Source organism: Leucobacter sp. UCD-THU (genome assembly GCF_000349545.1).
In the GTDB taxonomy this organism is placed as follows: domain Bacteria; phylum Actinomycetota; class Actinomycetes; order Actinomycetales; family Microbacteriaceae; genus Leucobacter; species Leucobacter muris.
In genome coordinates, this window is sequence record NZ_KB714602.1 from 130823 (window position 1) to 187243 (window position 56421).

Annotated in this window: 54 protein-coding genes (2 of these 54 only partly in view); 8 read left to right on the forward strand and 46 right to left on the reverse strand. The window is 72.1% G+C overall.

The genetic code is table 11. The annotated features are described in order from the left end of the window. The 10 genes from H490_RS23860 to H490_RS23900 form a co-directional block, all read right to left on the reverse strand. Positions 1-564, reverse strand: the 5' portion of a protein-coding gene (locus H490_RS23860; protein WP_017883984.1) for a sugar kinase. Its footprint begins 393 nt before the window's first position; only the first 564 of its 957 coding nucleotides appear in the window; its start codon is at positions 562-564; the stop codon falls past the left edge of the window. A gap of 15 nt (positions 565-579) precedes the next feature. Continuing rightward, on the reverse strand, positions 580-1233 hold the full coding sequence (locus H490_RS23865) for an RraA family protein (protein WP_017883985.1): 654 nt from the start codon (positions 1231-1233) through the stop codon (positions 580-582). Positions 1234-1252: 19 nt separating this feature from the next. Next, the gene (locus H490_RS23870; RefSeq protein ID WP_017883986.1) at positions 1253-1912 is read right to left on the reverse strand and encodes a bifunctional 4-hydroxy-2-oxoglutarate aldolase/2-dehydro-3-deoxy-phosphogluconate aldolase; all 660 of its coding nucleotides are present in this window, start codon (positions 1910-1912) and stop codon (positions 1253-1255) included. Further along, positions 1909-2253, reverse strand: coding sequence for a hypothetical protein (locus H490_RS31105; RefSeq protein WP_017883987.1), 345 nt, complete (start codon positions 2251-2253; stop codon positions 1909-1911). Before H490_RS31105 ends, H490_RS23870 begins: the two co-directional genes overlap by 4 nt. Next, positions 2250-3035, reverse strand: coding sequence for an ABC transporter ATP-binding protein (locus tag H490_RS23875; protein WP_017883988.1), 786 nt, complete (start codon positions 3033-3035; stop codon positions 2250-2252). Before H490_RS23875 ends, H490_RS31105 begins: the two co-directional genes overlap by 4 nt. Then, entirely contained in the window at positions 3032-3892 is an 861-nt protein-coding gene (locus H490_RS23880) for an ABC transporter permease (RefSeq protein ID WP_017883989.1), read from the reverse strand. Before H490_RS23880 ends, H490_RS23875 begins: the two co-directional genes overlap by 4 nt. Further along, positions 3892-4719, reverse strand: a complete 828-nt coding sequence (locus H490_RS23885; protein ID WP_017883990.1) for an ABC transporter permease — start codon at positions 4717-4719, stop codon at positions 3892-3894. Before H490_RS23885 ends, H490_RS23880 begins: the two co-directional genes overlap by 1 nt. Next, complete coding sequence (locus tag H490_RS23890) at positions 4719-5849, reverse strand: ABC transporter substrate-binding protein (protein ID WP_051066175.1); 1131 nt, start codon at positions 5847-5849, stop codon at positions 4719-4721. Before H490_RS23890 ends, H490_RS23885 begins: the two co-directional genes overlap by 1 nt. A gap of 322 nt (positions 5850-6171) precedes the next feature. Then, positions 6172-7134 (reverse strand): zinc-binding dehydrogenase, encoded by a 963-nt coding sequence (locus H490_RS23895; protein ID WP_017883992.1) that lies wholly within the window; start codon positions 7132-7134, stop codon positions 6172-6174. Between the two features lie 66 nt (positions 7135-7200). Further along, complete coding sequence (locus tag H490_RS23900; RefSeq protein WP_017883993.1) at positions 7201-8232, reverse strand: GTP-binding protein; 1032 nt, start codon at positions 8230-8232, stop codon at positions 7201-7203. Positions 8233-8316: 84 nt separating this feature from the next. Here H490_RS23900 and ykgO point away from each other — a divergent pair, with 84 nt between their 5' ends. Then, on the forward strand, positions 8317-8439 hold the full coding sequence (gene ykgO, locus H490_RS23905; RefSeq protein ID WP_017883994.1) for a type B 50S ribosomal protein L36: 123 nt from the start codon (positions 8317-8319) through the stop codon (positions 8437-8439). Between the two features lie 105 nt (positions 8440-8544). On the opposite strand, the gene H490_RS23910 is transcribed toward ykgO, so the two are convergent. Beyond that, positions 8545-10620 (reverse strand): YhgE/Pip domain-containing protein, encoded by a 2076-nt coding sequence (locus H490_RS23910; RefSeq protein WP_069187471.1) that lies wholly within the window; start codon positions 10618-10620, stop codon positions 8545-8547. A 5-nt stretch (positions 10621-10625) separates the two neighbouring features. Beyond that, positions 10626-13481 (reverse strand): MMPL family transporter, encoded by a 2856-nt coding sequence (locus H490_RS23915; RefSeq protein WP_017883996.1) that lies wholly within the window; start codon positions 13479-13481, stop codon positions 10626-10628. Positions 13482-13612: 131 nt separating this feature from the next. Between H490_RS23915 and H490_RS23920 the strand changes: the two genes are divergently transcribed. From H490_RS23920 to H490_RS23930, 3 genes are all read left to right on the forward strand, one after another. Next, entirely contained in the window at positions 13613-14305 is a 693-nt protein-coding gene (locus H490_RS23920) for a TetR/AcrR family transcriptional regulator (RefSeq protein ID WP_017883997.1), read from the forward strand. 86 nt (positions 14306-14391) lie between these two features. Further along, on the forward strand, positions 14392-14997 hold the full coding sequence (dcd, locus tag H490_RS23925; RefSeq protein ID WP_017883998.1) for a dCTP deaminase: 606 nt from the start codon (positions 14392-14394) through the stop codon (positions 14995-14997). A 21-nt stretch (positions 14998-15018) separates the two neighbouring features. Then, a complete protein-coding gene (locus tag H490_RS23930) occupies positions 15019-15660 on the forward strand; it encodes a LysE family translocator (RefSeq protein WP_017883999.1) in 642 nt (213 codons plus the stop codon). A gap of 63 nt (positions 15661-15723) precedes the next feature. Here H490_RS23930 and H490_RS23935 read toward each other — a convergent pair whose 3' ends face one another. The 6 genes from H490_RS23935 to H490_RS23960 all read right to left on the reverse strand — a co-directional run bounded on the left by H490_RS23935 (position 15724) and on the right by H490_RS23960 (position 20700). Beyond that, positions 15724-17784: a cytochrome c oxidase assembly protein gene (locus tag H490_RS23935; protein WP_017884000.1), complete on the reverse strand. Its 2061-nt coding sequence runs from the start codon at positions 17782-17784 to the stop codon at positions 15724-15726. Between the two features lie 128 nt (positions 17785-17912). Further along, positions 17913-18191: an HU family DNA-binding protein gene (locus H490_RS23940; protein ID WP_017884001.1), complete on the reverse strand. Its 279-nt coding sequence runs from the start codon at positions 18189-18191 to the stop codon at positions 17913-17915. Between the two features lie 287 nt (positions 18192-18478). After that, the gene (gene rpsN / locus H490_RS23945; protein WP_017884002.1) at positions 18479-18784 is read right to left on the reverse strand and encodes a 30S ribosomal protein S14; all 306 of its coding nucleotides are present in this window, start codon (positions 18782-18784) and stop codon (positions 18479-18481) included. A 2-nt stretch (positions 18785-18786) separates the two neighbouring features. Continuing rightward, positions 18787-18954 (reverse strand): 50S ribosomal protein L33, encoded by a 168-nt coding sequence (gene rpmG, locus H490_RS23950; protein WP_017884003.1) that lies wholly within the window; start codon positions 18952-18954, stop codon positions 18787-18789. After that, positions 18954-19190, reverse strand: coding sequence for a 50S ribosomal protein L28 (gene rpmB / locus H490_RS23955; RefSeq protein WP_017884004.1), 237 nt, complete (start codon positions 19188-19190; stop codon positions 18954-18956). Before rpmB ends, rpmG begins: the two co-directional genes overlap by 1 nt. A gap of 229 nt (positions 19191-19419) precedes the next feature. Next, positions 19420-20700, reverse strand: a complete 1281-nt coding sequence (locus H490_RS23960) for a dicarboxylate/amino acid:cation symporter (RefSeq protein ID WP_017884005.1) — start codon at positions 20698-20700, stop codon at positions 19420-19422. 162 nt (positions 20701-20862) lie between these two features. Between H490_RS23960 and H490_RS0115970 the strand changes: the two genes are divergently transcribed. Together H490_RS0115970 and H490_RS23965 are read left to right on the forward strand one after the other, a co-directional pair. Then, on the forward strand, positions 20863-21642 hold the full coding sequence (locus tag H490_RS0115970) for an SGNH/GDSL hydrolase family protein (RefSeq protein ID WP_017884006.1): 780 nt from the start codon (positions 20863-20865) through the stop codon (positions 21640-21642). A gap of 264 nt (positions 21643-21906) precedes the next feature. Beyond that, positions 21907-25593 (forward strand): efflux RND transporter permease subunit, encoded by a 3687-nt coding sequence (locus H490_RS23965; protein WP_017884007.1) that lies wholly within the window; start codon positions 21907-21909, stop codon positions 25591-25593. On the opposite strand, the gene H490_RS23970 is transcribed toward H490_RS23965, so the two are convergent. The 9 genes from H490_RS23970 to H490_RS24010 all read right to left on the reverse strand — a co-directional run bounded on the left by H490_RS23970 (position 25562) and on the right by H490_RS24010 (position 33280). After that, positions 25562-26485: an amino acid ABC transporter permease gene (locus H490_RS23970; RefSeq protein ID WP_017884008.1), complete on the reverse strand. Its 924-nt coding sequence runs from the start codon at positions 26483-26485 to the stop codon at positions 25562-25564. The genes H490_RS23965 and H490_RS23970 overlap by 32 nt on opposite strands. Beyond that, a complete protein-coding gene (locus H490_RS23975; protein ID WP_017884009.1) occupies positions 26482-27084 on the reverse strand; it encodes an amino acid ABC transporter permease in 603 nt (200 codons plus the stop codon). Before H490_RS23975 ends, H490_RS23970 begins: the two co-directional genes overlap by 4 nt. Positions 27085-27129: 45 nt before the next feature. After that, positions 27130-28065: a glutamate ABC transporter substrate-binding protein gene (locus H490_RS23980; RefSeq protein ID WP_017884010.1), complete on the reverse strand. Its 936-nt coding sequence runs from the start codon at positions 28063-28065 to the stop codon at positions 27130-27132. Between the two features lie 78 nt (positions 28066-28143). Continuing rightward, on the reverse strand, positions 28144-28863 hold the full coding sequence (locus H490_RS23985) for an amino acid ABC transporter ATP-binding protein (RefSeq protein WP_407656662.1): 720 nt from the start codon (positions 28861-28863) through the stop codon (positions 28144-28146). Between the two features lie 230 nt (positions 28864-29093). Further along, positions 29094-29513, reverse strand: coding sequence for a Fur family transcriptional regulator (locus tag H490_RS23990; protein WP_017884012.1), 420 nt, complete (start codon positions 29511-29513; stop codon positions 29094-29096). A gap of 92 nt (positions 29514-29605) precedes the next feature. Then, positions 29606-30475, reverse strand: a complete 870-nt coding sequence (locus tag H490_RS23995; RefSeq protein ID WP_017884013.1) for a metal ABC transporter permease — start codon at positions 30473-30475, stop codon at positions 29606-29608. Further along, positions 30472-31332 (reverse strand): metal ABC transporter permease, encoded by an 861-nt coding sequence (locus H490_RS24000; protein WP_017884014.1) that lies wholly within the window; start codon positions 31330-31332, stop codon positions 30472-30474. The genes H490_RS23995 and H490_RS24000 overlap by 4 nt, the downstream gene beginning before the upstream one ends. Next, entirely contained in the window at positions 31332-32135 is an 804-nt protein-coding gene (locus H490_RS24005; protein WP_017884015.1) for a metal ABC transporter ATP-binding protein, read from the reverse strand. Before H490_RS24005 ends, H490_RS24000 begins: the two co-directional genes overlap by 1 nt. After that, on the reverse strand, positions 32132-33280 hold the full coding sequence (locus tag H490_RS24010) for a metal ABC transporter substrate-binding protein (protein ID WP_017884016.1): 1149 nt from the start codon (positions 33278-33280) through the stop codon (positions 32132-32134). The genes H490_RS24005 and H490_RS24010 overlap by 4 nt, the downstream gene beginning before the upstream one ends. Before the next feature lie 163 nt (positions 33281-33443). Here H490_RS24010 and H490_RS24015 point away from each other — a divergent pair, with 163 nt between their 5' ends. Continuing rightward, positions 33444-34850: an amidase gene (locus H490_RS24015; RefSeq protein ID WP_017884017.1), complete on the forward strand. Its 1407-nt coding sequence runs from the start codon at positions 33444-33446 to the stop codon at positions 34848-34850. Positions 34851-34912: 62 nt separating this feature from the next. Here the strand turns inward: H490_RS24015 and H490_RS24020 are convergent, their stop codons facing one another. The 10 genes from H490_RS24020 to H490_RS24065 form a co-directional block, all read right to left on the reverse strand. Further along, entirely contained in the window at positions 34913-35956 is a 1044-nt protein-coding gene (locus H490_RS24020; protein WP_041205377.1) for a Gfo/Idh/MocA family protein, read from the reverse strand. Beyond that, positions 35953-37038, reverse strand: coding sequence for a Gfo/Idh/MocA family protein (locus H490_RS24025; protein WP_017884019.1), 1086 nt, complete (start codon positions 37036-37038; stop codon positions 35953-35955). The genes H490_RS24020 and H490_RS24025 overlap by 4 nt, the downstream gene beginning before the upstream one ends. Before the next feature lie 49 nt (positions 37039-37087). Next, entirely contained in the window at positions 37088-37915 is an 828-nt protein-coding gene (locus tag H490_RS24030) for an SDR family oxidoreductase (RefSeq protein ID WP_017884020.1), read from the reverse strand. 92 nt (positions 37916-38007) lie between these two features. Beyond that, entirely contained in the window at positions 38008-39045 is a 1038-nt protein-coding gene (locus H490_RS24035; RefSeq protein ID WP_017884021.1) for a Gfo/Idh/MocA family protein, read from the reverse strand. Next, on the reverse strand, positions 39042-39911 hold the full coding sequence (locus H490_RS24040; RefSeq protein WP_017884022.1) for a sugar phosphate isomerase/epimerase family protein: 870 nt from the start codon (positions 39909-39911) through the stop codon (positions 39042-39044). Before H490_RS24040 ends, H490_RS24035 begins: the two co-directional genes overlap by 4 nt. Before the next feature lie 74 nt (positions 39912-39985). Beyond that, on the reverse strand, positions 39986-41209 hold the full coding sequence (locus tag H490_RS24045; protein ID WP_017884023.1) for a Gfo/Idh/MocA family protein: 1224 nt from the start codon (positions 41207-41209) through the stop codon (positions 39986-39988). A gap of 182 nt (positions 41210-41391) precedes the next feature. Continuing rightward, positions 41392-42597 carry an MFS transporter gene (locus tag H490_RS24050; protein WP_017884024.1) on the reverse strand — a complete coding sequence of 402 codons (1206 nt, stop codon included), beginning with the start codon at positions 42595-42597 and terminating at the stop codon, positions 41392-41394. Positions 42598-42682: 85 nt separating this feature from the next. Further along, complete coding sequence (locus tag H490_RS24055) at positions 42683-43615, reverse strand: ATP-binding cassette domain-containing protein (RefSeq protein ID WP_017884025.1); 933 nt, start codon at positions 43613-43615, stop codon at positions 42683-42685. Further along, entirely contained in the window at positions 43612-44658 is a 1047-nt protein-coding gene (locus H490_RS24060; RefSeq protein WP_017884026.1) for an ABC transporter permease, read from the reverse strand. The genes H490_RS24055 and H490_RS24060 overlap by 4 nt, the downstream gene beginning before the upstream one ends. A gap of 21 nt (positions 44659-44679) precedes the next feature. Continuing rightward, positions 44680-45678 carry a substrate-binding domain-containing protein gene (locus H490_RS24065; protein WP_031290007.1) on the reverse strand — a complete coding sequence of 333 codons (999 nt, stop codon included), beginning with the start codon at positions 45676-45678 and terminating at the stop codon, positions 44680-44682. A gap of 325 nt (positions 45679-46003) precedes the next feature. Here H490_RS24065 and H490_RS24070 point away from each other — a divergent pair, with 325 nt between their 5' ends. After that, complete coding sequence (locus H490_RS24070; RefSeq protein ID WP_017884028.1) at positions 46004-46879, forward strand: sugar phosphate isomerase/epimerase family protein; 876 nt, start codon at positions 46004-46006, stop codon at positions 46877-46879. 39 nt (positions 46880-46918) lie between these two features. On the opposite strand, the gene H490_RS24075 is transcribed toward H490_RS24070, so the two are convergent. The 9 genes from H490_RS24075 to H490_RS24115 all read right to left on the reverse strand — a co-directional run. Then, positions 46919-47851, reverse strand: coding sequence for an NAD(P)-dependent oxidoreductase (locus H490_RS24075; RefSeq protein WP_017884029.1), 933 nt, complete (start codon positions 47849-47851; stop codon positions 46919-46921). Beyond that, positions 47848-48657, reverse strand: coding sequence for an HpcH/HpaI aldolase family protein (locus H490_RS24080; RefSeq protein WP_017884030.1), 810 nt, complete (start codon positions 48655-48657; stop codon positions 47848-47850). The genes H490_RS24075 and H490_RS24080 overlap by 4 nt, the downstream gene beginning before the upstream one ends. Beyond that, positions 48645-50594 carry a 3D-(3,5/4)-trihydroxycyclohexane-1,2-dione acylhydrolase (decyclizing) gene (iolD, locus tag H490_RS24085; RefSeq protein WP_017884031.1) on the reverse strand — a complete coding sequence of 650 codons (1950 nt, stop codon included), beginning with the start codon at positions 50592-50594 and terminating at the stop codon, positions 48645-48647. Before iolD ends, H490_RS24080 begins: the two co-directional genes overlap by 13 nt. A gap of 116 nt (positions 50595-50710) precedes the next feature. Next, the gene (locus H490_RS24090) at positions 50711-52162 is read right to left on the reverse strand and encodes an aldehyde dehydrogenase family protein (protein ID WP_017884032.1); all 1452 of its coding nucleotides are present in this window, start codon (positions 52160-52162) and stop codon (positions 50711-50713) included. A gap of 152 nt (positions 52163-52314) precedes the next feature. Next, positions 52315-53190 (reverse strand): sugar phosphate isomerase/epimerase family protein, encoded by an 876-nt coding sequence (locus H490_RS24095; RefSeq protein ID WP_017884033.1) that lies wholly within the window; start codon positions 53188-53190, stop codon positions 52315-52317. Beyond that, positions 53187-54005: an SDR family NAD(P)-dependent oxidoreductase gene (locus H490_RS24100; RefSeq protein ID WP_017884034.1), complete on the reverse strand. Its 819-nt coding sequence runs from the start codon at positions 54003-54005 to the stop codon at positions 53187-53189. Before H490_RS24100 ends, H490_RS24095 begins: the two co-directional genes overlap by 4 nt. 14 nt (positions 54006-54019) lie before the next feature. Next, a complete protein-coding gene (locus H490_RS24105; protein ID WP_017884035.1) occupies positions 54020-55081 on the reverse strand; it encodes a zinc-dependent alcohol dehydrogenase in 1062 nt (353 codons plus the stop codon). Continuing rightward, on the reverse strand, positions 55078-55578 hold the full coding sequence (locus H490_RS24110; protein WP_017884036.1) for a VOC family protein: 501 nt from the start codon (positions 55576-55578) through the stop codon (positions 55078-55080). The genes H490_RS24105 and H490_RS24110 overlap by 4 nt, the downstream gene beginning before the upstream one ends. Then, a protein-coding gene (locus H490_RS24115; RefSeq protein WP_017884037.1) for a M24 family metallopeptidase crosses the window boundary here: on the reverse strand, positions 55575-56421 show its 3' portion. The gene runs 332 nt beyond the window's last position; only the last 847 of its 1179 coding nucleotides appear in the window; its start codon lies beyond the right edge, outside the window; the stop codon is at positions 55575-55577. Before H490_RS24115 ends, H490_RS24110 begins: the two co-directional genes overlap by 4 nt.

Here is a 56421-nt window from a genome sequence, read left to right on the forward strand (position 1 = left end):
GTCGCACTGCGGGATCGTGTAGCGCACGATGGCGCGGGCGGTCTGGAGCGGCCAGATGGCGGGCCGGATGTTCGGGTCGTAGCTGACGGTCACCTGCGCGGCGCGCGCCCGCTCGATCGCCGCGAAGACGGTCTCGCAGGCGCTCTGGCTGATCGCCTGGGTGATGCCGGTGACGTGCAGCAGCTTCGCCTCCTCGATCATGCCCTCGGGCAGGTCGGAGGGCTCGAGGTGGGAGGCGGCGCTGTCGGCGCGACGGTAGACGAACTCGCTTCGGCCGCCGTGCCGCAGGATGAAGTACAGGCCCGTCGGGTGCCGCTCGTCGGTGATCACACGGCTCGCGTCGACGCGCTCCTCGTGCCACAGATCCTGCAGCAGCGCTCCGAAGTGGTCGGCTCCCACCCGTGTCATGTAGCCGCTGCTGCCGCCGAGCCGCGATACGGCCACCGCGAAGTTCGAGCTGTCGCCGCCGAAGCCGATGCTGTACAGCGAGCCCACGCGGGGGCCGCCGAGGGACTCGGCGTTGAACTCGACGAGGGGTTCGCCGATGGAGATGATGTCAGGCATTGTCGTGGTGCTCTTTCAGACGAGGTTGTACTTGGCGAGGCCCTCGGAGAGCGACCCCGAGCTCAGGATGAGCGCCGTCTGCTCGCGCTCGCGCTGCTCGATGAGGCGGGCCTCCTCGAGCACCTCGGCGACGATCTCCTGCGGCACGACGACCACGCCGTCGAGGTCGCCGACCATCAGGTCGCCCTGGCGCACCTCGACCCCGCCGATCGTCACCGGTTCGCCCGACGAGACCGTGCGGTAGCGGCCGACCGTGGTGGCCGAGATGCGCGCCGCGGCGAAGACGTTGAGCCCCGCGAAGTCCCGGTTGATCTCTTCGACGTCGCGCACGCCGCCGTCGATCACGGCCCCCTCGAGGCCGTTGACGGTCGCGCCCGCGGCCATCAGCCCGCCCCAGCACGCGACCGTCTCGTCGCCGCCGTTGTCGATCACGATGACCGACCCGGCAGGCGAGGCGTCGATCGCCTCGAGCGCGTGCGTCGGCGGCACCGGATCGCCGTCCCACGGCTCCTCCTTCACGGTGACCGCGGGCCCGACGAGCTTGCCGCCGGCCTGGCGCTGCACGCGCGAGTGCACGTAGCCGTGCAGACCGCGCACGCTGAGGGCGTCGGAGATGGACGGGGTGGTGATCGCGCGGTAGCCGGCGATGATCTCGGGGGTGATGGTCATGGTGGTTCGTCTCCTCACATCAAACATGTCTGGGGTGGTCGTTCACGGCGGCGAGCGCCGCGGCGGCGCGTTCGGTGATGCCGCGCTCCTCGCCGGGCGCGACCCTGCTCGGCGACAGCCTGCCGCCGAGTCCGACGGCGGCGGCGCCGGCGCCGAGCCACTCGCCCACCTGCTGCACGTCGACGCCGCCGCTCGGCACGATGACGAGGTCGGGCAGCGGCGCGAGCAGGTCGCGCACGAACGCGGGTCCGAAGCTGCGGGCGGGGAAGAGCTTCACGGCGGGGGCGCCGGCCCGCACGGCGCGCAGGGCCTCCGAGGGCGTCATCACGCCGGGCAGGGGCAGCAGGCCGCGCCGCAGCGACGCCGCGACGACCTCGTCGACCGTGGCGGGGCTCACCGCGAATCGCGCTCCCGCGTCGGCGGCCTCGTCGACCTGCGCGGCGTCGAGCACGGTGCCCGCCCCGATGCAGACGGCGTCGCCGTGCCGTCGCGACAGTCGGGCGATGAGCTCGGCGGCGCCCGGCACGCTGTAGGTGATCTCGATCAGGGTGATCCCGCCCGCGATCGCGGCCTCGACGGCGCGCTCCGCGTCGTCGGCGGTCTCGCTGCGCAGGATCATGATGATCCGCTCGTCGCGGACGCGCTGCAGGGTGCTCAGCACCCGCTCCTCGGGGGTCACGATGCGCTCCCCTGCAGGTCGAGCGAGTTCACCCAGTAGAGGCGGGCGATCCGCGAGACGTCGGCGGGGGCGACGCTGCGCAGCATCACCGTGTCGCCGTCGACCTTCATGACGTTGCCGTAGTCCTGCAGGTAGAGGGTGTGGAAGCGCTCGGGCTCGAAGTTCAGCGTGACGGCGATGCGCAGCTTCGGGTCGCCGCTCGCGACGGCCGACGAGAGCTCCCCGCTCACCTTCGCGGGCGCGATGACCGCCATCGCGAGGTTCCAGCCGAGCAGCAGCACGGTGATGATCAGGATCGTGGCGACGGTGGGGTGCCGCACCACCTTCCAGGCGCGCTTCACAGTTCCGCCTCTTCCTCGTCCTCGACGCCGAGCATCGTCATGAGCCTGCCGCGCATGCGCAGGAACTCCGGGTCGCGGGCCGTCTCCTTCCACACCCGCGGGCGGGGCAGCGTCACGTCGAGATCGGCCGCGACGGTGGAGGGCCTGCCCGAGAGCACGACGACGCGGTCGGCCATGAAGATCGCCTCCTCGACGTCGTGGGTGACGAAGAGCACGGTGGGCCGCTGGGTCTCCCAGATGCGCAGCACCTCCTGCTGCAGCGTGCGCCTCGTCTGGGCGTCGATCGAGGCGAACGGCTCGTCCATGAGCATCATCGTCGGCTCGGTCGCGAGCACCCTCGCGACGCCGGCGCGCTGCCGCATGCCTCCCGAGAGCTCGTGCGGGTACTTGCGCTCGAAGCCCTCGAGGCCGACGAGCCCGATCATGCGCCGCGCTTCTTCGAGGCGCTGCGACTTCGGCATGCCGCGCATCTTGAGGCCGAAGGCGACATTCTTCTCGACCGTCATCCACGGGAAGAGCGCGAAGTCCTGGAACACCACCCCGCGGTCGACTCCGGGCCCCGTGATCTGCTCGCCGGCGAGCAGCACGCGTCCACCGGTCGCCTTGACGAAGCCGGCCACGATGTTGAGCATCGTGGTCTTGCCGCACCCGGAGGGTCCGATCAGCGACACGAACTGCCCCTCGGGGATCGTGAAGTTCACGTCGTCGATCGCGGTGACCCGTTCACCGTTGTACTGATCGACGTAGGTCTGTTGTACGTGTTCGATCTGCAGCAGACTCATCGTCCCACCTTCTCTACCATTCCCCATCGCTCGACCGTCGCCTTCTCGAGCGGCGCGAGGATGAGTGCGTCTGTCATGTACCAGAGGGCGCCGAGCACGATCATGCCGACGAACACCTGCGAGATGTCGCCCTGACGGCGACCGTCGAACATCATGAAGCCGAGGCCGCTCGTGCCGATGATGATCTCGGCGGCGATCAGCGCGCGCCAGCCGTAGCCGAGGCCGGTGCGGATGCCGCTCACGAGGCCCGGCATCGCGGCCGGCACCACCACGTAGGCGACCTCGCTGGCCCGGCCGGCGCCGAGGGAGCGAGACGCGCGGCGCAGGTTCTGCGGGATCGCGTCGATCCCGGCCACGATGCTGATGATCAGCGGGAACACCACGGTGTACACGATCACGATCGTCACCGAGGTGAGGCTGAAGCCGAACCAGATGATGAGGATCGGCAGCCACGCGATGTCGCCGATGGCCTGGAAGAACGAGAGCAGCGGCCAGCTGAACTTGCGCACCCACCGGTTCATCCCGATCAGGTAGCCCAGCGGGATCCCGATCCCGAGCCCCCACGCGGCCCCCACGGCGAGCCTCACGAGCGAGTCGGAGACGTACACCGGCAGGATGCCGCGCTCGATCATGCGCCACCCCTCGGCGAGCACCGTCCCCGGGCTCGCGAAGAACGCGGGCGGGAAGACGTGCAGCGCCGAGAGCAGCCACCAGGCCGCGAAGACGACGGCGAACGGACCCCACACGCGGATGCCGGGCACCTTCAGGGCGCGGCTCCAGAACGCGTCCCAGCCGAGCCGCAGGCTCGCTCCGCCGCCACCGCCGACGATCACGTCGGTCGCTTCGACCCGGGTCATCACTCCACCCCCGCTCGTGCGCCCCAGCGTTCGACGGTGCGCCGCTCGAGGGGTGCGAGCAGCAGTCGGTCCATCAGCAGCCAGAGCACCCCGATGACGATCATCATGAGGATGATGACGTCGGTCTCGTAGTACTGCCTGGCCAGGAAGAGGCTGTAGCCGAGGCCGGCCGCGGTCGCGATGATCTCGGCCGCGATCAGCCCGCGCCAGGCGAAGCCCATGCCGATGCGGGTGCCGGTGGCGATCGCCGGGGCGGCGCCCGGCAGGTAGATCTGGAAGAACATGCGCAGCGGGCTCGCCCCGAGGCTGCGCGCGGCGCGGATCAGGTTCGTGGGGATCTGCTGCACCCCGAGCATCGTGTTGTACACGATCGCGAAGAACACGGCGTTGAAGACCACGAAGATCACGGCCGGGTCGCCGTAGCCGAGCCAGAGCGTCGCGAGAGGGATCCACGCGATGCCGGCGAGGGCGACCGAGAAGCGCAGCAGCGGGCTGAAGAAGCCCGATACGGCGCGGTTCATGCCCATCAGGATCCCGAACGGGATGCCGACGAGCACCGCGAGGCCCGCCCCGACGATGACGCGCAGGATGCTCACCCCCATGTGCAGCCAGAGCGTGCCGTCGCCGATCATCTCGCCCAGCGCGCCGAGCACCTGGGCGAACGAGGGGAACACCCGCGGCGAGACGTCGAGCACCGGGATCGCGATCAGCCAGATCGCGAGCAGCAGCACGAAGGGGCTGGCGAACCAGGCGGCCTTCGAGAGCCCCGCCCGCAGTCGGAAGCCGTGGTGGCTCCCGACTGCGGGCTCGGCGGCGAGCTGAGCCATCAACCGCACATCCCCGCGGCCGGGTCGAAGACGAAGCCGTCGGTGATCCGTGCGGAGTCGGGCACCGCGGCGAGATCCTCGAACAGCTCGGGCGACTCGTCGGCGATCGTGTTGATCGGCCCGGGCACGAACACCTCGTTCACGTCGAAGGTGCCGTCGATCGATCCGAGGGCGAAGAGGGTGTCCTCGGCGTCGCTGAGGGCCTGGAAGTTGCAGGCCGAGATGCGCCCGTCGAGCTGCTTGATGTTGAAGGCCATGGCCTCCTGGGCGATGCCCTCGTCCATGCCCGACAGCCAGCGGGTCGCGGTCTGGGCCGCGTCGTCGGGGTTCTCGCGCATCCACTGGTCGGCGGCGGCGCGGGCGCGCAGGAACCGCTCGACCGCGTCGGGGTTCTGCTCGACGAAGTCGCGCTTCGCCACGATGTAGCCCATGAAGCCGATGTAGCCGCCGCCGCGCAGCACGGTCTCGGTGCCCTCGACCTGCTGCTCGATCGTCATCGGCCACGGGTCCCAGATCACGGCCGCGTCGATGCCGTCGGTCTGCAGCGCGACCGCGAGGTCGGTGGCGGCCGTGTTCACGATCTCGACGTCGTCGGGCGTCATGCCGTTGTCCTCGAGCAGGGCGAGCAGGTAGAGGTGGTTGATCGATCCGACGGTCACGCCGAGGCGCTTGCCCCGCAGCGAGCTCAGGTCGTCGCCCGAGACGCCGGCGTCCGACTTCGCCACGATCGCCATCGTCTCGTCGATGCCGAGCTGGGCCGCGCTGCCGGTGTAGTTGCCGACGATCACGTAGTCGGCTCCCTTGAGCACGGCGCCGATCAGCGGGGCGCCCACCTGGGCGAACTGGATCTGGTCGGTCTCGAGCGCGTTGAGCTGGTCGACGCCGCTCGCGAACGGCTCGGCGACCGCGACGTCGAGCCCCTCGTCTTCGAAGAAGCCCTGGTCGAGGGCGGCCGGAAGGCCGATCTGGTCGATCGCCGACACCCAGCCCGCGCTGAGTTCGATCTCCTCCGACTGGGCCGCGCCGCCGTCGCCGTCCTGCTGCGATCCGCCGCCGCTGCAAGCGATGAGCGAGGCCGCCAGGCCCGCCGCCAAAATCCCCGATCCGAGCCGGGCAAGTCTGCGCCGCATCACGGATCCTCCTTTCTCTCACGTCATTGTGGGTGCCCGTCCGCGCTCCGTCTTCGGAGGCTCGGGGCCGAGGTCTCTGCCTTCGTAGCAGTCTGCTCGACGGGTGACGATCCGACGAGCGCATCTTCTCAATGGGCGCTATCCGGATTCCGAATAGTCCCAGTTCAGCGGCGTGTTTGACGGCGTTCCGGTGCGCTGCGAGCGGGCTCGCCGGCGCTCGGCGCGGGATCGGGCCGGGGGCGGGGACGCTCGGCGCTCAGACGGGAGCGAGCGCCGCGGGAGCGAGTGTCCCCCCGCCGCGGGCGCTCCGGCCCGCCGGGGGTCAGGGCTCGAGGATCACCTTGCCGGTGGTGGCCCGCGACTCGAGCGCGGTGTGCGCCTCGGCCGCCTCGGCCAGCGGGAAGCGCGCCCCGATGCGCACGTCGAGCCCGCCGTCTGCGATCGCCTCGAAGAGCTCGCGGTAGCGCCAGGCGCGCTCCTCGGGGGTGCGCAGGAAGTGCCCGATCGAGGGGCGCGTGATCGAGAGCGATCCGCCGGCGTTGAGCCGCTGCAGGTCGAACGGCGGCACGGGCCCGCTCGCCGCGCCGAAGAGCACGAGCTCGCCGCGCACCCGCAGGGCGCGCAGGGAGTCGTCGAAGGTGCTCCGCCCCACGCCGTCGTAGACCACGGCGACGCCCTCGCCGCCCGTGAGCTCTCGCGCCCGGTCGGCGAAGCCGCCGTAGTCGAGCACCTCATCGGCGCCGGCGCCGCGGCTGAGCTCGCGCTTCTCGGGGGTGGAGGCCGTGGTGATCACCCGCACTCCGCGCCGCACGAGCAGCTGGGTGAGCAGCAGGCCGACGCCGCCCGCGCCCGCGTGCACGAGCACCGCGTCGCCCGCCTGCGGCTGCGCGGCCGAGGTCGCGAGGTAGTGGGCGGTGATGCCCTGCAGGGGCAGCGCGGCGGCCGCGTCGGCGGCGACCCCGTCGGGCACCCGCACCGCCCGATCGGCCTCGACCGCGAAGCGGTCGGCGTAGCAGTCGCGCCCCTCGGCCGTGGTGATGAGGTCGCCCTCGGCGAAACCCTCGACCCCGTCGCCGGCCGCGACCACGCGCCCGCTCGCCTCGGTGCCCGGCGTGTAGGGGAACGGCACCGAGTAGGCCCCCGACCGCCGGTAGGTGTCGATGAAGTTGACGCCCGCGGCGGCGGTCTCGACCAGCAGCTCGCCCGGCCCCGGCTCGGGCACGGCGACCCGGCGCATCTCGAGCACCTCGGGGCCGCCGGCGTGGTCTGCAACGATCGCGCGCATAGTCATGGTTCGACCCTACGCCCGCGCCCCGCGCCCGCACCACCCGCGGGCGGGTGGCCCGCGGCCTCAGCGCATCGAGGTGCGCGGAATCGGGAAGGGGTCGGCGAACGAGGCCCAGAGGGTCGGGCCGGCGGCGAACTCGGCATCGGTGAGCGCCGCCGCGTCGAGGGCGGCGGTGAGGCGCTCGCGGTCGAGGTCGAGCCCGATGAGCGCGATGTCCTGCCCGAGGCCGAGCATCTCGGAGCCGCCGGGCTCGCCATCGCCCGCGACGTCGCCGCCGTCGGCCTGCAGCGGGTGCAGCGAGAACATCTGCCCCACATGCTCCCAGTTCGCGGTGAGGTGCGGCCGGGAGGCGAGGCGGCAGAACCCGGCCGACCGCAGCACGGTGCCGAACTCCCCCCGCGCGATGCGCTGGTCGAGCAGACGCGAGAGCCGCTCGGGGTGCATGAGGCGCAGTTGCTCGTACCGGAACGCCGAGACTCGAGGATCGGTGATGTGCGGGTGGTAGTCGTCGTTGAGGATCCCGACCCAGCCGGGGCGCTCCTGCCCCGCGGTGTAGACCGTCGGCTCGACAGGGCGGGCGCTGCCGCTGCGGTCGAGCTGCAGCACGGCGTGCGGGCTCAGGTGGCTGACGACCGCCATGACGGCCGAGAGGTTGGGGGTCGAGAGCGGCTGCCAGTTCACGAGCAGCACGGTCGACGCGAACTCGATCTGCTCGGCGGCGATGAGCGCCCGCGAGCAGCCCTCCTCACCCGCGGGCGTGCGCCTCACGAAGTAGTCGTCCCGCCGCAGGTCGTCGATGATGTGACCCGCGTCGACCACGCAGGTGATGCCGACGAGCCGGGTGCTCCGATCCTCGTCGACGAAGGTGCCGATGAGGTCGGTCATCGAGATGAACGCCGGCGGTTCGACGACCGCGCGGCGCTCCCGGTAGGCCCACGGCACGAGCGCGGCGGCCTCGTCCACCGGATCGGGGGCCATGGCCAGGCGCGGCGCCGGCACGAGCATCGCGCCGGTCTCCTCGGCGAGGCGGCGGGCGGCGATCCCCCGCTCCGGCCCGCACGATCCGACCACCGCGAACACGTCGATGAGTTCCACGTTTCCTCCCTGCGTCCCGCGGGTGCGGGCTCCGTGCGACACCATGCTATATGATAATCATTCTCATCAAGAAGGAGGTTCGCCGTGAAGGTGCGCTCATCACTCAAGTCGCTGAAGAACCAGCCGGGCGCGCAGGTCGTGCGCAGGCGCGGCCGGGTCTACGTGATCAACAAGCTCAACCCGAGATTCAAGGGCCGCCAGGGCTGAGGCCGGCCCGAGCCGAGAACGGCATCGGCCCGCTCCCCCGCACCCACGGCCGCGAAGCGCCGATGACGGTGAGAGGGAGCGGGGCGGATGCCCGAGAGCCGCGGATCAGGCCCGTCGCCGAACCCGCGCCACGGCGAGGGCGGTGAGCACGAGCCCGCCCAGCGCCCAGAGCACGAGCACGACCGCCGCGATCCCCGCCCCCGAGGCACCCGTGGCCACCGCCTGGAACCCCCCGAGCGCCGCCCCGATCGGGCTCGCGTCGCCCACCGCGGCGAGCGGCCCCGGCACGGTCGACACGATGCCCACCGCGAAGGCGACCACCAGCAGCGCGAACGCGACGAACCTCCCGAAGCCTCCGAGCAGCGCCGAAAGCCCCTGCACCACGAGCGCGAACGCGACCCCCGCGAGCAGCGCCAGCCCGAAGAAGGCCGAGCCGCGCGCCAGATCGTAGCCGAGCGCGACCGGCAGCACCACGCCCGCCATCGCGCCCTGCACGGCGCCCATCACCACCGCCGGCACCGCGCTGCGCAGCGTGATCCAGCCGACGCCGCGCGCCGCCTCGCGGGTTCGGCGCCACAGCGGCGCGAGCACCAGGAACATCGCCAGCCCGCCCGCCCACAGCGCGATGCCCGCGAACAGCGGCACACCCGAGGCGTTGAACAGCTCGTCGGTGCCGCCACGCGCCTCGACGGGCGCGATCGCCGTCTCGGCGAGCTTGTCGCGCTGCGCCTCGGTGTAGTTCGGGATGCCGCTCACGGCGTCGCCGAGCCCGCCGGCCAACTCGCTCGCCCCGTTCGCCGACTGCTCGGCGCCGGAGGCGAGCTGCGACGCGCCCTCGGCGAGCGCGGGCGTGCCCGCCGCGAGCTCGGAGGTGCCGGTGGCGAGCTGCGAGGCGCCTGAGGCGAGGCCGGAGGCGCCCGTCGCGAGCTGCGAGCCCTGCGCCGCGAACTGATCGAGGCCCGCTCCGAACTGATCGAGGCCCGCGATGAGCTGGTCGAGCTGCGCGCCGGGATCTCCCCCGCCCGCCGCCGCGCCTGCACCCAGGGTCGCCTCGAGCCGGCCCTGGGCCGCCGCGAGGCCGTTCATGCCCGACTGCACGCTCTGCAGGCCGCCGCCGATCTGCGTCACCCGGTCGACGAGGGTCGTCTGCAGAGACTCGCAGAAGGACGGGTCGGCACCCGAGGCGTAGCAGTCGCCCACGAGCGTTGCGATATCGCCCGGCAGCCCCTCCTGCTCATCCATGGCCGCGCCGACCGCGCGGAGCCCGCTCTCGACCTCGCCCTGCGGGGCGACGCTCTCGGCCTGCAGCTGGGCGAGCGCGCCGACGGTGGTCTTCAACTGAGTCGCGGCGCCGGCCGCGCCCTGCCCGAGCGGGCGGTAGGCATCGGCGAGCTGCGACGCCCCTCCGACGTACTGGCTCACACCCGACGAGAGCTCCCCCGCGCCGTTCGCCAGTTCCCCCGCGCCACCCGAGAGCTGCTGCGTACCGTCCGACAGCTGCCGGGTGCCGTCGGCGAGCGCGCCCGCGCCGTCGGCGAGCTGCGCACCGCCGTCGGCCAGCTGCCGCGCGCCGTCGGCCGCGTCGCCGAGCCCGCTGTGCAGCTCGTTCATGCCGACGAACACGCTGCCGACGAACTGGGAGCCGAGCTTCTGGTTGAGCACGCTCGTGGCGGTCTGGGTGACGATGCCGCTCAGGGCGGTGTCGATGAGCCGGCCGCGGTCGCTCTCGGCGATGTCGATGTGCGCCTGCTCGGCGTCGTCGGGGCCGCTGGAGAGCGAGGTGGCCGCGGCCGAGAAGTTCTCGGGAATGGTGACGACGGTGGCGTAGCGCCCGTCGCCGAGGCCCTGCTCGGCGTCGTCCTCATCGGTGAGCACCCAGGTGAAGTTGGTGCGCTCATCGTCGGAGCCCTCCTCAGGGGAGGAGGACGAAGCGGACGGGGATCCGATCAGCTCGCCGGCCAGCACGCGGCCGAGCGGCACGGTCTGGCCGTCGACCTCGACGGGCTCGTCGTGGTTCACCACGGCGGCCGTGACGGAGTCGAGGCGATCGGTGGGGTTCCAGAGCCCCCAGAGCAGCAGTCCGGCGACGGTGAGCGGCACCAGCACGAGGCCGAGCAGCGTGGTCCAGTGCACGGGCCTGCGGCCGCGCAGCGGGGTGAGCGGAAGCGCGTCGTTTCGCATGTCGGTCACAGCCCTTTCTGCTCGCCCGCGGCGGGGGCGAGGGGGTGATCGGGGAGCCCCGGGAGCGCGGGGGCGGGTTCGGGGCGCCCGGCGGCGGGGCGGGAGGGCGCGACGAGCACGGCGCCGCGGGGCAGCAGTCGCTCGGCGAGCTCGCGCGACCCGAGCGCGATCACCGTAGGGGCGGGGGCGGATCCGCGGACGCCATCGATCTGCGCGGCCGCGAGCGCGGAGTGCGCGCTCTCCACGAGCGAGAGCGGCATCGGCCGCTCGCCCGCGGCGCGCAGGTCGAGCACCACGACCGAGGGGCGATCCCGCAGCGCGTCGCGCAGCGACTCGGGATCGGCCCACGCCGAACGCGCCCGCAGCGAGGAGGCCCGCTCGGGCAGCAGCAGCCCGTCGACCTTCACGGTGCCGGTGACGATGGAGCCGCGGCCGGTGAGCACCTCGGCGAGGGGCAGGGAGAGGGGATCGCGCGGGTCGAGCAGCAGGGTCTCGCCGGGCGAGACGCGCAGCTCGGGCAGGCGCAGGCCGCCGCGCAGCGCGAGCCGGTCGGCCGCGATGACGGCGTGCGGCATGTCGGACGGCCATTGCCGGTGCTCGATCTCGCGCGCGAGGCCCTCGCCCTCGACGTCGAAGGCGGGCAGCACGCGCGACAGCCAGCGCGGCATCCGCCACGCGCGATCGCCGAGCAGCGCCATGACGGCGGGAACGAGGGTCATGCGCACCACGAAGGCGTCGACGAACACGCCGACCGCGAGGCCCAGTGCGATCACCTTGATCGACGGGTCGCCCTCGGGAACGAAGGCCGCGAAGACGGCGAACATGATGAGCGCCGCGGCGGTCACCACCTTCGCGCTGCCCACGAAGCCGCGGTGGATCGCGTCGTGCGCGCCCGCGCCGTGCACGTACTCCTCGCGGATGCGCGACACGAGGAACACCTCGTAGTCCATCGCGAGGCCGAAGAGCACGCCCATGAGGATGATCGGCATGAAGCTCAGCACCGGCCCGGTGGCGCTCACGTGCAGCGGCTCGGCGAACCATCCCCACTGGAACACGGCGACGACCGCGCCGAATGCGGCGCCCACCGACAGCAGGTAGCCGAGGGTGGCCTTGACGGGCACCCAGACCGAGCGGAAGACCATGGCGAGCAGGATCAGCGAGAGGCCGACCACGAGGATGCCGAAGGGCAGCAGCGCGTGCATGAGCATCTCGGAGACGTCGATGCCGACGGCGGTGAAGCCCGTGACGGCGAGGCTGACCCCGTACTGCTGCAACCACTCGTCGTGGTGCTCGCGCAGGGTGTGCACGAGCTCGGTGGTGCTCTCGGCATGGGGCCCCTCCTCGGGCACGACCTGGATGATGCCCGTGTCGGCGCCCATGTTGGGGGTGGCGAGAGGCACATCGGCCACGCCGGGCACCTGGCGCACCTCGTCGGCGAGATCCTCCATGAGGCCGAGCGGATCCTCACTCGTGATGATCGAGCCGGTGAGCAGCAGGGGGCCGTTGTGCCCCTCGCCGAAGTGCTCGCCCGTGAGCTCGTAGGTGACGCGCGCCGGATCATCGGCGGGCAGCGAGGTCGCGTTCGGCAGGGCGAGGCGCAGGTCGAGCGCGGGCACCGCGGCGAGGCCGAGGGCGACAAGCACGGCGACGATCGTGAGCACCGGCCGCCGGGTGACGGCGCGCACCCAGCCGGCGAAGAAGCGGTCGGCCCGCGAGGGGGCGTGGGCTGCCGCGTTCCCCGACCCCGTCGAGGGGGACGCGGTCGCCCCTTCGGCGCGCTCGGGGGCCGACGGCTCGCCGGGCTCGGAGGGCGGCGCGGCGAGCGCTCGCCGATGCTTCTTCGGCAGGATGCGCATGCCCGCCATCGACATGATCGCCGGGGTGAGGGTCACCGAGATGAGCACCGCGACCGCGACGGCGGCGGCCGCGGCCACGCCGAGCGCGGTCAGGAAGGGGATGCCGGCGACCGAGAGGCCCACGAGCGCGATGATCACGGTGAGTCCCGCGAACACGACCGCCGATCCGCTGGTCGCCGTGGCGCGCGCGATCGACTCCTCGACCTCGGCCCCGGCCCGCAGCTGCTCCTGGTGCCGGCTCACGATGAAGAGCGTGTAGTCGATGCCCACGGCGAGGCCGAGCATGAGGGCGAGCATGGGGGTGGTCGAGGTGAGGTCGGCGAAGGCCGTGACGAGGAACATGCCCGCGATCGAGACGCCCACGCCGAGGATCGCGATGAGCAGCGGCATGCCGGCCGCGATGAGCGAGCCGAGGGTGAGGATCAGCACGATGAACGCGATCACCACGCCCACCGCCTCCGTGGGGCTGATGCCGGGCACCGCGGCGGAGAAGGCCTCGCCGCCGTAGGAGGCCTCGGCGCCGGTCGGCAGGCGATCCCGGATCTGCTCGGTGACCTGCTCGATGCCCTCGACGGTGGCGTCGGAGACGCTGCTGACCTCGCCTTCGAGCTGCACCGTGATGAGCGCGGCGCTGCCGTCGTCGGCGAGGCCGCCGCTCGCCTGCTCGCTGAAGGGGGTCTGCACCGCGGTGACCGCGTCCACGCCCTCGAGCTCGCTCGCGGCCTCGTCGATGATGCGCTCGTAGGAGGGGTCGTCGGCCCGCTGGCCGTCTGCGGCGACCACGATGATGGTGGCGCTCGTGCCGCTCACCTCGGGGAACGTGCGCCCGAGTTCGGTGATGGCCTGCTGCGACTCGGTGCCGGGAATGGTGATGGGCGCGTTGGCGCCCTGACCGAAGAGCGCGGCGCCGGCGCCCAGCAGGGCCAGCAGGGCGATCCAGAGAGCGAGCACGAGAACGCGGGCGCGGGTCGCCCAGCGGCCCAGGGCGTAGAGCAGCGTGGACATGCGTGCCTTTCGGTGGCGGGGGCGGGCTCCGATGCACGCGTGCATCGACTCGATACACCAGTGTATCGGGGACGATACACGCATGTATCCGCGAGTTCTCAGCTTCGCGGGAGCGTGAGACAATGGCAGGCATGTTCCCCGCCGAAGCCGACTCCTCAGCGATCGGCGCCGCAGCGGATCCGGCCCCCAGCGCGCGGCGCCGGGAGACCCGCAACCGGCTGCTCGACGCCGCCGCCGAGGTGTTCACCGAGGAGGGCCTGCAGGGCGCCACCGTCGAACAGGTGTGCAGCCGCGCCGGTTTCAGCCGCGGCGCCTTCTACTCGAACTTCTCGAGCAAGGAGGAGCTGTTCCTCGCGACGCTGCAGCACCAGTACGAGCTGCGCGCGGCGCAGCTCACCCGTCGGGCCGAGGAGCTGATCCCCGACCTGCAGAGCTGCAGCGAACCTCTGCGGCCGGCTGAGGTGGCCGGCTACGTGCAGGAGTTCCTCGCGCCCGTCGACGCCGAGTCGGCGTGGTTCGCGCTCGAAACGGAGTTCATGCTGCTCGCGATGCGGGATCCCGAGCTCGCGCCGCCCGGTTTCGCGGGCTTCCTTGACGCGCTGAAGGGCGATCTCGCCGAGGTCGTCGAGAAGCTCGTCGACGCGGCCGGCCGCCGCTTCGTCCTGCCGGTCGAACGAGCGCTCGCCGTCTTCGACGGCCTCTACGACCGCGCGGCCCGGCTCGCGGCGATCTCCGGAGGCGCCGCCTCGGAGGGGTCGGAGGAGCTCGGCGACCGGATCACGGAGCTGCTCTTCGTGATCACCGAGGAGGCGCCGGGCGAGTGACCGGACTGCGCCCCCGCTTCTCGCGCCTCGCCACCGCCTCGACGGACGCTTCGACGGTCGATGCGAACGCCGCATAGAATCGACTCGTGCTGCTCTCCGATCACGACATCAACGCCGAACTCGAGTCCGGGCGCATCGGCCTCACCCCGAGCGAGGCGTCGATGGTGCAGCCGTCGAGCGTCGACGTGCGCCTCGACCGCTACTTCCGGCTCTTCGACAACCACAAGTACGCGGTCATCGATCCCGCCGCCGAACAGCCCGAACTCACCCGGCTCATCGAGGTCGATCCCGCCGAGGGCTTCATCCTGCACCCGGGCGAGTTCGTGCTCGGCTCGACCTTCGAGAAGGTCTCGCTGCCCGACGACATCGCTGCGCGCCTCGAGGGCAAGAGCTCGCTCGGCCGCCTCGGTCTGCTCACGCACTCGACGGCGGGCTTCATCGACCCCGGCTTCGAGGGGCACGTCACCCTCGAGCTCTCGAACGTGGCCACGCTGCCGATCCGGCTCTGGCCGGGCATGAAGATCGGGCAGCTCTGCTTCTTCAGGCTCTCGTCGCCCGCCGACCGACCCTACGGCGCCGGCGCCACGTTCTCCCGCTACCTGGGCCAGCGTGGGCCCACCGCCTCGCGCTCGCACCTCAACTTCCACCGCGTCGACGTGACGGTCACCGCCGAGGGCGGCGCGGGCGAGTAGCCCGCCGACCCGCATCGCATCATGACGTTCGAGCAGGCCGTACTGGGATTCGCCGTCGTCGCAGCCCTGCTCACCGTCGTGCCCGGCGTCGACACGGCGCTGGTGCTGCGCAGCTCGATCTCGCACTCGCGCGGCTACGCCGCCGCCACGGCCCTCGGTGTGCTGAGCGGCACGATCGCCTGGGGCATCGCGGCCGCCGTCGGGGCGACCGCGCTGCTCGCGGCCTCGACGCTCGTCTACCGGGTGTTCAGCCTCGCGGGGGCCATCTACCTCGCCTGGATGGGTGCGAGGTTCATCGTCAAGAGCTTCCGCGGCGGGGTCGCGCAGGATGCCGAGCTGCCGGCGCTGCGGGGCAGCGCCCGGCGCGGCTTCACGACGGGGCTCGTCACCAATCTGCTGAACCCCAAGGTGGGGGTGTTCTACCTGGCGGCGATCCCGCAGTTCCTGCCCGAGGGCGTCTCGCCCATCGTGATGGGCACGGTGCTCGCGCTCGTGCACAACGCGTTCGGGCTCGTGTGGTTCGCGGCGCTCATCCTGGCCGGCTCGGCGCTCGGCGCTCGCCTGCGGTCGCCTCGCGTGATGCGCTGGCTCGATCGGGTCACCGGCGGCGTGCTGCTGCTGTTCGGCGTCCGCCTGGCGCTCGACTTCCGCTCGGCCCCCTGACGCAGGGGCACGAGCGGTCCCCGCGACCGCCGGTCTTCCCCGAGTACCCGGCGCCCGCGCAGCTCAGCCGCGGGTGCTCCGCGCCGCCGCCCGCTCGTCCCGCTCGGCCTGCGCGGCCAGCATCGCGTTGTAGGCCTCGAGCTCGGCGTCGCCCGAGCGATCCGCGGCGCGATCCTTGCGCTTCTGCTCCTTCGCGTCGCTGCGCGACCACTGCACCGCGACCACCAGCGCGAGCGCGAGCGTCGGCAGCTCGCCGATCCCCCACGCGATGCCGCCCCCGGTCGACTGATCCTCGTGCGGCGTCGCCCCCCAGGTGCGGCCCATCGCCCCGTACCAGTCGGCGAGCAGCAGACCGTCGCCCGTCATCAGCGTCACGCCGAAGAACGCGTGCGACGCCATCGTGGCGAACAGCGTGACGAGTCGCAGCGGGTACGGGAAGCGGTAGGGCACGGGGTCGACGCCGATCATCGACAGGCTGAACAGGTAACCCGCGATGAGGAAGTGGATGATCATCCACTGGTGCCCCAGGTGCTCCTGCGCCGCCCAGCGCGCGATCGGGGTGAAGTAGAACACCCAGAGCGACCCCGAGAACACCACCGCCGCCACCGCGGGGTGGGTGATGATCTTCGAGTAGGGGGTGCCGACGGCCCACAGGATCCACTCGCGGCCACCCCACGAGCCGTCGGTGCGGCGCTCGACGGCGCGCAGCGCGAGCGTGACGGGCGCACCCAGCACGAGTACGAGCGGGATGAGCATGGTGAGCATCATGTGGCCCAGCATGTGCACGCTGAACAGGTACTGCTCGTAGGCGTTGAGCGCACCGTTGGTCGTGTAGAAGAGCAGCAGCATGCCCAGCACCCAGGAGACGGTGCGGCCGACGGGCCAGCGGTCGCCGCGGCGGGCGAGGCGGATCACGCCGGCCACGTACAGGGCGATGCCGAACGCGCAGACGAGCACCCAGGCGAGGTCGAACTTCCACTCGGTGAAGTACCGCTCGAAGACCAGCTCGGGGGGCAGCGGATCGCCGGTGAGCCACTCGGCCGGGCTGATGCGGCCGCCCTGATCGCGGGCGGGCTCGAGCGCGACCGGGGTGGCGGTGCGGCCGAGCGCCCCGGCGACACCGCTCGCGATGCCCATGACCGCGAGTTCGGCGACCACGAACCACGCGAAGACGCGCAAGCCGCTGCGCGCGATGCGGGGGATCAGGCGTGTGCGCTGCACCGCGCCGAACACGCCGAGCACCACGAGCGCCGCGGTCTTGAGCACGACCAGCTGCCCGTAGCCGGTGCCGAACAGCGCGTCGAGCGAGCCGATGCGCAGCCAGGCGCTCACCACGCCCGAGGCCATGACGCCGATGAAGGCGAAGAGCGCGAGCGTGGAGTAGCGCGCGGTGAGCACCGCGAGCCGCTGCGGGTCGACGACCCGCGCGACGAAGATCAGGGTGAGCAGCCCGCCCAGCCACACCGCGGCGCCCAGCAGGTGCACGAGCAGCGAGTTGACCGCCAGGCCGTGCCCCGAGGCGCCCGCCGCGTGGCCCTGCTGCGCGAGCGGCAGGGCGGTGAGCAGTGCGGCGACGAGCACGAGCAGCGTGAGGCGGCGGCCTCGGATCGCGAACGCCAGCACCGTGGTGACCGCGGCCAGCAGCAGTTCGAGCATCCACAGCTGCCCGAGCTCGATCTCGGTGACGAACATGGCGAGTCCGGCGCCGAACTGCGGGTCGGGCGAGAACGACTGACCGGACACGTCGACGTAGGTGAAGAGGATCGTCGCAGCGCTCGCGACGGTGAGCACGGCGGCGGAGGCGGCGGCGAGGTCCATCGCGGCGCGGGTCTCCGCGGGCGGCTCGCCCTGACGGCGGGCGTCGGCCGCGCGCGGCCCGGCCGCGTGACCGGCCGGGTTCGCGCCCGCGAGCGCCCAGACCGCCATCACAACCGAGCCGATGAGCCCCGCCATCGACACGTTCACCAGCGTGCGGGAGATCGGCACGCCGAAGCGCACCAGCGCGCCGGGATCCGCCAGCGTGCGCTCGTCGGCCGCGCCGCCGATGCCCAGCCCGACGAGCAGCGCCGCAAGGGTCGCCGCGAGCAGGATGGCGGGAGCGAGCACGCGCAGGTATCGGGGCACCGAACCAGCCTAACGCGGCTAGCCGGGCGTCTCCTCGGCGCGCCCCGCCGAGCCCGCTGACGGCCGGCGAAACGCAGAAGACCCCGGCGACGACGAGCGTCGACCGGGGTCTTCCGAAGGTGAAGAAGTTACTTCACGGCAGCCTTGAGCTTCGAGCCGACCGACACCTTCACGCGCTTGCCGGCGGGGATCTCGATGGTCTCGCCGGTGCGGGGGTTGCGACCGGTGCGGGCGGCGGTGGTCGCGGTCTCGAAGGAGATCCAGCCCGGGATCGACACCTTGTCGCCACCGGCGACGGTCTCGGAAACCGCGGCGAAGAGGCCGTCGATAACGCTCGAAACGGCGGCCTGGCTCTGGCCGGTCTCGGCCGCGATCTTGGCGACGAGCTCAGTCTTGTTGAGTGCCATGTTGTGTCCTTCCAGGGCATTGACGCGGGGCGTCCGCCCCTGATCTTGTTCAGTGTCCCCCACCCGTTGGGAGGGTCCGATCGGTTGATCGCGTACGAATCTACCCTAATTCGGCGGAATCCTGCGGATCTCACGTCGATTTCGCCGCAGAAACCCGAAAAAGGGAGTGGAATCCCAGGGTGCGGGCGGCGGAAACGACAAAGCGGGCGCGGATCCCGAAGGATCCGCGCCCGCTCGTCACCCGGTGGCGGCCGCGCTGAGCGGCACGCCCACCGGCGGACGACGTGCTACCAGGACGACTTGGTGATGCCGGGCAGCTCGCCGCGGTGCGCCATGTCGCGGAAGCGGACGCGCGAGACGCCGTACTTCGACAGCACGCCGCGGGGGCGGCCGTCGATGACGTCGCGGCTGCGCACGCGCACCGGCGAGGCGTTGCGGGGCAGCTTCTGCAGGCCCACGCGGGCGGCCTCGCGGCTCTCGTCGGTGCCGTTGGGATCGACCAGGGCCTTCTTCAGCTCGGCGCGCTTCTCCGCATAGCGGTCGACGATCGCCTGGCGCTGCTTGTTCTTCGCAATCATGCTCTTCTTCGCCATGATTAACGCTCCTCTCGGAACTCGACGTGCTTGCGGATGACCGGGTCGTACTTCTTGAGCACGAGGCGATCGGGGGTGTTGCGACGGTTCTTCTTCGTCACGTAGGTGAACCCGGTGCCCGCGGTCGAGCGGAGCTTGATGATCGGACGTACGTCCTTGTCCTTCGCCATTAGAACTTCACCCCACGCTTCTGCAGATCAGCCACGACGGCCTCGATGCCACGGGCATCGATGACCTTGATGCCCTTGGCCGACAGGGTGAGGGTCACCTTGCGGCCGAGCGACGGCACGTAGTAGGTCTTCTTCTGGATGTTCGGATCGAACCGGCGCTTGGTGCGACGGTGCGAGTGCGAGATGTTGTGACCGAAGCCGGGAACGGCGCCGGTCACCTGGCACACTGCTGCCATGGTGTTTCCTCTCATACCGTGAGACCGGACGGCCTCACCCAAGATTTCTTGTCTGCAGGAGCCCCGGCCTGACGAATCACTCCGGTCTCGAAGCCGAGCGGCTCCCGCGGTCTGTGCACTGGGACGGCGCACAGCCAAAGATCGAGCCTAGACGAGGATCGCACCTCGCGCAACACCCGGGCGTGTCGCGGCACGACGGGCGGCCGCGCGATGATCGCCGCTGCGACGCTCAACCGAGGCTGTGGCGCTGATCCGCTTCGCCGTCGACCATGTCGACGGTCTCGTCACCGGCGTCCTGCGCCTGCGCACCGAGTCTGCCCCGGGTGAGGCGATTCACGATCATCGCGATCGCGCCGTCGCCCGTCACATTGGTGGCGGTGCCGAAGCTGTCGAGCGCGATGTACGCGGCGAACATGAGGCCGACCTCCATCTCGCCGAAGCCGAGCATCTGCACGAGCAGGCCGGCCGCCGCGGCGATGGCGCCGCCCGGCACACCGGGAGCCGCGACCATCATCACGCCGAGCATGAGGATGAAGGGGAAGTACGCGCCGAACGTCACATCGCCGCCGGTCAGCAGCAGCACCGCGATCGAGAAGCAGGTGATCTTCACCATCGACCCCGAGAGGTGGATCGTCGCGCAGAGCGGCACCACGAAGCCCGCGACCGAATCGGAGACGCCGTTCTTCTTGGCCGAGGCGAGCGTGACGGGGATCGTCGCGGCCGAGGAGGAGGTGCCGAGAGCGGTGAAGTACGCGTCGCGCATGTTCCACAGGGCCCGCAGCGGGTTGCCGCCGGACATGGCCCCCGCCACGCTGTACTGCAGCAGGAGCACCACGAGGGTGAGCACGAACGAGACGATCACGACGAGCAGGAACTTGCCGACGACCTCGAGCGCCGCGCCGCTCGCCGAGAGATCCATGAAGATGCCGAAGATGAAGAGGGGCAGAGCGGGCACGATGATGCGCCGGATCAGCGACTCGATGATCGTGCGGAACTCCACTGCGCCGCGGAAGATGACGCGGCTGCGGAACGCCGTGAGCCCGATACCGATGACGAACGCGAGTACGAGCGCGCTCATGACGTCGATGACCGGCGCCAGCACGATCTCGGTCGCCGCCCCGTCCGGCGCCGCAGTGACGGTGAAGTAGGGGGCGAACCCCGAGCCTCCCGCGTCGCCCAGCTCGCGCAGACCGCCGCCGGCCATCGACGCCGAGAACAGCCACCGGCTCACGAAGTAGGCGAGCAGACCCGCAGCGACGGTCGAGCCGTAGGCGATCGCGGCCGTGACCCCGAGCCATCTGCCCGCGCCCTTGCCGAGCTCGGCGATCGCGGGCGTCACGAGGCCGAGGATGATGAGCGGCACCGCGAAGCCGAGGAAGCCCGAGAAGACCGAGTTGTAGGTGAGGAACACGGCGCCGAGCCAGGCGGGCATCACCGGTCCGAGCAGGATGCCGAGCACGATCGCGAAGATGATCCAGCCGAGCAGCGGAATGGAGCGGAGCAGTTTCATAGGTTCCTTCGGGCCGGTGACGGGCGGATCGCGCGGCGCTCGACGGCTCCGGCGAGGGCGCGCCCCGGCTCGGAGCGCTCCAGACAGTGTAAGCGCCGAGGGCCGGCGCGCCCGCCGGGCCTCTCGGTGCAGCGGCCCGCGGGGCGGGCGTAGGCTGGAGCGGTGGACGAACAGCAGGCGGGGGCCGCGATCCGCTACGTGGCGATCGGCGACAGCTTCACCGAGGGCGTGGGCGATGAGCAGCCGGACGGGTCGGTGCGCGGCTGGGCCGACCTCGTGGCCCAGGGCCTCGCCGACGCCGCGGGTGAACCGATCCAGTACGCCAACCTCGCGATCCGAGGCCGCCTGCTCGGCCCGATCATCGCCGAGCAGCTGGAGCCGGCTCTGGCGCTCGGCCCCACGCTCGTGACCTTCAACGGCGGCGGCAACGACATGCTGCGGCCCGGCACCGACCTCGCGTGGATCAGCGCCGAGACGGAGCAGGCGCTGCGCCGCATCGTCGACGCGGGCGCCGAGCCGCTGCTGCTCGCCGGCGCCAACCCCACCGCGGGCCTGCCGGGCGGCGCCCGCGTGCGGGCGAAGGGCGACGAGCTGGTGCGCGAGGCGCGCGGCATCGTCGAGCGGCTCGGCATCCGCTTCGCCGACAACTGGAGCGACGCCGAGCTCGCGGGGCGCCAGTACTGGTCGCCCGACCGCCTGCATCTCGCACCGGTCGGCCACCGCCGCGTGGCGGCGAACGTGCTGCGCGCACTCGACCGCCCCGCCCCGATCGACTGGGTGCTCGACGCGGCGCCGATCCCGAACCCCTCGCGCCGCGAGCAGCTGCGCTACACCCGGGAGCACGTGGTGCCGTGGGTGAAGCGCCGCCTCACCGGCCGCTCGAGCGGCGACGGGCGCACCGCCAAGTACGCCGAGTGGGCCTGGATCGCTCCGCGACCCTGATCGGCCACCCCGCGGCGAGGCGGGCCGGTAGCGCGGCCGCGGCAGCCGGGGCGGGTCAGCCCGCGGCCCGCCCTCCGGGTTTCCCGATTCATACTTCGGGATGAGCCGAAATAGTACCCCGGGACGATGCGCGGGCCCGCGCCGCGCGCCAGGCTGGAAGCGTCGACCGAGCCGTGCGCGCAGCAGCCGCGGCGATCCGCCCCGCAGCAGGCCCGGCGACCGCAGCCACGCGGCTGCGCGGGCCCGCTCACACCGGAAGAGCGCATGTCCTTTCTCACCCGCACCAGTCTGAAGAACCGCCTGATCGTCGGGCTCACCACGGTCGCCGTCGCCGTGCTCGGTCTCATCTCGATGGGCTCGCTCAAGCAGGAGCTCATGCCCTCGATGCAGGTGCCCGCCGCCTTCGTGTCGGTGCAGTCGCAGGGCCTCGCGCCCGAGGAGATGGCCCGCACCGTCACCGAGCCCACCGAGCAGGCCCTCCGCGCCGTTCCCGGCGTGACCCGTGTGACCTCGAGCACCTCGAGCGGCACCGCCGACGTCACGGTGGAGTGGCCCTTCGACGAGAGCGACGAGGAGACGCTGCGCGCCGTGCGCGCGGCGGCCGAGGCCCTGAAGCCGGCGTTCCCGAGCGGAACCGAGCTGCAGGTGTTCTCGGGCGGCGCCGACGACATGCCCGCGATGGTGCTCAGCGCCGGCACCTCGGGCGACGCCGCGGCGTTCGCCGACGCGCTCGCCCGCGAGGTCGTGCCCGCGCTGCAGGGCCTGAACGGGGTGCAGCGGGTCGAGCTCGCCGGTCGCGAGGAGCAGCGGATCCTCATCGCGCTGCGCCCCGCCGACGTCGAGCGGCTGAAGATCGACCCCGCGCAGATCGCGCCCGCCCTCGAGGCCCGCGGCGCGGCCATGCCCGCCGGTCAGGCCGACTCGGAGCGGGGCGAGCTCTCGGTGACCGTGGGCACGAGCCTCGGCTCCGTCGAGGAGATCGCCGCGCTGCCCTTCGCCGTCACCGCGGACGACGGCGCCGTCGCCCTCGTGCACCTCTCCGACTTCGCCGACGTGAGCACCGAGGCGGTGCCCGCCGACAGCATCTCGCGCGTCAACGGCAAGCCGGCGCTCACCCTGCAGGTGCTCCCCGCGCAGGGCGCCAACGTGGTCGACATCTCGCACGCCGTGACCGCCGAGCTCGATCGGCTCGCGCCCGCGCTGGGCGGCGAGTTCGTCACGATCTTCGACCAGGCGCCCTTCATCGAGCAGTCCATCCACGACCTCTCGGTCGAGGGCGGGCTCGGCCTGCTCTTCGCGGTGCTCGTGATCCTCGCCTTCCTCGGCTCGTGGCGCTCGACCGTGATCGCGGCCGTGTCGATCCCGCTCTCGCTGCTCATCACCCTCATCGGCCTGTGGTGGAGCGGCAACACCCTCAACATCCTCACCCTCGGCGCGCTCACGATCGCCATCGGCCGCGTCGTCGACGACTCGATCGTGGTCATCGAGAACATCAGCCGACGCCGCGGCTCCGGGCCGCTCACGATCGCGGGGGTCGTCGCCTCCGTGCGCCAGGTGGCGGGGGCCATCACCGCGTCGACGCTCACCACGGTCGCCGTGTTCCTGCCCATCGCGCTCGTCTCGGGCATCGCGGGTCAGCTCTTCCGCCCCTTCGCCGTCACGGTGACGATCGCGCTGCTCGCCTCGCTGCTCGTCGCGCTCACGATCGTGCCCGTGCTGGCGTACTGGTTCATGCGCGGGCGGAGCCGGCGCGGCGGCCGGGCCCGGGCCGCGGACGCGGCGGATCCGGACACGGTCGACGGCGTCGCGCACCCTGCGGCGCCGGGCGCCTCCGCCGCCGAGACCCGGGTACTTCCGGCGGCGCCCGCCGCCGAGGCGGTGCCGACCCCCGGGGCGGGATCCGCGGCGCCTCACCACGACGACGAGCTGGCCGAGACCCGCTCCGCCCCCGACCGGCTGCAGCGCGCCCTCATGCCGGCGCTCGGCGCCACCCGCCGCCACCCCGTGCTCACCCTCATCGCCTCGACGCTGGTGCTCGTCGCCACGCTCGCGATGACACCCTTCCTGCAGACCGACTTCCTGGGATCGTCGGGCAACGAGAGCCTGCAGCTCACGCAGACTCCCGAGCAGACCGGTGACGGCGCGCAGCTCGTGGCGGCCGCCGAGCCCGTCGAACGCGCCCTCGGCAAGGTGCCCGGCGTGCGCGACGTGATGACCTCGATCCCCGTCGGCGGCACCGCGGGCACGCCCACCAGCATCTCCTACGACGTGCAGCTCGACGACGGCGCCGACGCCGAGACCGTCGGCGACGCCGTCGAGCGCGCGCTCGAGCGGGTGCCCGACGCCGGCGACGTGCAACTGCTCACCCAGGACGCCTTCGTGGGCGGCGCCGGCGGCGGCATCGCCCTGCAGATCCGCGGCAACGACCCGGCCGCGCTGCGCGAGGCCAGCGAGCTGCTGGAGGCGCAGCTCGGCGAGTCGTCGAGCGTGCAGTCCGTGCGGAGCGAGCTCACGGGAGAGCAGCCCGTGGTGCGCGTCAAGCTCGACGAGGATCGGGCCGCGCTGCTGGGCTTCGACCGCGCACTCGTGGCGGACGCCGTGCGCACCGCGCTCGAGGGCAAGACCGTCGGCCGAATGATGCTCGAGGGCCGCGAGCGCGACATCGTGCTGCGCACCCCCGGCGCCGAACGCACCGCCGAGCAGCTGGGGGCCGTCGTGCTGCCGGTCACGCCGCAGCAGACCGCGCAGGCCCAGAAGCTCGCCGCCGACGAACTCGAGCAGAAGGCCGAGGCCGAGGCCGAGACCCAGCGCGCCAAGGCGGCGGGCGAGCTCGCCGAGCAGCTGAACGAGGCAGGGGCGCAGCGCACTCAGCTCGTCTCCCAGCTGGGAGAGCTGAACGCGCAGCTCGCCGAGCTGCAGAGCCTGCCGGTCGTGCCGCAGCAGCCGCAGGATCCCGCCGATGAGGCCGTCGCGCGCGCCCACATGGAGCGCGCCGAGCAGCTCGCCGCGATCGAGGGCGCCATCGCGGGGGCGCGCAACGGCATCGAGGGCATCGACGAGCAGATCTCGGCGCTGCACCAGGCCCAGTCCGACGCCGCCGCGCAGGTCGTGCAGCAGCAGCAGGCCGAGGCCGAGCAGAAGGCGGCGGCACGGGTCAGCGGCACCGCGATCACCCTCGCCGACATCGCCTCCGTCGAGGAGGAGCTCACCGCCCCGACGATCACGCGGGCCGACGGCGAGCGCCAGGTCACCCTCACCGTCACCCCGCGCAGCGGTCAGCTCGACGCCGCGAACGCCGCCGTCGAACGCGCCATCGCCACCGCCGAGCTGCCCGCGGGCGTCGGCTTCGAACTCGGCGGCGTCAGCGCCGAGCAGGACGAGGCGTTCGCCCAGCTCGGCGCGGCGATGCTCGCCGCCATCATGCTGGTGCTGCTGGTGATGGTCGCCACGTTCCGCAGCTTCCGCGGCCCTCTCGTGCTGCTCATCTCGATCCCGTTCGCGGCGACGGGAGCGATCCTCGGCCTGCTGCTCACGAACACCCCGCTCGGGCTGCCCGCGCTCATCGGCCTGCTCATGCTGATCGGCATCGTCGTCACGAACGCGATCGTGCTCATGGACCTCGTGAACCGTCTGCGCGCCGCCGGCGCCTCGCTCGAGGAGGCCGTCGAGCACGGCACCCGCCTGCGCCTGCGCCCGATCCTCATGACCGCCGCGGCGACCATCTTCGCCCTCGTGCCCATGTCGCTCGGACTCACGGGCGGCGGCGTGTTCATCTCGCGCCCGCTCGCCATCGTGGTGATCGGCGGCCTCGTCTCGTCGACGCTGCTCACCCTGGTGCTCGTGCCGATCCTCTACACCCTCGTCGAGCGGCGCCGCGAGCGGGTCGCTCTGCGACGGGCGCGCCGCAGGGCGAAGCGCATCATCTCGCGGAGGAACCGGGCGGCGGCGTGATCGCGATCTCGCCGCCCGCCTCGGCCGCGGCCGGGCCGGCCAGCCCCTTGGTCGCGCCCGCGCCGCGGCCGCCGCGCGCCGCCGCGAACCGGGCCATGCGTCGCCCGAACCACGACACCGTCAGGTTGATCGCGAGGTAGATGACCACCGCGACCACCCAGAAGGTGAAGAGGTAGCGGTTGCCGTAGAACGTCGAGGCGTCCTTCACGGTCTTCGCGAGCTCGGAGTAGGCGACGATGTAGCCGAGCGACGTGTCCTTCAGCAGCACCACCATCTGCGCCACGAGGATCGGCAGCATCTGGGTGAAGGCCTGCGGGAACTCGATGAGCAGCCGCGTGCGCACCGGGGTGAGGCCGATCGACAGGCCGGCCTCGCGCTGCCCCTTGTTCAGCGCGAGGATGCCCGCCCTGAGCGCCTCGCCCACGATCGCGCCGTTGTAGATGATGAGCGCGATCACCACCGCCCAGAACGCGCCGGTCGACGCGACGAGCAGGATGAACAGCATCATGAGCAGCACGGGCATGCCGCGGAAGAACTCGAGGATCACCGCCACCGGCACGCGCACCAGCGCGCTGTCGGCGAGACGTCCGAAGGCGAAGAGCATGCCGAGCAGCATGGCGCCGACCATCGCCACCGCGGCGGCGCGGATCGTGTTCCACGCGCCCCGCCCGATGTACTGCCACACCTCCGAGTAGGCGAGCACGTCCCACCGGGAGGGGTCGAGCATGCCCGGCGTCTCGTTGCCGTTGACCGCCACCTGCGGCTGGATGAGCCGCCAGACCACCCAGCCGAGCAGCGCCGCGAGCGCGAGCACGCCCAGCACCGAGATGATGCGCGATCGCGTGCGCGCCTTCGGGCCCGGCGCATCGTAGAGAACCGTCGCCTGACTCATCGCAGCACCCGCACTCTCTTCTCGATCTGCCCGGCGATGAGGCCGAGCGGAATGGTGATCAGCAGATAGAAGCAGGCGACGCCGACGAGGATCGGGATCACGGCCTGCCCGTTGGCGTTCGTGAGCTGCCTGGCGGTGGCGAACAGCTCGACCACGAAGAAGCCGCCCGCGACCGAGGTGTTCTTCGTGAGCGCGATGAACACGTTGATCAGCGGCGGCACCACCATGCGCAGCGCCTGGGGCAGCACCACCAGGGTGAGGGTCTGCCCGAAGGCGAGGCCGATCGACCGGGCCGCCTCGGCCTGTCCCACCGGCACGCCGTTGATGCCGCTGCGCAGCGCCTCGGCGACGAACGGCGACGTGTAGATCGCGAGGCCGATCGAGGCGAGCACCTCGTAGGGCGGGCGGCTCGGCACGATGAGCGGCAGTACGAACACCATGAACATCAGCAGCAGCGTCAGCGGGGTGTTGCGCACCAGCTCGGTGTAGACCGTCGCGAAGGTGCGCAGCGACGCCACCGGCGAGATGCGCATGGTGGCCACCACGAGGCCGATGGCCATCGCTCCGAGGCCGCCGAAGACCAGCAGCCTGAGCGTCATCAGGAACCCGGCGAGGATAAAACCGGTTCGAAAACTCGGGGCTCCTCACCGACCGCGAGGCCGAGCAGAAGGNCCGCGATCTTGAAAAGCACTTCGAAAACAGTAGCGGTCGATGGCGGGCGGCTCGGGCGTGGAGAGCACGGTGCCCGCCGTCTTGTCCCAGGCCGCGGCCCAGGCGCCGTCCTCGAACGACTGCTCCAGCACGTCGTTGATGAAGTCGCGGAACTCCTGGTCGTCCTTCTTCAGGCCGATGCCGTAGGGCTCCTCGGTGAACGGGTTGTCGACCACCTCGAACTCGCCCTCGTTCTGGTCGGCGAGGCCCGCGAGGATCACGTTGTCGGTCGAGACCGCGACGACGTCGCCCGAGCGCAGCGGCTCGAGGCAGTTGGAGTAGGTGTCGGTGGCGAGCACCTCGACACCGGCCTCCTTGAGGTTCTCCTCGGAGGTCGAACCGGTGACCGAGCAGACCCGCTTGCCCTTCACGTCGTCGATGCCGGCGATGCCCTCGGGGTTGCCCTGCAGCACGAGCAGATCCTGGCCTGCGATGTAGTACGGACCCGCGAAGTCGATCACCTGCTTGCGGTCGTCGTTGATCGTGTAGGTGGCAACGACGATGTCGACCTCGCCGTTCTGGATGAACGGTTCGCGATTCGCCGAGACCGCTTCCTTCCACTCGATCTGGTCTTCGCTGAGGCCGAGATTCGCGGCGACGAGCTTGCCGATCTCGACGTCGAAGCCCTCGGGCTCGTTCGAGGCCGGATTCATGAGGCCGAAGAGCGGTTGATCGTACTTCGTGCCGATGGTGATCTTGCCGGCGTCGTGCAGCTTCGCCATCGTCGTGCCCTCGTCGAAGCTCACGTCCTCGGCCGGCGCGGGTGCGGCGTCATCGCCGGTCTCGTTCGGCGATCCCGACGCGCAGGCGGTGAGCAGCAGCGCTCCGGCGGCCGCCATGACCGCCGCGTACTTGGTGATTCGCATCATTTCCTACTTTCTCTTCGTCGGTGCCGGGGGTGCCGGCCGTTCGATTTCGGTACGGACGCGCACGGTTGCGCGCCAGGATCAGTGGCCCAGGATCTTCGACAGGAAGTCCTGCGCTCGAGACGTCTGGGGGTCGGTGAAGAACTGCTCGGGGGTCGCCTCCTCGACGATCTGGCCGTCGGCCATGAAGAGGATCCGGTCGGCGGCCCTGCGGGCGAAGCCCATCTCGTGCGTGACCGCGACCATCGTCATGCCGTCGTTCGCGAGGCCGATCATCACGTCGAGCACCTCGTTGATCATCTCGGGGTCGAGGGCGCTCGTCGGCTCGTCGAGCAGGATCAGCTTGGGCTCCATCGCGAGGGAGCGGGCGATCGCCGCCCGCTGCTGCTGACCGCCCGAGAGCTGGGAAGGCAGCTTGCGCGCCTGGTCGGCGATGCCCACCCGATCGAGCAGGGCCATCGCCCGCTCCTCGGCCGCCTTGCGGCCGAGGCCGCGCACCTTGACGGGGCCGAGCGTGACGTTCTCGAGGATCGTCTTGTGCGCGAAGAGGTTGAAGGCCTGGAACACCATGCCCACGTCGGCTCGCAGCTTCGCGAGGCCCTTGCCCTCCTCGGGCAGCGGCACGCCGTCGATCGTGATGGTGCCGGAGTCGATCGTCTCGAGGCGGTTGATGGCGCGGCACAGGGTCGACTTGCCCGATCCCGACGGCCCGAGCACGACCACCACCTCGCCGCGGCCGACCTGGGTGTTGATGTCGTTGAGCACGTGCAGCTCGCCGTAGTGCTTGTTGACCGCGTCCATGATCACGAGCGGTTCGCGATCATCGCGGACTACTCTGACCGCTGTCGTCTTTCCCATGGGCCGATCGTAGGCAGCGGCCTCAGCTCGGTGGGAGGGCTTGCGGCGGGAGGCGACACCTCTGTATAATTTGCCGAAACACCTGATCACAGGGCATAAATCACGCGCGTCGACCCGAATTGCGAGCTCGCGGCGCCGAGGGCATCACCCCGACGGCAATCGTTATCGTTCTGTCACTCCCCGGCCGCGACCTGCGTCGACGCCTTCGCACGGCAGCGCTCGCAGAGGCCGAAGAGGTCGACCACGTGCTCGATCTCGGTGAAGCCGTGCTCGGCCCCGACCTTGCGCGTCCACTCCTCCACCACGGTGGCGGAGAGCTCGCGGGTGTCGCCGCAGCTGCGGCAGATGAGGTGGTGGTGGTGGCCCGTCATCGTGCACGAGCGGAACAGGTTCTCGCCCTCGGGCGACTGCAGCGAATCGGCCTCGCCCGTGTCGGTGAGGCTGGCGAGCGCACGGTACACGGTCGCGAGACCGATCGTCGACCCGCCGTCGCGCAGCTCCTGGTGCAGCTGCTGCGCGCTCACGAACCCGCGCGCCTCGGCCAGGGCCGCGCGCACCGCCTCGCGCTGCCACGTGTTCCGTTTCGGCTGCACAGCGCGCCTCCTCTCCCGGGGAGCGACCCCCGCATCTGCCCTCAACCGTAGCGAAGTTCCCTCGATTCGGGCACCACGCGGGTGAGCACGGCTCAGCCCGCGTGCGATCCCGGCGCCTCCGGCACGCCCATCGCCGACGCGGCGCCCACGGCGGCCCCGGAGCGCCCCGCCCCGCGGCGCGGCAGCAGGGCGCGGATCGCGAGCGCCACGAGGAACATCGCCGTCATCACGAGCCCCACGGATCCGCCCGCCGCGATCCCGAACTCCCGCGACGCCCACAGCCCGACGAGCCCGCCCGCGACGCCGATGCCGGCCGCGATCGGCGGCAGCCACTCGATCCGCGACGTCAGCGCCCTCGCTGCGGCCGCCGGGCCGATGAGCACCGCGACGCCCAAGATCGCCCCCACAGCCGGCATCGCCACCACCACCGAGGCGGCCACCACCCCCGACACCACGAGCTCGACGGGCCAGGCGCGGAAGCCCGCGGCCGCGAACCCGACGGGGTCGAAGGTGTGGAACAGGATCGGGCGCCGCGCCGCCGCGAGCACACCCGCGACGAGCACCAGCACCACCGCGGTGATTCCCACGTCGCTCGCGGTCACCCCGAGCGGCGAACCCACGAGCAGCGCCTCGACCGGCACCCCGAGGCCCGGGTTGAGGCTCGACAGCAGTGTGCCCAGCGCGAAGCCGAGCGAGAGCACCACACCGCTCGCCACCTGCCGGCCCTGCCCCGGGATGCGCGAGAGCAGCGTCATCACCAGCACGAGCAGCAGCGCGAACAGGGCCTGCCCGAGCAGCAGATTCCAGCCGAGCACCGCGAAGACCACGCCCCCCGGGAACGTCGCGTGACTCAGCGCGACCGCGAAGAACGAGCGGCGGCGCAGCACGATGAGCGTGCCGGCCAGACCCGAGAGCAGGCCGAGCAGGATCAGCTCGACGGCCGCGAGCGCGAAGTAGTTCATGCGCGCACCCGATCCCGCACTGTGCGCACCGCCGCCGCCAGCAGGTACACGGCGATGAGCAGCAGCACGACCACCGAGCCGGGCGAGACCGTCGCCCCCGCGCCCACCGACCACTCGAACGACAACCACAGCCCCGCCGCGCCCGCGAGCAGCGGCAGCAGGATCGCGATCGGGATGAGCAGCGCGAATCCGCGCGAGATCAGGCGGGCCGCGGCCATGGGCACCGTCAGCAGCGCCACCACCATGAGCACGCCGAGGGCCTGCACCCCGGCCACCGTGAGCAGCGCCACCGCGACGCCGAGCGCGAGGTCGGTGCGCAGCGTGCGGAACCCCGCGGCCTCGAAGCCGGCCGGGTCGAAGGCGCGGAAGAGCTGCGCACGGCGCGTGACGAGCACGATCAGGATCGCCGCGACGGCCACCACCAGGATCTGCCAGAGCTGCGCCGACGTCACCGTGAGCAGGCGGCCGAAGAGCAGCTCCTGCAGCTGCGAGACGTAGCCCTCCTGTCGCGAGACGAGCACCACGCCCAGGCTGAACAGGCCCGTGAGCACCACCGCGATCGCCGCGTCGGCCCCGATCCCGCGCCGCTCGATCACCGTGAACAGCACCGCCGCCAGCAGGGCGGCGACCACCGCGCCGGGCAGCACGCCCGCGGTGCCGCCGAGCGCCGCCCCCACCACGAGCCCCGGGAAGACCGCGTGCACGAGGCCGTCGCTCACGAACTCGAGCTCGCGGAAGCTGATGAAGAGGCCCACCACCCCCGCTGCGACCGCGAGGATCGCAACCGTCACGAGCGCGCGCCACATGAACGGCAGTGCGAAGATCTCGAGCGCGGACGACGCGATCAGAACGACCACTACTCGGTCTCCCGGGTCGTGGTGACGGTGTGGTGGTCGAGCTCGACCGTGGTGTCCTGGAAGGCGTGCTGCACCGCGTCGAGCGTGAGCGCCTCGTCGAGCGGGCCGAACGCGGCGGGGTGCCCCGGCTGATCCGGCGTGTGGCCGCTCGCCAGCAGCAGCACGTGCGTGCAGGCCTGCTGCGCGATCTCGAGGTCGTGCGTCGACACGATCACGGTGCGGCCCTCGTCGCGCAGCTCGCGCACCAGGCGCAGCAGCGCATCGCGGTTCTCGCGATCCAGTCCGTTGAACGGCTCGTCGAGCAGCAGCAGCTGCGGATCCGACACGAGTGCCCGGGCCAGGATGCCGCGCTGCTGCTGGCCGCCCGACAGCTCGCCGAAGCGGCGCCCCGCGAACGCGGCGAGCCCGACGCGCTCCAGAGCCGCGGCCACCGCGGCGCGCCCCTCGCGGCCGATGGGTCGCAGCGCCCCCCGCGAGCGGTACAGCCCCATCGTCACCACCTGGCGCAGACTCACCGGCAGCGTCGTGTCCCGGCTGTCGGCCTGCGGCAGCGTGCCGATGCTGCGCCGGGCCCGATCCGGCGAGCCGCCCAGCACGCGCACCTCGCCCGCCGTGAGCTCGGCCAGCCCCAGGATGCCGCGCAGCAGCGTCGACTTGCCCGAGCCGTTGGGACCGATCAGCGCCACGGCCGCACCGCGCGGCACGTCGAGCGAGAGCCGCTCGACGCGGGTCTCGCCGGCATAGCCGAATGCCGCGCCGTCGAGGACGAGCGCGGCTTCGGAGGCGGAGGGTGCGGCTGTCACCCTTGCAGACTAGCGGGAAGCGGCTCGGGCGCAACGCCCCAGGCTTCGAGGATCACACGCGTGTTGTGCACGGTGGCACCGATGTAGGTGTCGGTGCTGACGTCGCCGTCGCCGTCGCCCGGAGCGCCGAGCGAGTCGGCGTAGAGCGCCTCGGCGTCGACGACCTCGACGCCCGCCTCGGAGGCGATCGTCTGCGCCAGCTTCGGGCTCATCGACGACTCGACGAAGACGGCCTTCACGCCGTGCTCCTTGATCGAGGCCACGAGGGCGTCGATGTCGGCCGCGCTCGGCTCGGCGTTGTCCTCGAAGCTCGGCAGGATCGATCCCGCGAACTCGATACCGTAGTCGTGGAGGTAGTAGCGCAGCGAGTCGTGGCCGCTCACGAGCACGCGATCCTCGGCGGGCACGCGCTCGAACTGCGCAGTGACCCAGGTGTCGAGGTCGCCGAGCTGCTGGAAGTACGCCTCGGCGCGCGCGGCGTAGTCGTCGGCGTGCGCGGGGTCGGCCTCGCCGAGGCCCGCGGCGATCTCCCGCACCATGCCGGATGCGTTGCGGGGGCTGGTCCAGATGTGGGGGTTCACGTCGCCGTGGTCGTGGTCGTGCTCCTCCTCGGCGTGGTCGTCGTGAGCGTGGTCGCCCTCGGCCTCGTCGTGGGCGTGCGCGTCGGCCTCGTCGTCGGCGTGCGCGTGATCCTCTTCGGCATGATCGTGATCATGATCGTGGGCCTCGCCGCCCTCCGCGGTGATCTCGCGCAGCAGCTCGGGATCGAGGCCGTCGGCCGCGGTGACGACCTCGCCGTCGAAGCCCGACGCCTCGATGGCGCTGTCGATGAAGGTCTCGAGCCCGGCGCCGTTGACGATGAGCACGTCGGCCTCGCCCAGGGCGAGCAGATCGGCCGGGGTGGGATCGAAGTGGTGGGCGGAGCCTCCGGGGGCGAGCAGGCCGGTGAGCTCGATGTCGTCGCCGCCGACCTGTCCGGCGAAGTCGGTGAGCTGGGTGGTGGTCGCGACGACCTTGAGCTCGCCGGATCCGCCGCCGGCCTCGGCCGATCCGCTGCACGAGGTGAGCAGCAGAGCGGCGGCGAGCGCGGCGCCGCCGAGCACGGCGGGCTTCGCGAAACGGAGCGTGTGTGAGGTGTGGGGCATGCTGCACTTTCTAGATGAGAACGAGTATCACTCTAGCGGACTCTGATAATCGTTCGCAACAACGGCGATGCAGGCGCCCGCGCCGCTTCCCCCTCCACGACCCAGCCGTACCCCGCCGCGCCTCGGGAGGCGAGCGCGGAAGACCAGCGCTTAGAGTGGCGGTATGAGCGAATTCCCCGGCACCGCCGTCGACCTGCAGACCGCCCTGCGCACCGGCGGGATCTCCGCGCGCGAGACCGCCGAGCACTTCCTCGGCCGCATCGCCGAGCGCCCCGACCTCGGCGCCTTCGTCACCGTGACCGCCGAGCAGGCGCTCGCCGAGGCTTCGGCCGCCGACGCCCGGTTCGCGGCGCTCACGCCCGAGGAGCGCGCCGTGCCGGGCGCTCTGCCCGCGCTGCACGGTCTGCCGATCGCGCACAAGGACCTCGTCGAGGTGGCGGGCGCTCCCACCACGCGCGGCACGGCCGCCCTGCCCGCGGCCGTCGCCGAGCACGATCACACCGGCGTCGCCGTGCTGCGCGCAGCCGGAACCGTCTCGCTCGGCAAGACGCAGGTGCCCGAGCTCGGCCTCAACGCCTACTCCGAGAACCTGGTCGCGGCGCCGGCGCGCAACCCGTTCGACCCCGAGCGCACGCCCGGCGGCTCGTCGGGCGGCAGCGCCGCCTCGGTCGCCGCCGGCCTGCTGCCCGTCGCCCCGGGCAGCGACGGGGGCGGCTCGATCCGCATCCCCGCCCTCGCCTGCGGGCTGATCGGACTGAAGCCGGGCCTCGGCACCGTGCCCACCGACGTGATCGGCGGCCCCCTCGACGACTTCGGGGCGCCGAAGCTCGTGGTGAGCGGCCCGCTCGCCCGCACGGTCGAAGACGCGGCGCTGCTGCTCGACGCCATGACGGGCTCGCCGACGCCCGCTCTCGCCGCCGTGCGCGAGGCGGAGGGGCTGACGGGCCTGCGCATCGGCATGAGCGCCGCCTCGCCCTTCGAAGCGGCGCACCCCACCCCGATCTCGGCAGAGGCGCGCGCCGCCTACGAGGCCGCCGCGGCCGGGCTCGCCGCGCACGGGCACCACGTCGAGCAGGCGTCGATCGCCTACGACCCGCGCTACACCGAGGTCTTCACGAGCTGCTGGATGGCCGGGCTCTCGCTCATCGAACTGACCCCCGAGGCCGAGGCGCGCCTCACGCCGTTCACGCGCGTCTTCCGCGAGCGCGCCATCGCGACGCCCCGCGAGACCCACCTGCGCGCCGCCGAGGAGCTGCGGGGCATCGCGGCGGGCCTGCGCGCCGAGTGGGGCCGGTACGACGTGGTGCTCACGCCCGGACTCGCAGCGCTGCCGCCGCGCATCGGGGCCTTCGCCGAGCTCGACGCCGACGCCGACTACCGCGCGCAGTGCGAGTGGACGCCCTTCACCTCGATGGTCAACGTCTCGGGCCTGCCCGCGATCGCGGTGCCGATGCTCGACGCGCCGAACCCCGACGGGGCCGGGCGGCTCCCGATGGGCGCCCAGCTGATCGGCCGCCCCGGCTCGGAGCCCCTGCTGCTGCAGCTCGCGGCGCAGCTCACCGCGGCCTGAGCGGCCCGGCATCCGCCTCAGCGCGTCCCGAGCCCCCGCCCCGGGGACGTGTCCGGCAACCCCTACGGCAGCGGGTCGATCGGGTCGCCCATCAGCTCGCGCGCCTGCTCCATGAGCGCGAGCGTCGCGAGCGTCCGGTCGAGCGGGCGCAGCGGCGACTCCGTGAGCCCGGCGTCGATGCAGCGGGCCGCCTCGAGCGCCTCCCAGAACAGCTGGGTGTGCGCGAGCGCGGGCTCCTCGTAGCGCAACTGCTCGCCGTCGTGGAAGCGCACCGTCACCCCGCCGGGCTGGTAGAAGGGCGCGTCGAGCGAGAGCGTCGCCTCGGTGCCCGCGATGTAGGCCGCCGTGGGCGTATCCGCCAGCATCGAGGCGCTCACGGTCGCCTGGCGATCCGCGTCGTCGCCCAGCAGCGCGTGGAACTGACCGATCGCGCCCCGCCCCTGCGCCCCGGGGGCCGCGCAGCGCTGCCCGTGCGCGGCGAGCACCCGCAGGCCGGGCAGCGCCTCGTTCGCGAACATCATCACGTAGGTGCCGATGTCGTTCATCGCGCCGCCGCCCTGCGCGGGGTCCATCGCGCGGTGATGGCCCACGAGGCGCTCGCCGAGGTTCGCGTGCACCTCGACGACGTCGCCGAGCAGGCCCCGCTCGAGCACCTGGCGCACCACCGAGAACCGCGGCAGCGCGAGCGACCACACCGCCTCCATGGCGAACAGCCCTCTCGATCGCGCGTAGGCCGCGAGCGCTCGCGCCTCGGCGAGCCGCGGCGTCATCGGCTTCTCGATGAGCACCGGCTTGCCGGCCGCGAGCGCGAGCGACGCGTGCGCGAAGTGGTCGAGGTGCCCGGTCGCCACGTAGACGATGTCGGCATCGCTCGCCACGAGTTCCTCGTAGCCGCCGCAGGCCCGCTCGATGCCGTATCGGGCCGCGAACTCCTCGGCGCGGGCAGCGGTGCGCGATCCGACCGCGACGACGCGCTGCGAGGTGTGCTGCTGCAGCGCCTCCACGAAGCGGGCCGCGATCCAGCCGGTGCCGAGGATCGCCCAGCGCAGCGAGGGGCCGGCGTGCGGGTCGGGCACGACCGGCTGCGGCATCACCCGCTCGCTCATCGCGCGCCCCCGGCCTGCGCCACGGGCGCGAACGCGCCGCCGGCCCGCATCGACGCCACCGCGGCGGCGGCGACGCGGGTGGCGGTCGCGCCGTCCTCGACGGTCGCGAGCGCGGGTGCGCGGCCCTCGTTCAGGGCGGTCACCCACTCCTGCAGCTCGAGGCGGTACGCCTCCGCGAAGCGGGGCCTGAAGTCGTCGGGGATGCCGGTGCTCGTGGTGAGCGCCGACGAGACCGCGAGCCGGTGCGGCTCGGTGATCGCCACCGCGCCCGTCTCGCAGACGACCTCGCAGCGCATGTCGTAGCCGTAGCGCGCGTTCAGGAAGATCTCGACGGTCGACAGCGCGCCGTCGGCCGTGCGCAGCAGCAGCAGGAAGGGGTCGCGCAGGCCGCCGCCCGTCGCGCTCGGCGCGGCCGGCGCGTGCCAGCTCACCTCGGTGACGGGCGAGTCGAGCAGCCACGGCACGAGGTCGAGGTCGTGGATCGCCGAGTTGAAGATCACCGACTCGTCGGTGGCACCGGGGCCCGACGAGACGCCGCGCCCCACCGAGCGCACCATCACGGGCCGGCCGTGCGCGCCGGAGGCGACGGCGCGCTTCTGCGCGACGTAGTCGGGGTCGAAGCGGCGCATGAAGCCCTGGTGCACGAGCGGAATGCCGGCGCCTCGCGGCGCGCCGTGGGCTGCCGTAGCGACCGCACCGGTCGCGCCCTCGGACGCCGCGCGCCCTCGGGATCCGCCCTCGCCCACCGCCGCACGGTGCGCCGCCACCACCCGCTCGGCCTCGTCGACCGAGTACGAGAGCGGCTTCTCGCAGAGCGTGGGCTTGCCCGCGGCGATGCAGGCGAGCGTCTGCTCGGCGTGCAGGAAATCGGGCGACGCGATGAGCACCGCGTCGACCTCGGGGTGGGCGATGAGTTCGTGCGGGTCGCTCAGCGCGATCGCGCCGATCGCGGCCGCCGCGGCGCCGGCGCGCTCGGGGTCGGGATCGGCCACCGCGGTGACCGTCGCACCCGAGACCTGCGCGTGCAGGCACTGCGCGTGGAAGGCTCCCATCACGCCCGTGCCGATGATGCCGATCCTCATGCGCTGCTCCTCTGTTCTCACGAATCCGCTTTCGATGATCGCCCGGCGTCTACTGATCGTAGGCGCCGGGCACGTTCTGGTCCCAGTCGATGATCGACCCCGTCACCACGCCGCTGCGCTCGCTCAGCAGGAACACGACCGCATCGGCGATCTCGTCCGGCTGCCCCAGCTTCCCCATCGGCTGCGCCGCCTCGGCCCGGGCGAGCCAGTCGGCGTCGGCGCCGTGGAACGTGCGCTGCGTGACCGTCTCGCCGGGCGTGGCCGTCCACCCGATGTTGAGGCCGTTGATGCGAACGCGGTCGAATCGGTGCGCGAACGCGGCGTTGCGGGTGAGCCCCGCGAGCCCGGCCTTCGACGCGGTGTAGGGCGCGAGATAGGGCTGACCGCCGTGCATCGCCATCGAGATGATGTTCAGGATCGTGCCGGGCGCACCACGCCGCCGCATGTCGAGCACCGCCGCCTGCATCGTCATGAAGGGCGCCACGAGGTTCACGGCCAGGTGCTCGTCGAGCAGCTCCCGCGTCGTGTCGAGCAGGGTGCCGCGGCTCGTCGCGCCCGCGGCGTTCACCAGGCTGTCGACGCGGCCGAAGCGCTCGATCGTCTCGGTCACGGTGCGCTCGGCCTCGCCCGGGGCGGCCAGATCGGCCGCGATCGCCAGCACCTCGACGCCCGACTCGGCGCGCGCCGCGCCTTCGGGGCCGCCCCCGATCGCGCGATCCCGGATCGCGGCCGCGGCCCGCTCGGCCTTCTCCGCGCTGCGGCCCACGATCGCGATCCCCGTCGCGCCCTCCCGCGCCGCCGCCTCGGCGATCGCGAGGCCGAGGCCCTGCGTGCCGCCGGTCACCAGCAGGATCTTGCCCGCCATCAGGTTCTGCATGTGCGTTCTCCTCGCAAGTTCGGGTTCGGTGAGAGATCCAGCTTCGGTGAGGGAAACGGCGACGCACCGAAGCCGGATCTCTCACCGAGGGTTCAGTCGAGCCGGCCGGGGCGCAGCGGCAGGCCGCTCGCCGTGTAGATCGCATCGATGAGCGCCATCGTGCGGCGGGATCGCGCGAGCGGCTCGGCGGGGCGCTCGCCGCCCCGCAGCTCGCGGCGGATCCTGCGCAGCTGGTACGCGTACGACGAGACCGTGCCGGCGCGCTCCACGCGCTCCTCGACACCGGCCCCCGTCGTCGTGCGCACGATCAGACGGTCGTCCTCCTGCGGCTTCACGAAGTTCGGCAGCAGCACCTCGCCCAGGCTGCCCGTCACCCGCAGGCCGAAGTCCCACCGGGGGCTGTTCATGCTCGTGCGCACCGTCGCGGGCACGTCGCCGAGCGTCAGCCGCGCGTCGACGGCGGCGTCGACCCGCTCGTCGCCCGCGTACGGCTCCGCCTCCGCCGTCTCCAGCTCGACCGGCGCGCCCATCGCGTCGCCGAGCAGCAGCAGGGCGTTCAGGGCGTAGCAGCCGAGATCCATCATGGTGCCGCCGGCGAGCTCGAAGCTCCAGCGCGGGTCGCTCGCGGGCGGGGCGGGCATGTGCATGCGCACCTCGACCTCGCGCAGCTCGCCGATGCCCTCCGAAAGGCCGGCTCCGGCGTCGCCGTGCCGCACCAGGTCGACCAGGCGCTGCACCGCGGGATGGTCGGCGTAGTGGAACGCCTCCCAGGCCCAGCCGCTCGAGCTCGCGAGCCGCGACGCGACGGCGTCGAACTCGGCCAGGTTCGCCGCGAAGGGCTTCTCGACCAGCACCGAGCGCCCGGCCTCGAGCGCCCTCGCCGTCCACTCGGCGTGCAGACCGTTCGGCAGGCCGATGTAGATCAGGTCGAGCGAGTCGTCGGCGACGAGCGCCTCGTAGCTCTCGCGGATGCCGTCGTAGCCGTGCTCGGCGGCGTAGGCGCGGGCGCGCTCGGGATCCCGCGCCGCGACCGCGGCCCGCACATCGCCCGTCGCGCGGCTCGCGTCGGTGATCGCGAGTTCGGCGATGCGCGAGGCGCCCAGCAGTCCGATCCTCAGCGGCTCGCTCACGCCGCGACCGCCTGCCGGATGAACTCGACGCTGCGGCGCGCGTTGTCGAGCGCGCGCACCGCGTCGTCGTCGTTCTCGACCACCGTGTCCTGCTCGAGCACGTACCAGCCGTCGTAGCCCGCGCCGCGCAGGGCGGCGACGATCTCGCCGATGCGGGCGTCGCCGGAGCCGAGCGCCCGGTACATGCCCTGCCGCACCCCCTCGCGGTAGTCGATCTCGCCGGCGCGCACCCGGCCCGCGACGTCGAGGCTCACATCCTTGAGGTGGGCGTGCACGATGCGGTCGGCGTGCCGCGTCACGAAGTCGACGGGGTCGCCGCCGCCCAGCGTGTAGTGGCCGGTGTCGAGGCAGAGTCCGATGCGCGACCCCTCGACCACGCGCGCGACCGCCTCGGGCGTCTCGACGACCGTGCCGAGGTGCGGGTGCAGGGTGGCCACGACGCCCACCGCGGCCGCGGCGTCGAGCGCGCGGTCGAGGTTCGCGAGCAGGGCCGCCCACTCCTCGTCGCTCAGCTCGGCGGCGCCGTCGTAGCCCTCCTCGCCCGTCACGGCCGACAGCACCATGGTGCCGGCGCCGGCCGCCTCGTACGCCTCGAGCTCGCGCTCGATGGCGGGCAGCGGATCCTCGTCGGCCCGGTGCAGCACCACGGGGAAGAACCCGCCGACCGCCTGCAGACCGGCCTCGGCGAGCGCCGCGGCCCGCTCGGCCGGCGCGTCGGGCAGGAAGCCCTCGGGCCCGAATTCGGTGGCCGCGATCCCGAGGCCCACCATCTCCGAGAGCACCCGCTCGCGGTCGAGCTGCACCCCCCAGTCGGGAACCTCGATGACGCCCCAGCTGATGGGCGCGGATGCGATGCGTGCGTTCATGGTGACTCCTTCGTCGGTGCGGGTGCTCCCGCTCCCCGGCCGGGCGAGGGGAGCGGCGGTGGGCTCGGGGCGGATCAGACCCGCGTCGAGGCGGTCGTGCCGGCGACCGGGGAGCTCTGCTCCCAGCCGCGCGACTCGGCGGAGCGCTCGGCCGCGGTGACGACCTGCGCGGCCGACAGCGCGTCCTGGATGTTCGAGTTCAGCGCCTCGCGTCCGAGCACGGCCTGCAGGAACTTCTTCGCCTCGATCACCTTGAGGTCGTCGTAGCCCATCGCGGTGCCGGCGCCGGGCTGGAAGCGGCCGAAGTCGCCCATGCCGGGGCGGGCCATGATGCGGGTGTAGCCCTGGTTCTCGGCGCCGAGGCCGCCCGAGAGGTGCAGCTCGTTCATGCGTTCGAAGTCCCAGTGGGCCGAGCCCTCGGTGCCGTAGACCTCGATGCCGTAACTGGCGCGCGGGCCGACCGCGACGCGCGACGCCTCGAGCGTGCCGACCGCGCCCGAGGCCGAGGCGTCGTCCGAGAGGCGCACGAGCATCGCGGCGTAGTCCTCGTTCTCGACGGGCTTCATCTCGCCGTCCTCGATGACGGCGAAGTGCGTGCCGGTGCCCATGGGCAGCTCGGGGCGCTCGATGTAGACGGTCGAGGTGAGCGCACTGACCTCGTGGATCGGGCCGAGCGCGTACTGCACGAGGTCGACGAGGTGCCCCATCAGGTCGCCCAGCACCCCGTTGCCGGCGAGGCCGCGCACGAAGCGCCACGACAGCGCACCGCGGGGGTCGGCCGAGTAGTCGGCGAACATCTGGCCGCGCACGTTGGTGACGCGGCCGAGCCGGCCCTCGGCGACGAGCTCGCGCAGATACTCGACGGCGGGCGCGTGCCGGTAGTTGAAGCCGATCGACGAGACGACGCCGGCCTCGGCAGCGGCCTCGGCCACCTCGCGGGTCTCGTGCTCGCCTCGGCCGACCGGCTTCTCGATCCAGAAGTGCTTGCCGGCGCGCGCGGCGGCGACGCCGATCTCTGCGTGCAGGAAGTTGGGGGCGCAGATCGAGACGACATCGACCTCGGGGTCGTTCAGCACATCGCGGTAGTCGGCCGAGGCCCGCTCGTAGCCGAGCACCTCGACGGCCTCCTCGGCGCGGGCGGGGGCGGGATCGGCCGCGTGCACGAGACGGGGGCGGATCTTGAGGTCGGGGTAGGCGTAGCGCAGGTTCGCGTAGGCACGGCTGTGCAGCTGCCCCATCCAGCCCACGCTGATGAGCCCGACGCCGATCGTGGTGGTGCCGTCTTCGTTCGTCTGCATGATCGTGGTTCTTTCAGTCGAGGTGCTGGGCACCGTGCGTCGTCGCGGCTCGGTCGGCACGAATTATGGACCGGTCCAAATTGTAAGGACAAGGCGTTGGGGCTGTCAACACGGTCGGCGCGTTCCGCCCGCGCTTCGGAGCTCACCCGCATCTCGGAGCGGATCGCGGGCCTCGATCCGAATCACCGGTCAGCGCCGAAGAACGGGCCGCGGATCCCGCGCACCGCGAACAGCAGCAGCCCGATCCCGAGCAGCCCCAGCGCCCCATACGGCAGTGCGCCCGGGCCGACGCCCGCGAGCAGCCCCGCGCCCGCGAGCGACCCGACGAAGCTGCCGAGGTTCGCGGTGCCCGACGGCATCGACGACGCGAGCCGCGGAAAGCGGCGCAGCTCGCGCAGGAACAGCACCTGGCCCGCGGGGCTGCCCCCGCCCAGCATCGCGCCGATCAGCAGCAGCCCCGCCGCCGCGCCCGCCCAGCCGATGCCCGGCACCAGCAGCAGGCACGCCCCGACCGCGCCCGCGCCTCCCGCGACCCAGAACGCCGCGACCGCAGCCCGATCCGCCAGCCACCCGGCGCCGAAGTTGCCGAGGTTCATGCCGATCCCGAATGCGAGCATCGCCCACGCCGTCGTCAGCGGGCCCCCGCCGCCCTGCACCCACCCGATGACGGGGGCGACGTAGGTGACGACCGCGAACCCGCTCGCGGCGACCAGCACCGCCGCAGCCCCGAGCACGAACAGCCCGGGCGCCGGTCGACGGCCGCCGACCGCAGCCCCCGGCTCGTACACCGCCCGCGCAGGCGGTGCGACGCACAGCAGCGCCACGAACGGCACCGCGAACAGCAGCGACGCGCCGCCCACGATCAGCCGCCAGTCGGCCGCCTGCCCCATCGCCGTGAGCACCGGCACCCCCAGCAGGTTCGCCGCGGCGAGCCCGCCGTGCACGATCGCCGAACCCCGGCCGTAGCGCGTGTGCCCGAGCATGTGCGCGACCGCCATCGCACCCACCCCGATGAAGCTCGCGTGCGTGAGCGCCGCGAGGAACCGCAGCGCGAGCGCCACCGGCAGCGACGGGGCGAACGCCGTGAGCACGGTGAAGAGCAGCATGCCGCCCGCGCAGACGAGCAGGGCGCCGCGCTCGGACAGGCGTCGGATCACGATCGGCGTCGACACCATGCCCGCCACCACGCCCAGCGCGTAGGCCGAGGCGAGCCCGCCGCTCGCCGCCAGCGCCGCCTCCGGGCGACTCGCGTACAGCGTCGGCAGCAGATCCGCGGCGATCTGCGGCAGCAGCCCCATCACGATGAACTCGCTGACGCCGATCCCGAATCCCCCGCACACGAGGGCGGCGATCAGGATCGCGCCCCGAAGACGGCGATGACCGGACATGCGGGGCTCCTCTCGAACGGCGCGCACGTGAACGGGGTGACCGCTCGAACGCTCGAGCGGTCACCCCGTTCACCACGGGGGCGGCCTATCGGCCGTCGTCCTCTTCCATGGGGATCGCCGTCACGGCCTCCGTGACCGGCACGTGGCCGACACCCGCGGCGGTGTCCCCTTCGATCTCGTTGCGGATCGTGCGCACCGTGTCGGTGCTGGTGCCCACCTGACGCAGCTCGTGCACCAGCTGCTCGAGCTCGGCGCCGCCCGCCATCAGGCCGGTCAGCTCCTCGAGCGAGATCTCCGACTTCTCGTGGTAGCCGATGCTCTGGCCGCGCTTCAGCAGCAGGAACCGGTCTCCCACGGGGTAGGCGTGGTGCGGGTTGTGCGTGATGAAGATCACGCCCAGACCGCGGTCGCGCGCCTGGATGATGTAGCGCAGCACGACACCCGACTGCTTCACGCCGAGCGCGGCGGTCGGCTCGTCGAGGATCAGCACCTTCGCGCCGAAGTACACGGCTCGGGCGATGGCGACGCACTGGCGCTCGCCCCCCGAGAGGGTGCCGATCGGCTGATCCACGTCGCGCAGATCGATGCCCATGTCGAGCAGTTCCTTCTTCGCCGTCTTCCGCATGAAGTCGACGTCGAGCCGGCGGAACGGCCCCCACCCCTTCGTCACCTCGGAGCCGAGGAAGAAGTTGCGCCACACCGGCATGAGCGGCGCGACCGCGAGATCCTGGTAGACCGTGGCGATGCCGCGGTTGAGCGCCTCGCGGGGGGAGCCGAACTTCACCTCCTCACCCTCGACGAGATAGGCGCCCTCGGTGTTCTGGTGCAGACCCGCGATGATCTTGATGAGCGTCGACTTGCCGGCGCCGTTGTCGCCGAGCACGCACATCACCTCTCCCGGGCTCACCTTCAGGCTCACGTCGCGCAGCGCGATGATGTTGCCGTAGCGCTTGCCCGCCTCGCGAAGCTCGACGAGCGGCGCGCCGGTCTTCGGCTCGACCGTTGCGGTGGCGTTCATTTCCTGCCTCCCTTGCCCGCGCGGCGCTGCAGCGTGAAGTTCAGCACGGTCGCCCCGAGGAGCATCGCGCCGAGGAAGAACTTCAGCCAGTCGGGGTTCCACTCCGCGTATACGACGCCCTTGAGCGCCATGCCGTAGATGAGGGCGCCGATCGCGCCGCCGATCGCGCTGCCGTAGCCGCCCGTCATGAGGCAGCCGCCGACGACCGCGGCGATGATGTAGAGGAACTCGTTGCCGATGCCCTCGCCGGACTGCACCGTCTTGAAGGCGAACAGCTGGTGCATGCCGAGCAGCCAGGCGCAGAAGCTCACGCCCATGTAGAGGCCGATCTTGGTCCACACCACGGGCACGCCCACGGCGCGGGCCGCGTCCGGCGCGCCGCCGCTCGAGAAGATCCAGTTGCCGGTCTTCGTGCGCTGCAGGATCCAGGTCGCGATGATCACGAGCAGGATCCAGTAGAACACCGTGATCTTGACCTTGACGCCGAAGACGGGGATGTCGGAGGCGAAGACCGCCGCGGCCGACTCGAAGCCGGGCCACTGCTCGATCGAGGGGGCGGCGACGCCGCCCGTGATCGCGCGGGTCACGCCGAGATTCAGGCCGGTGATCATGAAGAACGTCGCCAGCGTGATGATGAAGCTGGAGAGTTTCGTCTTCGTGAGCAACCACCCGTTGACGAATCCGAGCAGCAGAGACGTGAAGAGGCCGACTATCACCCCGATCCACACGTTGCCGCCGAACCAGTACAGGAAGAGCGACGCGGAGAGCGCCGAGAAGACCACGCCCACGCCGGCGGAGAGGTCGACCTCGCCGCCGATCATGAGCAGCGAGACGCCGACGGCCATGATGCCGACGGTCGAGGCGCCGTAGAGGATCGTGGCGATCGACTCCGGCTTCGTGAACTGGGGCGCGACCGCCGCGAACATGATCACGAGGACCAGTGCTGCGGCGGTGGCGCCGGCCTCCGGCTTGGTGAAGAACCTGGTGAACAGGTTGCCGGAGGCCAGCCGCTCGTCAGCCTTGGGGGCTGTTGTCGTAGACATGTGAGAGATCCCGCCGCCTGCTTACTCGAACTGTGCGGCGACGCTGTCGAGGTTGTCGGCGTTGACCACCGCGGGGCCGGTGAGCACGGCCTGGCCGCCGCCGAGCACGTAGCCGCCCTGCTTGTACAGGCGCACGGCCTCGACGCTGGAGTAGCCCTGCAGGAACGGCTGCTGGTCGATGCCGAAGAGGATCGAGCCGTCCTTGATCGCGTTGTAGACGTCGCCGTTGAGGTCGGTCGTCGCGAGCAGCGCGCTCGAACCCGCGTCGGCGATCGAATCCTGCGCGGTGAGCGCGAACGGTGCGCCCAGGGTGAGCACGCCGTCGATATCGGAGTTGGTCTGCAGTTTCGACGTGATGGTCGAGGCGACGTTGGTCATGTCGGTGCCCTGCACGTACAGCACCTCGGAGGTGCCGGTGAAGGTGTCGGCGAGACCCTCGCAGCGCGACTCGAGGCCGACGTGGCCCTGCTCCTGGATGACGCAGATGACGCGCTTCAGGCCGGCGTTGTTGAACTGCTCGCCCGCGGCCTGGCCCGCGATGAACTCGTTCTGGCCGAAGTGCGCGAGCACGCCCATGTCCTTGAACTGCTCCTCGCCGGCGTTGATGCTGAAGACGGGGATGCCGGCCTCGACGGCCTTCTGCACCTCGCCCGACATGGCGTCGGCCTTCGCGAGCGTGACCACGATGCCGTCGACCCCCTGGTCGACCGCCTGCTGCACGAGCTGAGCCTGGCGGGCGCCGTCGGGATCGGAGCTGTAGAGCAGCTCGACCGCATTCTTCTCGGCCGCATCCTCGGCGCCTGCGCGGATGGTGTCCCAGAAGGTGTCGCCGGGAGCCGCGTGGGTGACGAGCGCGACCTTCAGCGGCTCGAGATCCGAGCCGCCACCGCCGTCATCGCCGCCTGCCGCGCCGCCGCCTGCGCCCGCGGGGGATCCGCAGGCCGCGAGCAGCAGCGCACCGGCGGCCGCCGCACCCGCGAGTCCGAACTTGGTCCAACGGCCCATACGTGACTTCAACATAGTTTCACTCCATCGTGTTTTTGAACTAATGTCGTTACAAAGCTTGCGCTCTGGATTTACAGTACCGCAACTTCCCGAGTCGGGCGACATCTACGGTAAAGGTTCGATAACGACCTGGCGACACCGCAATTCTGCCCCGAAACGCCTGCCCGCGCCTCGATTCGCCCCGCGCGCGGGGCGAATCGCCGCCGACGCGCCCGGGATCGGCACCGCCTGATCCCTGTTCCCGAGATGAAACATCCTGGTAAACTTGGACCGGTCCAAATCATCACACGACCGCGCGGCGCTGTCAAGGACGGCTCCGCCGACCACACAGAGGAGCGACGTGAACCGCGAACCCAGACTGCTCGCCACCTGCTGGACCACGGCGGGCGCCGCCAGCCCCTCCGGGCCCCTCACCCGCAGCCCGTTCACGGTCGCCGACCGCATCGCCGCAGCCGCAGCCGACGGCTGGAGCGGCTTCGGGCTCGTGCACGCCGACCTCGTCGAGTTCCGCCGCACCCGCCCGCTCGGCGAGCTGCGCCGCCTGCTCGACGATCACGGCGTCGAGCACCTCGAGCTCGAGCTCATCGAGGACTGGTGGACCGACGGCGAGCGGCGAACCGCCTCCGACCGCGTGCGACGCGACGTCTTCGACGCCGCCGAGGCCGCGGGGGCGGCCACCGTCAAGGTGGGACCCGACACCTCGGCGCCCGCCGACCCCGATCGCCTCGCCGAGAGCTTCGCCACGCTCGCCGCCGAGGCGGCCGAGCACGGCACCCGCGTCGCGCTCGAGTTCCTGCCCTTCGCCGGCACCCTGCGCGACCTGCGGGCCGGCATCGACCTCGTGACGCGGGTCGGCCACCCGGCCGGCGGGCTCTGCCTCGACGTCTGGCACGTCGCGCGCCCCGGCACCGACTACGCCCTGATCGCCGAATCCCTGCCCGGCGAGCACCTCTTCGCGGTCGAGCTCGATGACGCTGCCGCAGAGCCCGTCGGCACCCTCTTCGAGGACACCGTGCAACGCCGCCTGCTGCCCGGGCAGGGCTCGTTCGACGTGCCAGCGTTCATCGCCGCCGTGCGCGCCACCGGTTTCGACGGGCCCTGGGGCGTCGAGATGCTCTCGGATCGGCACCGCGGCCTGCCCCTGCCGCAGGCGCTCCGCGAGGCGCGCGAGGCCGCGCTCGCCTGCTTCGCCGAGGCGGACCACCGCGCCGCCTGAGCGCCGGAGCCGATCTGCGCGCGTCGCGGGCCCGCGCGGCTACACCGCGGCCACGTGGGCCGGCGATCCGCCCGCGAGCGTCGCCGTCACCGCCTCCGCGGCCATGCGGAACGTAGCCGCCATGGCGCCCTCGGAGAGCCCGGTGGTGTGCGGGCTCAGCAGCACGCGCTGATCCCCCGCCAGGGGGTGGTCCCGCGCCGGCTCGACCTCGAACACGTCGAGACCGACGCCCGCGAGCAGCCCCTCGTCGAGGCCGGCGCGCAGCGTCGCCGCGCTCACGAGATCGGCGCGGGCGCAGTTCACGAGCACGAGCCCGGGCCGCGCCGTGCGTAGCAGCTCGATCGGCAGCAGCTCGCCGCCGCCGCCCGGCAAGTGCAGGGTGATCGCGTCGGCGAGGCGCACCGCTTCCTCGAGGCTCGCGTTCTCGTACTCCTCCGACCGCACGAACGGGTCGTGCACGATCACCCGCATGCCGAACGCGGCGCCGAAGCCCGCGATGATCCGCCCGATCCGCCCGAAGCCGAGCACGGCGAGGGTCTTGCCGAACAGGTCGCCGGGAACGGGCGCGGACCCGCTCCCCCAGTTCCCCGAGGCGACGAACGCGTTCGACTCCCCCAGCCGCTTGACGAGCGAGCAGACCATCGCGAACGCCCCCTCGGCGACGGCTCGACTGTTGCTGCCGGGCGTCACCGCGACGGCGATCCCCCGCTCGGCCGCCGCGGCCACGTCGACGCGTTCGACGCCCACGCCCGTGCGGGCCACGACCCGCAGCCGCGGCATGCGATCGAGCAGCGGGCGATCGACGTCGAACGCGGCGCGCACGATGGCCCCCTCGGCCACCGCGAGGTCGCCCGCCGAGGGATCGGCCACGAAGAGCGCGCCCTCGGGCAGGAACGGGCGCACGAGGGCGGGATCGACCGGGCCGAGCCCGACCACGACGGCGTCGGCTCCCCCTCGCGCCGGACCGGTCATCGCGGCGCCCCCACCCCATCGGGGATCGCGTCGCGCACGGTCGCGGCGAGCAGCGTGGCGTCCGAACCGACCGCGAGGAAGCCGAAGCCGCGCTCCAGGTACCGCTCGGCGCCCGCGCGGTCGTTCGCCAGGATGCCCGCCGTCTTGCCGTGCCTGCGGCACGCCTCGACCACGCGGTCGAGCACCCGCTGGAACCCCTCGTCGTCGAAACGTCTCGGCACGCCGAGCGCGTAGCTGAGATCCTGCGGGCCCACGAAGAGCACGTCGGCGCCGTCGGTCGCTGCAATCTCGTCCAACTGCTCGACCGCGCCGAGCGTCTCGATCTGCACGATGCCGACCGTCTGCTCGTTCGAGCGGTCGAGCGCGGCCGTGTCGAGCGTCCAGCGCGCGGCGCGGTTGTAACTCGCCACGCCGCGGTCGCCCTGCGGCGGATAGAGCTGATGCCGCCGCGCCTCGGCGGCCTCGGCCGCGCTCGAGATGCGCGGGAGCATCACCCCGGCGGCGCCCGCGTCGAGCACGCGGCCGATCCGGATCCGCTCCGGCTGCTCGACGCGCACCAGCGTGGCCGCGCCGTACGCGCCGGCGGCCGCGACGATCGCGCCCACCTGATCCTCGTCTCCACCGCCGTGCTCGAGGTCGACGAGCACCCAGTCCAGGCCGGCGGCGGCGCAGACCTCGGCCGCGGTCACCGAGCCGAGGCCGAGGAACGTGCCGATCGTCGGCTCGCCCGAGAGCAGCCGCTCGCGCAGCCCGCGGCCGGCGGAGAGGGGGCCGGCGGCGCGATCCGGCCCGCTCACCCGTGCCACCGCTGCATCGCGAAGCCCTCGCCGTACTCGGCCAGCTTCTCGGAGGTGTCGACCCGCTCCCACACCTCGGCGGGCGACACGTCCCACCACACCTCCGACGACGGCAGGTCGGCGTGGGGGATCGTGGGCACCACGATCACCACGGGCCCGCGCACCCCGCGGGTCTCGTCGAGCGCGACGCGCACCTCGTCGGCCGTGACGGGCCGGCGCACCTCGGCGCCGAGGCCCGCCGCGATCCGGGTCAGGTCGATCCGCAGGTAGTCGCCCTCGAGCCGGCCGGCGTCGGCCGCGGCGAGCGACCCGTCGCCCTCGCGGTAGCGGAACTCGTTGCCGAAGTGCTCGCCCGTGCGCCACATCTGCAGGCGCCGGATCACCTGGTAGCCGTGGTTCTCCGAGATGACCACGGTGAACGGGATGCCCTCCTGCGCCGCGGTGACGATCTCGGTCGGCATCATGACGAAGGTGCCGTCGCCGATGAACGCGGTGACCCGGTGCTCGGGATCGGAGTCGGCGACGCGCACGCCCATCGCGGCGGGCAGCTCGTACCCCATGCACGAGAAGCCGAACTCGAGGTGCGCGTGGCGCCCTCCCGTCGCGTCCCACACCTTCTGCAGGTCGCCGGGAGGGCCGCCCGCCGCGGCGACGATCGTGTCGCCGGGCCGCGCGTGCTGCTGCATGAGGCCGATGAGCTGGCCCTGGGTGAGCACGGCGTCGGTGTCGGGCAGCTCGGGGTGCTGCTGCTTCGGGAAGAGGGTGTCGGGATCGAGCGCGGCGTCGCGCACCGGCAGCCAGGCGGCCCGCGAGGCCTCGACCTCGTCGGCCCACGCGTCCGGCACACGGTAGCCGTCGAGTTCGGCGGCGAGCGCGGCGAGCGCGAGCCTCGCGTCGGCGATCACGGCGGTGGCGCCCTGCTTCACGGCGTCGTGCTCGACCACGTTGATCGAGGCGAAGCGCACGTCGGGGTTCGCGAACAGCGACTGCGAGGCGGTGGCGAAGTCGGTGAGACGGGTGCCGACGTGCACCACCAGGTCGGCGCGCTCGGCGAGGCGGTTGGTGGTGGGCGCGCCCTCGAGACCGACGCCGAAGACGCTCCACGGGCCGTCCTCGACGACGGCTCCCTTACCGGCGAAGGTCTCGCTGACGGGCAGCAGGGTGCGCCGGCCGAGTTCGGTGAGTTCGGCCTGGGCGTCGGAGTAGATGACGCCGCCGCCGGCGATGACGAGGGGACGCTCGGCCCGCCTGACGAGTTCGGCGACGCTTGCGATCTCGGCTGGGTCGGGCACGCGGCGGCGGATCGCCCAGTCGTGATCCTCGAAGAACTCGGCGGGGAAGTCGAAGGCGTGCGACTGCACATCCTGCGGCAGGGCGACCACCACGGCACCCGTCTCCTCGGGGTTGGCGAGCACGCGGAACGCCTGCGGCAGGGCGGTGAGCAGCTGCTCGGGCCGCGTGATGCGGTCGAAGAACCGCGCCACCGGGCGGAAGGTGTCGTTCGCCGTCACGTCCGGGGTGCCGGGCAGATCGAGCTGCTGCAGCACGGGTCCCTGGCGGCGGGTCGCGTAGGTGTCGCCGGGGAAGAGCAGCAGCGGGATGCGGTTCACGGTGGCGAGCGCGGCCGCGGTGACGAGATTCGTGGCCCCGGGTCCGATCGACGCGGTCACGGCGAGGGTCTGACGGCGCTTCGACGCCTTCGCGAAGCCGGTGGCCATATGCCCGAGCGCCTGCTCGTTGCGGCCCTGCACGAACGGCAGGCGATCCGCGTGCTCCGCGAGCGCCTGACCGAGGCCGGCCACGTTGCCGTGCCCGAAGATGCCGAGCGCGGCGGGCACGAAGCGGCGACGCTCGCCGTCTGCCACCGAGTGCTGGGCGGCGACGTAGCGCACGATCGCCTGCGCGACGGTGAGGCGCACGGTTCGCCCCGAGGTTCCCTGGACCATGATGCTCCTTCTGTTGCTGTGTTCCTGCGGTCTGTCGAGAGGTGCGGATGAGGATGGTGGCGAGCGGCCGGTCGGGGGCCGCGCGGAGTTCGATCGGGCGGGATCCCGATCCCGGTTCACCCGTGCATCACGACGGTCTTCACTTCCGTCATCTCGTCGATCGTCGACCGCACGCCCTCCTTGCCGTACCCGCTGGCCTTGAAGCCGCCGTAAGGCATGAGGTCGGCCCGCCAGAGCGGTGTCCAGCCGAGGTGCACGCTGCCGGCGTCGATCTCGCGCATCGCGCGGATCCCCTCGGCGAGGGTGCCGCCGAACACGCCGGCGGCGAGGCCGTAGGGCGTGCCGTTCGCCGCATCGATGGCCGCGTCGAGGTCGTCGACCGCGGTGACGGCCACGGCGGGGCCGAAGAGCTCCTGCTGCGCGAGGGCCTGCCGGGTGTCGACGCCGGTCACGATCGCGGGCGACACGAAGCCTCCGTCGCGCTCGCCTCCCGTGAGCAGGGTCGAGCCGTCGGCGACGGCCTGCGCGAGGCTGCGCTCGACTCGGCGCGCCTCGGTCTCGGTGATGAGCGGGCCGAGGGTGACGCCCTCGGCGAAGGGGTCGCCGGTGCGGATCGCCTGCACCTTCGGCAGCAGCGCGTCGAGGAAGTCGGCCTCGACCTCGCGGTGCACGATCACCCGCTGCACCGAGATGCACACCTGGCCGGCGTTGACGTAGCCGCCGGCGGCCACGGCCGACGCGGCCTTCTCGATGTCGGCTCCGGGCAGGACGAGCGTGGGCGAGGAGGCGCCGAGCTCGAGCGAGAGCTTCTTCACTCCGGCGATCGAGGCGATGCGCTCGCCCACGCCGGTCGAGCCGGTGAACGAGATCTTGCGCACGCGCGGATCCGTCACCAGCGCGTCGCCGAGCACGCCACCCGATCCGGTCACCACCGAGATGACGCCCTCGGGCACGCCGGCCTCGACGAAGAGCTGCGCGAGAGCGAGGGCGGTGAGCGGGGTGGCTGCCGCGGGCTTGAGGATGACCGCGTTGCCGGCGGCCAGGGCCGGGCCAACCTTGTGCAACACCAGCAACGCGGGGTAGTTGAACGGGGTGATGGCAACGACGATCCCGACAGGCTGGCGCAGCGTGAAGCCGACCTTGTCCTGCCCCGTACCCGGGTTCGCGTCGAGCGGCAGGCTGTCTCCGTAGAGCTGGCTGCCCTCGTGGGCCGAGAGCCGGATGATGGATCCGGATCGGCGCGCCTCGCCGAGCGCCTCGGCGAGCGGCTTGCCGTTCTCGGCCGAGATGGTGGCGGCGATCCGCTCGGCGCGGGCGTCGGCGAGGTCGGCTGCGCGGTTCAGGATCGCGGCGCGCTCGTGGGCGGGTGTGCGGCGCCAGGCGGCGGCTCCCCGCTCGGCGGCCGAGATCGCGGCGTCGACGTCGGCGGCGGTGGCGACGGCCACCTCGCCCACGGTGCGGGCGTCGTAGGGCGAGCGCACCGCTGCGCGCGCGCCATCGGCCGCCTCGCGCCACTCGCCGCCGATCAACAGACCGAAACTGCCGTACTCACGTGCCTGCGCGCTCATCGCCGCCCCTTCACCCTCGAACTTGGACCGGTCCAAATTGTACGCGCGAGATCGCGGTCCCGTCAACCTCGCCACGCTCCGGAGGCGAGGACCCGGGCCCGCGAACTCACCGTCCGCCTGCCCGGATCCCTCACCCCCGCCTCCGCGCACTCTCAACCGGATACGGCAGCGCCGCGTCGCACCAGGTACGGCAGCGCCGCGTCGCGGGCGACCCGCACCGCGTCCTCGAGCGGCAGCTTCCGGTACTCCCTGGACAGCATCTCGACGCCCCACGGGCCGGCGAAGCCCGTGGCGCGGATCGCGTCCACGAGACCCTGCACGTCGAAGTCGCCCTCGCCGCAGAGCCGCCGGTTGTCGATCGTGTCAGTGAAGAGATCCGGCAGCGACTCAGCCGGGCAGTCCCCCATCTCCACCGAGAACACCTGCTCGCCTGAGACCGCGGCCGTGATCTCCGAGAACGGCGTGCCCGCGCGGAAGACGTGCCAGAAGTCGATGCAGATCCCGACGTTCGGCAGTCCCGCCTCGCGCACGAGCGCCGCGCCCTTCGGCGTCGTGTCGACGCCCGAGAACGCGATCGGCTCGATCGCCACCCGCAGTCCCCGCTCGGCGGCCTCCCGCCCCAGCCGGCGGAACGGCTCGACCAGATACCCGAAGTCCTCCTCCGGGCCGTTGAACGCCGCCCCCACCTTCACGAACGAGGCCCCGATGGCCCCCGCCGCCTCGAGCAGCAGCTCCCACGTCTCGCGCCAGAGCTCCTCCTCCAACCACCAGTCGTTCAGGAACTCGACCTCGCGGTACTCCAGCCCCGCCGCATCGAGCCTCCTGCGCAGCTCCTCGAACCCGATCGTGCGCTTGATCTCGGCGAGATCGGCCTGGTTCAGCCCCATGCCGGACCAGCCCGTCTTCGCGAGCGCGGCGATCCGCTCGTCGATCGAATAGGTGCTGCGCTCATCCGGGTAGAGCGGAGCGACCGCCCCGGCGCTCGTCCAGCTCGACGCGACCACCTCGGTGTCCGGTGTCCGGCTCATAGCTCCTCCGGCAGTTCGCCCGCAGCCGCGGCGAAATCGAACTCAACGAACGCCATGCCGCCCGTCGCGCCGATCTCCTCCCCGGAGATGCTCCGCGCACCGTCGGACAGCAGGAAGCGGCAGAGCTCGCCGACTTCCTCGACGGTCTGCGGCCGGCCCATCGGGATCGGCTTCACGTGCTCGGCGAAGATCTCGTCCTCTCCGCGCCCGGTGGCCGCCGCGTCCTGCTCCAGGATGCGGTCCCAGATCGGCGTGCGCACCACACCGGGGCACACCGCGTTCACCGTGATGTTCAGCGGGCCCAGGTCGAAGGCGAGGCTCTTCGAGAACCCGATCACGCCGGCCTTCGACGCCGCGTATGCGCCCTGCAGCGCCGCCGGGGTGCGGCCCGTGATCGACGCGATGTTCACAATCGCTCCCCCGCCGTTGCTCCGCAGCACCGGGGCGACGGCCTGGCACGACCGGAAGGTGCCCTCGAGGTTGACGCGCAGGATCCGCGTCCACTCCTCCTCCGTGTTGAGCAGGAAGTGCTTCACGAGCGAGATGCCGGCCGCGTTCACGAGCCCCCACAGGCCGTCGACCGATTCGGCAGCCTCGCGCAGCGCCGCTGTCGCGGCCGAGTCGCTCACGTCGGCGACCACCGTGCGCACGCGCTCGAACGAGGCCGCGACCTCGTCGAGGCGGTCCGCATCGCGATCCGCGAGGATCACCCCGTAGCCGTCGTCGTGCAGAGCCCGGGCGATGCCCGCGCCGATCCCCGACGCGCCGCCGGTCACGAGGACCCAGCGCGCGCGCTCCTGATTTCCGATTGCCATCGCTTCCTCCTGCGTCACGGCGTGAACACCACCTTCAGCGCCTCGCCGGCTCGAGCGAGGCGCATGCCCTCGTGCACCTCTTCCAGCGGGAGCACGTGACTCACGATCTCGCCGATCGGGATCGCGCCGCTCTCGATGAGGTCGAGCGCCTCGCGCATCGTGTTCCGCATCAGGAACGCGCCGTGGATGCTCAGTTCCTTCGTGACGATGTCGGTCGGCGCGAACCCTGCGCGGACCGCCGAGTTGATCCCGACGACCACGATCCTCGCCTCGTCGGCGGCCATCGACACGGCGGCGTCGAGCTGAGAGCCGACCGCCTCGTAGATCAGCGTGGGGCCGAGGCCGCCGGTCGCCTCGCGCACCGCCGAGACGACGTCGACCGCTCGGGGGTCGACGCCCACCGTGGCACCGAGCTCGAGGGCGACGTTCCTGCGCTCCTCCGAAGGCTCGACGATCACGATCTCGCCGGCTCCCAGCAGCCGGAGCACCATGACGGCGAGCAGGCCGATGGGCCCGCCGCCCACGACCACGGCCGCTTCACCGGGCCGCACGCCGGCCTTGTGCACCCCGTTCAGCACGCAGCCGAGCGGCTCGGCGACGACGATGTGCTCCATCGGCGTCTCGTCGGAGACCCGGTAGGCGAAGTAGGAGGGCACGCGCACGTACTCGGCCATACCGCCGTCCCACCACTGGCCGGGGGTGTGCGGCCATCCGGGCACATCGCACTCCGGGTTGTCGAACACCACCTTGCAGAAGTTGGGGCTGCCGGTGCGGCAGGCCTCGCAGCGGCCGCAGGGCGGATTTTGGTCGATCGCCACCCGGTCGCCGACGCGGAGGTCGCGCACCTCCGGGCCGACCTCGACCACCTCGCCGCAGAACTCGTGACCGAAGATCACTCCGGGCTTCGCGGGGTGCGTCGGCGGCACGTCGAGGATGTGGAGATCCGAACCGCAGATCCCGACCGCGCGCACGCGCAGCACGATGTCGTCGGGCCGTTCGATGCCCGGACGCGGCCGCCGCTCCAGCTCGAGCCGCCCCTCACCCTTGAACACCGCGGCACGCATGGTGTCGTTCATCGTTCATTCCTTTCCGTCTGAGCGGCCGTCGCCCGCGCCCGTTCCCCGGGCGTCGCGGCCTGGTACAGCTCGATGGTCAATCCGAAGGGATCCCTGCAGTACACCCACTGGTCGCCCTCCTGTCCGGGGGAGTCGGTGAGCAGGTTCGGGGCCGAGAAGAACTCGGCGCCTGCGGCCTCGAGCGCCGCAACCGCTTCGGCCATGTCCGGCACGGAGAGCGCCACGTGCCCGAGGCCAGGATCCTGCGTCCTCCGGCGTCCGGGCGAGACGGGGAGGTCGCGGAACTCGTGCAGTTCGAGGCGCACCGGTCCGAGGCCCAGGAACGCCCAGCGCAGTTCGACCCGATCGGCGTCGATCCCCAGCGGAGCGCCCTCGATCACGGTCCACTCGGTCCGGCCCTCGCGGCTCATCCCGAGGACGTCGGTGTAGAACCCGACCGCGCGGTCGAGATCCTCGACGACGAGGCCGAGATGATGCAGTGCGAAGCCCCGCGTCATGCGGTCACCAGGCGGTTCGCACCCTGACCGCAGACGTTCCACCCGCGGCCGACGTCGCCGACGGCGCGGTAACCGCCCTCGGTCACGATGACCGTGTCCTCCAGCTTGATGAAACCTCTTCGTTCGTGCCACAGCGTCGTCTCCACGGACAGCACCATACCGGGCTGCAGCGGCGAATCGGCATCCGTGTCCGGATACGGCACCGGCCCGCTCGCCGTGATTCGGGGCGCCTCGTGGCTGATAAGGCCCATCCCGTGCGTCACGTAGGCGAGCTTGTCGGAGAAGGGGCTCTGCGCCGCCCTGGCGTCGCCCGCGGCGATGACCTCGCGGCCGAGCGCACCGGCGACGATGACCTCGCGAGCCGCCTGCTGCACCGCGTCGATCTCGGCGAGCGCCTCCTCGAGCTCCGCGTCGGGGGCGCCGAGCACCCCCATCCGCGCGAGATCGCCGATGTATCCGCGGTAGTTGCCGCCGGAGTCGAGGCAGATGACGTCGCCCTCCTCCAGCCGGTCGTCGGATGCGGCGCGATTGAAGTTCGATCCAGCCGAGACGAGGCAGTACTCGAAGATGAGCCCCCGCTCGACCTCGGCCAGGCGCAGCCGCTCGACCGCGTCGCGCTTCGTCATACCGGGCTCGAGCTGCCCGAACACGTCGAGGATCGCGTCCACCGTGCGATCCGACGCCTGCTCGACGAGTTCGAGTTCCGTCTCGTTCTTGCACGCGCGCAACCGCTCCAGCAGGAACTCGGCGTCGGCGAGGTCGTACGATCCGCGGCTCTCGAGCACGGGCAGCGCGTCGATGGGGAGGAAGCTGGGCTCGATCCCGAGCCGCGCGCGCGTGCCG

Bases quoted from the DNA above. Each gene is read 5' to 3' on its own strand.
- H490_RS23960 (WP_017884005.1), bottom strand. From the start codon at position 20,700: ATGAAACTGCTCCGCTCCATTCCGCTGCTCGGCTGGATCATCTTCGCG.
- H490_RS24100 (WP_017884034.1), bottom strand. From the start codon at position 54,005: ATGGCAATCGGAAATCAGGAGCGCGCGCGCTGGGTCCTCGTGACCGGC.
- H490_RS23880 (WP_017883989.1), bottom strand. From the start codon at position 3,892: ATGACCCGGGTCGAAGCGACCGACGTGATCGTCGGCGGTGGCGGCGGA.
- H490_RS24075 (WP_017884029.1), bottom strand. From the start codon at position 47,851: ATGACCGGTCCGGCGCGAGGGGGAGCCGACGCCGTCGTGGTCGGGCTC.
- H490_RS23975 (WP_017884009.1), bottom strand. From the start codon at position 27,084: ATGACGCTCAGGCTGCTGGTCTTCGGCGGCCTCGGAGCGATGGCCATC.
- H490_RS24105 (WP_017884035.1), bottom strand. From the start codon at position 55,081: ATGAACGACACCATGCGTGCCGCGGTGTTCAAGGGTGAGGGGCGGCTC.
- H490_RS24095 (WP_017884033.1), bottom strand. From the start codon at position 53,190: ATGAGCCGGACACCGGACACCGAGGTGGTCGCGTCGAGCTGGACGAGC.
- H490_RS23895 (WP_017883992.1), bottom strand. From the start codon at position 7,134: ATGCGCGCGATCGTTGCAGACCACGCCGGCGGCCCCGAGGTGCTCGAG.
- rpmG (WP_017884003.1), bottom strand. From the start codon at position 18,954: ATGGCGAAGGACAAGGACGTACGTCCGATCATCAAGCTCCGCTCGACC.
- H490_RS23915 (WP_017883996.1), bottom strand. From the start codon at position 13,481: ATGTCCACGCTGCTCTACGCCCTGGGCCGCTGGGCGACCCGCGCCCGC.
- H490_RS23985 (WP_407656662.1), bottom strand. From the start codon at position 28,863: ATGGACGCGGTCAACAAGCACTACGGCGAGCTGCACGTGCTCAACGAC.
- H490_RS23920 (WP_017883997.1), top strand. From the start codon at position 13,613: ATGTTCCCCGCCGAAGCCGACTCCTCAGCGATCGGCGCCGCAGCGGAT.
- H490_RS24025 (WP_017884019.1), bottom strand. From the start codon at position 37,038: ATGAGGATCGGCATCATCGGCACGGGCGTGATGGGAGCCTTCCACGCG.
- H490_RS24010 (WP_017884016.1), bottom strand. From the start codon at position 33,280: ATGCCCCACACCTCACACACGCTCCGTTTCGCGAAGCCCGCCGTGCTC.
- H490_RS24015 (WP_017884017.1), top strand. From the start codon at position 33,444: ATGAGCGAATTCCCCGGCACCGCCGTCGACCTGCAGACCGCCCTGCGC.
- H490_RS24050 (WP_017884024.1), bottom strand. From the start codon at position 42,597: ATGTCCGGTCATCGCCGTCTTCGGGGCGCGATCCTGATCGCCGCCCTC.
- H490_RS23970 (WP_017884008.1), bottom strand. From the start codon at position 26,485: ATGAGTCAGGCGACGGTTCTCTACGATGCGCCGGGCCCGAAGGCGCGC.
- H490_RS24065 (WP_031290007.1), bottom strand. From the start codon at position 45,678: ATGTTGAAGTCACGTATGGGCCGTTGGACCAAGTTCGGACTCGCGGGT.
- iolD (WP_017884031.1), bottom strand. From the start codon at position 50,594: ATGGTCCAGGGAACCTCGGGGCGAACCGTGCGCCTCACCGTCGCGCAG.
- H490_RS23995 (WP_017884013.1), bottom strand. From the start codon at position 30,475: ATGAACTACTTCGCGCTCGCGGCCGTCGAGCTGATCCTGCTCGGCCTG.
- H490_RS24020 (WP_041205377.1), bottom strand. From the start codon at position 35,956: ATGAGCGAGCGGGTGATGCCGCAGCCGGTCGTGCCCGACCCGCACGCC.
- H490_RS23885 (WP_017883990.1), bottom strand. From the start codon at position 4,719: ATGGCTCAGCTCGCCGCCGAGCCCGCAGTCGGGAGCCACCACGGCTTC.
- H490_RS23965 (WP_017884007.1), top strand. From the start codon at position 21,907: ATGTCCTTTCTCACCCGCACCAGTCTGAAGAACCGCCTGATCGTCGGG.
- H490_RS24055 (WP_017884025.1), bottom strand. From the start codon at position 43,615: ATGAACGCCACCGCAACGGTCGAGCCGAAGACCGGCGCGCCGCTCGTC.
- H490_RS24045 (WP_017884023.1), bottom strand. From the start codon at position 41,209: ATGCAGACGAACGAAGACGGCACCACCACGATCGGCGTCGGGCTCATC.
- H490_RS23930 (WP_017883999.1), top strand. From the start codon at position 15,019: ATGACGTTCGAGCAGGCCGTACTGGGATTCGCCGTCGTCGCAGCCCTG.
- H490_RS23875 (WP_017883988.1), bottom strand. From the start codon at position 3,035: ATGAGTCTGCTGCAGATCGAACACGTACAACAGACCTACGTCGATCAG.
- H490_RS23910 (WP_069187471.1), bottom strand. From the start codon at position 10,620: ATGCGAAACGACGCGCTTCCGCTCACCCCGCTGCGCGGCCGCAGGCCC.
- H490_RS23865 (WP_017883985.1), bottom strand. From the start codon at position 1,233: ATGACCATCACCCCCGAGATCATCGCCGGCTACCGCGCGATCACCACC.
- rpsN (WP_017884002.1), bottom strand. From the start codon at position 18,784: ATGGCGAAGAAGAGCATGATTGCGAAGAACAAGCAGCGCCAGGCGATC.
- H490_RS23890 (WP_051066175.1), bottom strand. From the start codon at position 5,849: ATGCGGCGCAGACTTGCCCGGCTCGGATCGGGGATTTTGGCGGCGGGC.
- H490_RS24030 (WP_017884020.1), bottom strand. From the start codon at position 37,915: ATGCAGAACCTGATGGCGGGCAAGATCCTGCTGGTGACCGGCGGCACG.
- H490_RS24060 (WP_017884026.1), bottom strand. From the start codon at position 44,658: ATGTCTACGACAACAGCCCCCAAGGCTGACGAGCGGCTGGCCTCCGGC.
- H490_RS24040 (WP_017884022.1), bottom strand. From the start codon at position 39,911: ATGAACGCACGCATCGCATCCGCGCCCATCAGCTGGGGCGTCATCGAG.
- H490_RS24110 (WP_017884036.1), bottom strand. From the start codon at position 55,578: ATGACGCGGGGCTTCGCACTGCATCATCTCGGCCTCGTCGTCGAGGAT.
- H490_RS24090 (WP_017884032.1), bottom strand. From the start codon at position 52,162: ATGAGCGCGCAGGCACGTGAGTACGGCAGTTTCGGTCTGTTGATCGGC.
- rpmB (WP_017884004.1), bottom strand. From the start codon at position 19,190: ATGGCAGCAGTGTGCCAGGTGACCGGCGCCGTTCCCGGCTTCGGTCAC.
- H490_RS23940 (WP_017884001.1), bottom strand. From the start codon at position 18,191: ATGGCACTCAACAAGACTGAGCTCGTCGCCAAGATCGCGGCCGAGACC.